This window comes from Streptomyces xylophagus (genome assembly GCF_000716435.1).
GTDB lineage: Bacteria > Actinomycetota > Actinomycetes > Streptomycetales > Streptomycetaceae > Streptomyces > Streptomyces xylophagus.
The window spans coordinates 397,982-455,652 of record NZ_JNWO01000007.1 but is presented as its reverse complement, the minus strand read 5'-3'; the positions used below and the strand labels follow the sequence as shown (position 1 = coordinate 455,652).

Genomic DNA, 57,671 nt, shown 5'->3' with positions numbered 1-57,671 from the left:
CGCCTGCGCCTCATGCCCGACGAGGAGGGCGCCTGGGATTTCGCCACCACCTCCAACTCCCGTTCCCTGACCGGGATCACCGGCACCTTCGACTGCCTCCCCGCAGCCGCCGGCGAACACGGTCCGGTCCGCGTGCACAACACCTTCCACTTCCGCCACGCCGACGGCACCCGCCATCTCCCCATCGGCACAACGGCGTACGCCTGGACCCACCAGGGCGACGAACTGGAGGAACGGACCCTGCGCACCCTCGCCGAGGCGCCGTTCAACAAGATGCGGATGTGCGTCTTCCCCAAGGCGTACCTCTTCAACGCCAACGAGCCGCGGCTCTACCCCTTCGCCGGTTCCCTGGAGGACGGCTGGGACTTCCGGCACCTCAACCCCGACTACTTCGCCCACCTGGAGAACCGCATCCGCCAACTCGGCGAACTGGGTATCCAGGCCGACCTGATCCTCTTCCACCCCTACGACCGCTGGGGCTTCTCCGACATGGGGCCGGTCGCCGACGACCGCTACCTGCGCTATGTGGTCGCCCGCCTGGCCGCCCTCCCCAACGTGTGGTGGTCACTGGCCAACGAGTACGACCTGATGTGGGCCAAGACGGAGAAGGACTGGCACCGGATGGCCGCCGTGATCGGCGACACCGACCCGCACGGCCATCTGCTGGGCATCCACAACTGCACGGCCTTCTGGGACAACAACGCCGACTGGGTCACCCACTCCAGCCTCCAGCGCGTCGACGTCTACCGCACCGCCGAGAACACCGACGCCTGGGGCGCCGAGTGGAACAAGCCGGTGGTCATCGACGAGTGCGGCTACGAGGGCGACATCGACCAGGGCTGGGGCAACCTTCCCGCGCGGGAGTTGGTCCGCCGTTTCTGGGAGGGAGCCGTCCGGGGCGGTTACGTCGGCCACGGCGAGACCTACCTGGCCGACGACGAGGTGCTGTGGTGGTCCAAGGGCGGTGTCCTCAAGGGCGAGTCCCCGGCCCGCATCGCCTTCCTGCGCCAGATCCTTGAGGAGTCCCCGGAGGACGGCATCGGCCCGCTGCCCGGCGACTGGGACGTCCCGGTCGGCGGCGTCGCCGACACCTACCGCCTCGCCTACTTCGGCTTCGGGCAGCCGCGCTACCGCACCTTCGCGCTGCGGCCCGGCATCCGCTGGAAGGTGGACGTCATCGACACCTGGGCTATGACCGTCACCGAACTGCCCGGCACCTACGAGGGGGTCTTCCGGATCGACCTGCCCGGCCACCAGTTCATCGCGGTCCGGCTGCGTGCCGTAGAGGCGTAGTCCAGGCCGTCCGTGCGGTGACGGCCCTGGCGGGTACGAGGCGGAGGTCCAGGGCGGTCATCGGCGCGCTGAACGGCTATGTCCTTGCCGAACTCCCCTTCCGGGGAGCGAAAGTACTCTTCGCCGCGATGCTCCTGGGGATGTTCATCCCAGCTGCCGCACGAGATCATCGAGGCGGCCCGCGTCGACGGGGCTTCCAACTCCGCTGTCTTCCTTCGCCTCGTGTTGCCGCTGTCCCTGCCCGGGTTCGTGCTCTGCGCGATTTTCCAGTTCACCAACATCTGGAACGACTTCCTGTTCGGTATCACCGTCGTACCGGACCCCACCCGACAACCGGTGACCGTGGCGCTGAACAACCTCGCCGGAAACTTCTCCGTGCAATGGAACACCGTCATGGCGGGAGCACTCCTCGCAGCCGTGCCCACCGCCCTCGTCTACATCCTGCTCGGCCGGTTCTTCATACGCGGTCTGACCGCCGGATCGGTGAAGTGACGGATCCGCACACTCATCGAGCGGCCGCTTGAGGTCCGGTCTCCGCCGATGGAGTTGCCGCACTCCCGATGCCCGTCGTCACGACAGAGCGAGGACGTTGTCGATCATGGACCGGATCTCCTCGTCCTGGAGGAAGGCCCGGTAGTCCCAGTAGTTCGACAGTCTCCGGTCGGATGCCCGCACCGTACGCAGGGTCTCCCGCGCCGCCGGGGAGACCGTGCCGATCCTGGCGAGGGTGCGCAGCGCGTCGCGGAAGGAGCCGTAGGTGTCGCCGTCTTCGGCGATGGGACGGAGGTACTCCTCCAGGACGGATCCACTCGGTTCCGGCTCGCCGGTGATCGAGTGCAGCGTGACCGCCGCCCGCAGCCGCAGCCAGTCGTCACCGTGCTCCATGATGTGCCGCACCCGGTCGGCGTGGCGCGCGGCCGCCGGTCCGAAGTCTCCGAGCAGGCCGACGGAACCGTGGGCGGGCCCATCCGCACGCTCCAGCGCCGCGCCGATGAGCCGCAGCGCCGTGTCGTGGTCGCCGCCCAGCAGGCCGGCCGCCCACGCCACCTTGAGATGGTTGGCGGGGACGTCGAGAACCGTGCACCGGCGTACGGCGGGCTCGGCGGACGCCGCGGCCGGTCCCATCGCGACCAGCACACCGACCGCGGTCAGTGAGTACTGGGTGTCGTCCAGCAGGGCCACCACCTCCGGCAGCGCGGGCGCCGCGGCCGGCCCCCACGCTTCGAGGACTTCCAGGAAGTGCCGGGTCAGCGAGCGGTCCCGGAGAAGCCGCCGCACCGCGGGCAGCAGGACCTCCGCATGCGCCACCAGCGGCGTCAGGACGTCCGCGACCTCCGGCAGGCGCGGGTCGCCCGAACTGTGCGCGCGGGAGTACTGATCCTGGTACCGCGCGTACGACCGCTCGACCAGCCCCGGCAGGGCACGCTCGTCGCCGACGCGGGTCAGCGCCCAGCGGGCGTGGTCGCCGACGGTGCCGTCGAGGAACTCGACCTCGCCCGGGTCGTCGAGGAGCGCGGCCAGCTCGTCGGCGTACGGAGCCGCCCGCGAACCCAGTACGGCCAGCAGGTGAGCGGCCCGGTACCGGACGCCGTCGTCCGGGTCGGCGAGCAGCGCACCCGCGAGCGGCACCAGCGCGGATGCCGCGGACGGCCGTACCAGCAGCAGTCGCCACGCTTCGTCCAGCGAGGCCCGGCACAGAAGGGTGTCCCCGTTTCGGCGCGCCGCGTCGATGAGCCGGACGACGAAGGCGAGAGCCGTACTCGGTGCGTCCTCGAACAGGCCGGCCGTCCAGGCGATGACGTCCTCACGGGTGAACGCACCGTCGACGTCCGGCACGTACCAGGTCTCCGCGAACCGCGGACGCGTACCCGGATCGGACAGGACCTCCACCAGCAGGTCCAACTCACGTACCGGCGCCCGGGGATCGAACGCGGCCCAGGCGTGCACGGCCGCGACCCGCATGGCGGGACCGGCCGTCCGCAGCACCCCGGTCACCACCGTCCGCACCCGGTCCACCGACCCGGCTTCGGTGGAGGCTGCCGCGGCGGTTCCCAGAGCGAGCAGCAGGGGCAGCCGTACCGTCGGGTTCGTCTCGGCGTGCCATCGCTCCAGCAGTACGCCCACGTCCGCTCCGAGGGGCAGGGCTTCCCTCCGTATCTCGGGCAGGGGGTCCGCGAGCAGTGCCTGGATCCGGGGGCGCTGGAGCCGCCATGCTGCGTGCCACCCCGCGTCCACCAGGCCGGGATCGACTTCGGCCGCCTTCTTGGACAGGCTCGTCAGCAGCTGGACGAGCGTGGCCCGGGCGCCCATGTCCGGATCGCCCGCGAGAGCAACTACGAACGGCAGCGCTGCGGTTGAGACGGAGGCCACGCGTCCGATGCCCAGCGCGAAGCAGTCGTACAGGAGATAGCAGTCCTCCTCGGTCGCCGACCCGCCTTTGAGCGCCAGGTGCCGCAGGGCGCGCCGCATCTCCTTGGGCGGATGGTGTTCGAGTGCCGACTCCAGCCGCTCCCACGGAACATCGTCCAGCGCATCGAGCGCCATGTCTGCCACTCATACCCCCGTGACCTCGTGAAGTGGATGCCGGACGGACATCCTGCCATCGAAGGACGGCCGTGCCGTTCGACGAACCGGGGGAGTGCGAAGGGGGCCTCGTTGTTCGGGTCGAGGCCGGCAGCCACGACGAGGTCGTGACCGCCGCGCTACGCCGATTCCCTGATCACCAGTTCCGTCGGCAGGATGAGGGGCGTCGGGTCCTCGCCGGCCAGTACGCGCACCAGCATGCGGGTCATCTCGCTGCCGAGCGCGACGATGGGCTGGCGGATCGTCGTCAGGGTGGGCTGGGTGTGCCGGGCGGTGAGGACGTCGTTGAAGCCGACGACCGCGACGTCCCCGGGGACGGACCGGCCGCGCTCGCGCAGGACGTGCAGGGCGCCCGCCGCCATCGCGTCCGAGGCGACGAACACCGCGTCCAGGTCCGGGTGTTCGTCGAGGAGGTGGGCGGTCGCCGTGGCGCCGCCCAGCTCGGTGAAGTCGGCGTGCGCCACGCGGTGGTCATCGAGGCCGGCCAGGGCGACCGCCTCGCGGAAGCCCAGGTAGCGCGAGACGCCCGCGTGGATGTCGAGCGGGCCGGTGACGGTGCCGATGGCGCGGCGGCCCGTCGAGATCAGGTACTCCACGGCTTCGCGGGCCCCACCGCGGTTGTCGGCGTCCACGTACCAGCGCGGGGCCCGATCGAGGGGGCGGCCTCCGTGGACGACGGGGACGTTGCCCGCCTCGGCGACCTTCGCCAGCGGATCGTTCTCGCGCAGGGCCAGCAGCATGACGCCGTCGGCGCCCCGGGACTGAAGGATGCGCGTGAGCCGGGCCCGGCCCCGTTCGTTGGCGGCCAGGATCAGCAGGAGTTCGAGATCGGTCTCCTCCATGACCGCGTTCACACCGGTGATCACCTCCGCGAAGAAGAGGTTGGCGAACAGCGCCGGATCGTCGCTGGAGATCGCCAGCACCACCGCGCCGCGCCGCTGCGAGGCGAGCGAACGGGCCGCGACGTTGGGCACATAGCCCAGCTCAGCCACGGCACTCTCCACCGCCTGCCGCGCCTTCTGGCTCACGTGCCGGCGGTTGTTGATCACACGCGAGACCGTCCCGACCGACACCCCGGCGCGCAGCGCCACCTCGTCGAGCGTCGGCGGCCGTGTGGTCATGTGGGGCGACTCCAGTTCGTACGGACGGGGTGGGCGGTAGCAGCACTGTAAGCGCTGACGGCGTCACAGGCCGCCGCGCCGGATGACCTCCGCGTACCAGCGGGCACTGTCCTTCGGCGTACGGCGCTGGGTCGCGTAGTCGACGTGCACGATGCCGAAGCGGGGCCCGTAGCCGAAGGACCACTCGAAGTTGTCGAGGAGCGACCAGACGAAGTAGCCCTTGAGCGGCACACCCCGGTCGATCGCCCGTGCGCAGGAACGGAGATGGCCGTCCAGGTAGGCGATCCGGTACGCGTCGTGCACCCCGTCGTCCTCCACCACGTCGTCGAAGGCGGCGCCGTTCTCCGTGATGTACAGGGGTACGGCCGGGTAGTCGGCCTTGAGCCGCAGCAGCAGCTCCAGGAGTCCGCTCTCGTCGATCTCCCAGCCCATCGCCGTCCTAGGCCGGCCTCCGTCGGCGACACGGACCAACGGCGAGCCCACGTAGGCGGATTGGACCGGTGTCGTGCTGCCCGCGACCAGCATCGGCGCGTAGTAGTTGATGCCGAGGTGGTCCAGGGGCGCCCCGATCCGCTTCAGGTCGTTGTCGTGGACGTGACCGAAGCCGGTGACCTCGTGGAGGTCGGCGAGTACGTCGTCGGGGTAGGCGCCGCGCAGCAGCGGATCGAGGAAGAGGCGGTTCTGCATGCCGTCGATACGACGGGCCGCGTCCAGGTCGGCGGGCGCGGTGCTGAGCGGATCGACGTGGGTGAGGTTGAGGGTGATGCCGACGTGCGAGTCGGCGTCCCGTATCGCCTCCGTGGCCAGGCTGTGGGCGAGCAGCAGGTGGTGGGCGGCGCGTACGGCGGCGGCGGGTTCGCGGCGGCCGGGGGCGTGGCGGCCCGTGGCGTAGCCGAGGAAGGCCGAGCACCAGGGCTCGTTGAGGGTGGTCCAGTGGGTGACGCGGTCGCCCAGCGCCTCGTGGGCGAGGGCGGCGTACTCGGCGAACCGCTCGGCGGTGTCCCGGACCGCCCAGCCGCCGGCGTCCTCCAGCGGCTGGGGGAGATCCCAGTGGTAGAGGGTGGGCCGGGGCTGGATGCCGTGGTCGAGGAGGGTGTCGGTGAGTCGGCGGTAGAAGTCGAGGCCGCGCCGGTTGGCCGGGCCGGAGCCGGTGGGCTGGATGCGGGGCCAGGCGAGGGAGAACCGATAGGCGCGCAGGCCCAGTTGGGCCATCAGCGCGATGTCCCCGGGGAAGCGGTGGTAGTGGTCGGCCGCGACGGCTCCGGTGTCACCGCCCCGGACGGCTCCCGGGGTGGCCGCGAAGGTGTCCCAGATGGAGGGGCCCCGGCCGTCTTCCGTGACCGCGCCCTCGATCTGATAGCTCGATGTGGCGGCGCCCCACAGGAAGCCGGGATCGAACGTACTCACTGAGTTGAACCTCCGTCTGCGGGAAATCCGGGAGCGATAACAATCGGAGTGCCCTCGTCCTCGACATACGTATCGCTTCTGACCTGGTACGAAGCTGGGTTGACGCCACAGCTCGGCGGGTTCCTGTGCGGTGCTTCCAGTCAGAACTGGAAGCGCTTACAGTCGCAGACTAGGAGCAGCGCGTTCAGTCTGTGAAGGGTCCGGACGCAGAAAAGACTCCCGAAGGACTGCTGTGCGTGAAGTCTTGACAGCCTCGCCGCCCCCCACCCACCATCTGGCACTGACGCCGCACCGAGCCGGGAACCCTGTCACCGAGAAGGGCCCGGAATGTTCCGCAGGACCAGATCTCGCAGGACCGGATGGGGCGCGGTCCTCCTCGCGCCCGCCCTGGTTGTCGCCACCCTGGCCACGACCCCCGTGGCGTCCGCGCGAGCCGCGGAAGCACCCTACGAACGCGTGCTCAACGGCACGTTCGACAGCGTGAAGACCCCTTGGTGGAGCAGCGCCAGCACGCCGTCCACCGTAAGCCTGGGCCGCCTGTGCGCCGACGTCCCCGCCGGGACCGTCAACGTGTGGGACTCGATGATCGGCCAGAACGACATCCCTGTGGAGGCCGGCCAGCCGTACACGCTGCGCTTCACCGCCTCCGCCACCCGCGACGTGTCGATCCACGCCGTGGTGCAGCTGCCCGCCGCCCCGTTCACGACCACCCTGAACAAGACCGCCGCCGTCACCACCACGCCCAAGACCTTCCAGTTCACCGGCACTTCGGCGACGGCCGACCTGCACGCCCAGCTCACCTTCCAACAGGGCGGCGCCGCCCAGCCGTTCACCCTGTGCCTCGACGACGTCTCCCTCACCGGTGGTGCGATACCGCCGGGCGGCGGACGCGACTTCGGCTCTCCGGTGCGGACGAACCAGTACGGCTACGCGGTCCACGGCCCCAAGAGGGCGTCGATCGTCAACTCCTCCACAGAGCCCGTGAGTTGGCGCCTGCTGGACGCCTCCGGCGCCGTCGTCAGGACCGGACGCACCCACGTCCAGGGCACGGACGCCGCCTCCGGCGACCATGTGCACATCGCCGACTTCAGCTCGGTGCACAAGGTAGGTATGGGCTACACGCTCATGGTCGGCGACGCGACCAGCTACCCGTTCGCCATCGCGGACGATCCCTACACCGCCCTGCGCAAGGACGCGTTGGGCTACTTCTACGACGTCCGCAGCGGCACCCCCATCGAGGCCCAGTACGCCGGGGACGCCTACGCTCGGCCCGCAGGGCATGTCGGCGTCGCGCCCAACAAGGGCGACAGCAACGTGCCCTGCCTGCCCGGCACTTGTGACTACTCGCTGGACGTCCAAGGTGGTTGGTACGACGCGGGCGACCAGGGCAAGTACGTCGTCAACGGGGCCCTTGCGGCCTGGCAGTTGATGGACTCCTACGAACGTTCCCGCGCCGAGGGCGACACCGCCGGGCTGCGCGACGGACTGCTGAGCATCCCCGAGAACCACAACGGCGTCCCGGACGTCCTCGACGAGTCCCGCTGGGAGACCGAGTTCCTGCTGAGCATGCAGGTGCCCGCGGGTCAGCCGCTGGCCGGCATGGTCCACCACAAGGTCCACGACCTGGCCTGGACCGCCCTGCCCACCCAGCCCGACAAGGACTCCCAACTCCGTTACCTGCACGCGCCGTCCACGGCCGCCACCCTCAACCTGGCCGCCGCGGGCGCCCAGTGCGCCCGGGTGTGGGCCCGCTACGACGCGGCCTTCGCCCACACCTGCCTGACCGCCGCCGAGACCGCCTGGAAGGCCGCGCTCGCCCACCCCGACGTGTACGCCCCGAGCAGCGACAGCGTCGGCGGCGGAGCGTACGCCGACACGAACGTCTCCGACGAATTCTCCTGGGCCGCAACCGAGTTGTACGCCACCACGCACGACCGCGCCTACCTGTCCCGCATCGACATGGAGATCACGTCGGCCGGGTTCTCCTGGCGGGACACCGGCGCGCTGGCCGACCTCACCGTCGTCCGGCTGCCGAGCCGCTTCCCCGCCCGCATGGTCGCCGCCGCACGCGAGCGGGTCCTCGCCGTTGCCGACGGGTTCGTACGGGACGAGCGGTCGCAGGGCTACCCGAACCCCAGCCTGCCCACCGACGGCGCCTACGCCTGGGGCTCCAACAGCGTCACCGCGAACAACGCCATGGTCATCGCGACGGCCTACGACCTCACCCACCGCGGCGTCTACCGCACCGCCGTGCTGGAGTCGCTGGACTACCTCCTCGGCCGCAACGCCCTGAACCAGTCCTTCGTCACCGGCTACGGCACGCAGTTCAGCCACAACCAGCACAACCGCATCTGGGCCCACCAGATCGACCCCAAGTTGCCCAGCCCGCCGCCCGGTTCACTGGCCGGCGGCCCCGACTCGGCCCTCCAGGACCCGGTCGCGCAACAGAACCTGGTCGGCTGCGCCCCCGCCACCTGCTACATCGACGACATCTACTCGTACTCGACCAACGAGATCGCCATCAACTGGAACTCCGCGCTCGCCTGGGTGGCATCCTTCGCCGCCGACTCCGCGCGCTGAGCACCGCCGCCTGAACGCACGAACCGCCGTGGCTCCGCCCGCGCTTGGACGAGCGCGGACGGAGCCGAGCCGAGGGGCCCACGGCAGCCCCGCCCCGAGAGAGAGGGACTCACCATGCGCTGGAAAGCCCTGCTCAAAATCGCCGTGCTCCGAACTGCCCTGGTCTGTCTGCTCGTTGCGCCGCTGCCGCTCCTGGCAGCCGGTTCGGCGTCCGCAGCCAGCCCCGTCTCCCTGACGAGCGGCTTCTACTCCAACCCCGACTCCGGCCCGGCCGTCTGGGTCCGCAACAACCCCGCCGACTCCCGCGCCGCGCGCATCCAGTCGGCCATCGCCTCCCAGTCGATCGCCCGCTGGTTCGCCAACGAGAGCGCGGGCATCGGCCCGGCCGTGTCCGGCTACGTCGGCGCCGCCGACAGCCACGACAAACTGCCCGTGCTCGTCGCCTACAACATCCCGGGCCGGGACGCGTGCGGCGGCGAGTCGTCCGGCGGTGCGGGCAGCGTGGCCGCCTACCGCACCTGGATCTCCACCTTCGCGGCGGCGGTCGGCACCCACCCCGCCGTCGTCGTCATCGAGCCGGACGCCCTGTCGGACTTCAGCTGCCTGACCGGCGCACAGATCAGCGACCGCCTCGCGATGCTCGCCTACGCCACCCAGATGTTCCAGCAGAAGGCCCCCAACACCTGGGCCTACCTCGACGCCGGACACACCAACTGGGTCGACCCGGCGACCATGGCGAGCCGACTGAGGTCGGCGGGCGTGGCCGACGTCCGTGGCTTCTCCCTGAACGTCTCGAACTTCTACACCACCCCGTCCTCGGAGACCTACGGCAACGCGATCAACTCGGCGCTCGGCGGCACCTCCCACTTCGTCGTCGACACCAGCCGCAACGGCAACGGCTCCAACGGCGAATGGTGCAACCCCGCCGGCCGCAAACTCGGCGTCACCCCGCGCGTCGGCGGCGCCGAGGACCTGCTGCTGTGGGTCAAGACACCGGGTAACTCCGACGGCCAGTGCGGGATCGCGCCGACGGTCCCCGCCGGCCAGTTCAGCCCCGATCTCGCCGTCCGGCTCATCGACGGCACCTGATCAACTAGACGGCTCCAGGCGGACGTTGTCCTTGGTGCCGTCGGCCCAGCCGACGGAGGCGAGGGCGGTGCCGTCACCGTCGTAGTGGACCTCCAGCCGTACGGCTTCGGCGGCACCCGGCCCCTCCACCACCCCGGAGAGACAGACCAACGCGGCGTACACCGCGCCCGGTTGGATCTCCGCCGTGGTGGCGAGCCAGGGTGTCGCCGAGTGCGGGCCGAAGGCGTTGGCGTCGCGCGCGGTGGTGATGCCCGTCTCATCGAAACCGCGCAGTCCAACCACCGTGCTGGACAGGCCGGTTGGACGGCTCACCCATGCGGCGGGCCCGATCTCCTCGTGCACGCGCGGTGGTTCGGCGGCGGCCAGGCAGTATCCGCCGAGGCGGAGCCGCAGCGGTTCCCGCACCGGGCCGTCGACCCGAGCGAGCCGCACCTCCAGTGGCCCGTTCAGTACGGACGCCGTCGTGACCCACGGTCCCATGCGGAAGGCCGGCGCGGGGTCGTGGGCGTACGGGGCGGGCACCGGAGCGAGCGGCCAGTGCGCGCGATGGCGGGAGACGGCGGTGCGCACACCCAGGTGCAGCCGGGTCAGCGGTCGGCGGTGGGAAGGCCGCCCCTCGGCGTCGAGCAGCGCGATGTGCGAGTCGAGCGGGTCGTTCAGGCTCGCCTCCGTGCTGTCGGGGGCGGCGTGGGAGGCGTAGGCGAGACGGCTGTAGACCGGGTCGTCCGCCTCGGGGGCGGTGCCGTCACCGAAGGCGTGGTCGCTGCCGTGGTTGACGACGCGCACGACCCCGTCGGCGGCCGTGCCGGAGACGAGCCACCCCGGAGCGGTCAACGTCCGCCGCACGTCCCGGGTTTCGATCGGCGACGCCTCCTCCTTCTCCGACCAGACCGGATGCTCGGCGGGCAGCACCAGTCCGGCGAAGCCCTTGCTCGACCAGTACGGCGAGCCCGGCCCGGAATACGGCTGCCGGATCGCCGCGAACTCCCCGTGCCAGCCCAGGGGTTGGAGCCCACGCTCGTCGAAGCAGCCTGCCTCGGTGAAGTGCCGCAGGACTCCGCTGGCGAGGCGGCGGGTGCGGCCCGCCGGCAGGGGAGTGGCGTCGAAGACCGCGCCGGCCCACAGCGGGCAGAGCATCGCGTAGCGGTACGTGAGGGAGCGGCCCTGGTACAGCGGGGCGCCGTCGGCCGCCACCAGGTGCTGGGCGTCGTCCAAGTAGCGGCGCAGCCGGGCGCGGTAGCGGGGGAGCAGGGCGGGGTCGGCGTCGGCGCCGGAGATGCGGCAGTACCAGAGCGGGTAGTAGTGCATCGCCCAGCCCGAGTAGTAGTCGAAGTGCCGGAGCGGACCGCCCGTGCCACCGCCGTCGGAGTACCAGCCGTCGCCCGCGTACCAGGCCTCCGTCCGCGCGATCGCGTGGTCGATGTCGGGCGCGCTCCACGGAGCATCGACCGAGCGCAAGAAAGCCGACGTGATCGCCCTGAACCAGACCCAGTTGTTGTCGGGGACGTCGCTGCCGAGCAGGTCCGTCATCCAGGCGACGATCCGTTGCCGTACGCCGTCGTCGAGCCGGTCCCAGATCGAGCGCCGGGTCTCGTGCAGCGCGATCGCCACCGACGCGCACTCCACCTTGGCCTGCCCGCACTCGCGCATGCTCGGCCAGTGGTCGGGGGAGCGCGGGTCGGTGCCGGCGGCCAGGCCTTTGGCGTACCAACTGGCTTGGTCCCCCGGGTCGTTGTCGCCGGACTGGGCCAGCCGGAAGCCGGCGAGCAGGAAGGTGCGGGCGAAGCCTTCCAGGCCGTCGCTGTGCCGGCCGTTGCGGCTGGCGGGGCCGGGTAGATGGAGCAGGGCGTGCCGGTCGGTGGCGTACGGGCGGACGGCGGCCAACTGCGCGTCGGCCAGCGCCTCCCAGTGCGTGCGCGTCCAGCCGGTGTACGGGGAGAGGAGCCGGTCCTCTGGTATCAACTCTCCGCCTTTCCAGGGGTGTTGAGGCGAGCCGGGGGCGCCACCGACTGCCGTACGACGACGTGCGAGCCGAGCACCACACGGCGGCTCGGTGGATCCATGGGGCGGCGGTGCAGGGCGAGACGGGTCGCGGAGCGGCCGAGCTCCTGCTGGGGGACGTGCACGGTGGTCAGGCGGGGGTAGAGGTCCTCGGCGAGCGGGATGTCGTCGAAGCCGACCACCGAGAGGTCGTCGGGGACCGAGCGGCCCAGGTCGCGGGCGGCGGCGATGGCACCGGCGGCGCTCATGTCGCTGGCGCAGAAGATCGCGGTGGCGTCGGTGTCGGTCAGGAGCCGACAGGCCGCCTCGTAGCCGGACTCGCGGGTCATGTCGCTCTCGGCGACGAGCGCCGGATCGGGCTTCACGCCGTGTGCGCGCAGGGCCCGTTCGTACCCTTCGAGACGCTGGCCCGCCACGCTGAACTCGTGCGGACCCGCCAGGTGGGCCACCCGGGTGTGACCGGCGGACAGCAGATGGCTGGTGGCGGCGAAGGCGCCGCTCTCCATGTCGCACTCCACCACGTCCACCGGTGCCTTGGCGCCGCCCTTCCACGGCCGGGCGCAGAGCACCAGACGGGCACCGGCCCGGTCCAATCCCTCGGCGGCGGCGGTGAGTTGGGCGAGATGCTCCTCGGTCTCGGCCATGCCGCCGACCAGGATGACCGCCTCCGCACCCCGCTGGCGCATCAGGTCGATCACCGACAACTCGCGCTCCGGCACGCCCTGGGTGGAACAGACGAGGCAGACGCGACCGTCGGCGACGGCCTGCTCCTCCACTCCGGAGGCGACGTTCATGAAGAACGGCGAGGTGATGTCGTTGACCACCATCGCCACCATCCCCGAAGCCGTGTTGAGGGAACGGGCGTTGGCGTTGACCACGTAGTCGAGATCCTGCACGGCCTGCATGACCCGCTCGTGCGTCGCCGGGGGCGCGGTGTACGCCCCGCTGAGAATCCGCGAGACGGTGGCGACGGACACGCCCGCACGCGATGCCACGTCACGGATCGTCGCCCGGCCTGCGGAACCCCGACCTTGAGCCATGCTCTGCTTCTCCTCGCCCCGGTGAACAGCCGATGTAAGTAACACCGATGAAAAAGTTACACAACTGGCGAGGGTTTCTCTACGTCCCAGGTACAGGTACCTGTCGGAGTTTGCCAAGCGCTGCCGCACCTCTTGACGGCTATGGGTCGCCCCCATAACGTCCCCGTTACTGTAACCGGTTCAGTGAACGTTACATGTCTCGGAGGAACACCAGATGACTTCGTCGAACGTCTCCAGACGCGGCCTCCTGCGCACCGCCGCGCTCGGCGCCGGCACCCTCGCCCTGGGCGGCGGCCTGAGCGCGTGCGGCTCCGGCTCCCCCTCCTCGTCGGCGGACGCGCTCACCTACTGGGACTGGTACGTCACCCAAGCCCCGTGGGTCGACAAGGAGATCGACCTCTTCGAGAAGGGCCACAGCGGCGTCAGCGTCAAGAAGACCACCCAACAGAACGCCAAGTACGCCGACTTGGTCGCGCTCGCCAACCGCAGCGGCAACCCGCCGGACGTCTTCATGATCCCGCAGGTCCCCAGCGTCGCCGAGCAGGTCGCGAAGGGCTGGCTGCACCCGCTCGACGAGTGGGCGACCCCGGCATGGCAGTCGCGCTTCCCCGAGGGCACCTTCCTGGAGGGCGCCAACGTCTTTGACGGCAAGGTCTATTCGGCCCCGCTGAAGGGCTCGGGCCCGCTCTACCAGCTCTACATCCACCACGGCGTCTTCAAGTCCGCGGGCCTGACGAACCCCGACGGCAGTGTCAAGATCCCGAGGACCTGGGACGAAGTGACCAGCGCCGCCCAGACGATCACCAAGAAGAGCGACGGCAAGTCGTACGGCCTCGGTTTCGGCAACGCCGACGGCATCGGCGTCCTCGCCTGGTGGCTGGACCTGTTCGTGCGCGGCGCGGGTGCGCCCGGCGGTGCTCCGACCGGTGCCGGCACCGGCCTGGACTACCGCGTGGGCAAATGGACTTACGGCACCGACCGGTCGTACGCCGACTTCCTGGAGCTGTTCGTCGAATGGAAGAAGCGCGGCTTCTTCCACCCCAACTCCGTGAGCCTCTCGGACGAAGCGGCCCGCGCGTTCTTCGAGCGCGGCAAGTTCGGCATGACCGTCGGCGGAGTGTGGAACCAACCCGAGTGGACCCAGCACAAGTTCACCGACTACAGCCTGGTCACCCTGCCCTCGCCCACCGCGACCCCGAAGGGCTTCTACTACGCCGACCCGGTCGGCAACGGCTCCTTCGCCGCCGTCTCCGCCAAGAGCAAGAAGGCGCACGAGGCCTTCCAGTGGCTGGACGCGCTGACGTCCCCCGCCGCCGGCCGTCGCTGGGTCGAGGACCTCAACGGCGTCTCCGCGTACCCCGCCGGCAACGACCCGGACGGCATCGACTCCAAGCCCTTCGCCGCCTTCGTCGGCATGACCCGGCAGGTACTGCGCGGCCCGGTGCCACTCGTCCGCAACCCTGAGCTGGCCGGCGTCGCACCAGGCGCTCCCAAGCCCGACATCAGCGATGTGGTGACCGGCGTCTACACCGGGCAAATCAAGGACATTCAGCGCGCGTTGAGCAGCCTTGCCGACAAGAAGTACCAGCTCCTCTCCGACGCGGTCGCCGCCGTGGCCAAGCAGGGCAAGAAGGTCAGCATGTCCGACTACGTCTTCGCGGACTGGGACCCCACCAAGCCGTACACCACGAAGAAGAAGGCGTGAGCCGTCACCATGTCACTCCTCGACACCCGCGAACGCAGGCGCGCATCCCCGCCCCCACCACCCGTCGCCGCCCGCCCCGGCCTCGGCCGCCGCATCCGCGCCGCCAAGTGGTCGTACCTCTATCTCGCTCCCATGGCCGTGCTCCTGCTGGCCTTCGTGATCTACCCGATCTTCGCCTCCTTCGGCTACACCTTCTACCACTGGAACGGCATCGGCGAACCCGGCGACTACGTGGGCCTGGCCAACTTCCGGCAGATCCTGCACGACGGCATCTTCTGGGGTGCGGTCAGACACACCTTCGTCTACGCCTTCGTGCTCGTCCCGGTGCAGCTCCTCCTGGCGTTGGCGCTCGCGCTGGTGCTGAACAACCCCAAGCTCAAGTTCGCGCTGTTCTTCCGGACCGTCTACTTCATCCCGGTCGTCACCTCGGCCGCGGTCGTCGGCGTCGTCATCCAGCTCATGCTCGCCAACTTCGGTGACTCGGCGGGCAGTCTGCTCGCCAAGACCGGGGTCACCGACGGGCACATCGACTGGCTCGGCGACCCGCACACCGCGCTGGCCGTGATCATCGCGATCGGCATCTGGCACACCCTCGGCTACAACCTCGTCTACTTCCTCGCCGGACTGCAGACCATCCCGGCCGAGTTGTACGAGGCGGCGAAGCTCGACGGCTGCGGCCCGGTGCAGTCCTTCTTCCGCATCACCATCCCGATGCTGCGCCAAGTCGGCGTCGTCATCGTGGTGTTGGCCTTCATCGGCAGCTTCCAGGTCTTCGACCTGGTGCAGGTCCTCACCGGCGGCGGCCCGTACTTCGCCACCGAGGTCGTCAACACGTACATCTACCACCTGGCCTTCGGCGGCTCCGCCGGCGCCGCCGCCCAGCCCGACATCGGCCTGGCCTCCGCCGCCTCGTTCCTCTACGGCCTGCTGCTCATCGTCTTCTCCGCGCTGCAGGTCCTCGCCCTGCGCCAGATCAGCCGCCGGCGCACGGCCGCCCACCAGTGAACGGCCGCCAACCAGTAAAGGGTCACGTCGATGTCCACCATGTCCCAACGTCCGCGCCCGCGACCGCGGTTGAGCCTGCGCCAAGGCCGACGCGGCCTGCTTTACCTCGCGCTGCTCGGCGGCGGCCTCATCTGGCTCTACCCCTTCCTGTGGGCGCTCGGCAGTTCGCTCAAGAGCACCGACGGCTTCTTCTCCGGCGGGCTCAACCCGATCCCGTCCGAGTTCCACTGGTCCAACTACAGCGAGGCCTGGACGCAGGCGGACTTCAGCCGCTTCTTCGTCAACACGGTCCTGTTCGCGACCGGTACGGTCATCGTCACGCTGCTCGCCACCTCCATGGCGGGCTACGTCCTGGCCCGCACCGACTTCCCCGGCAAGAAACTCTGGCTCGGCCTGGTCGGCGTGACGCTCTTCCTGCCGCACGGCTACACGATCATCCCCGTCTTCGACCTGATCCAGCGCCTCCATCTCCTCAACACCCTCTGGTCGGTGGTCATCGTCCAGTCGGCGGGCGGGATGGTCTTCGGCACGTTCCTCTTCATGGGCTACTTCACGACGATCGACCGGGGACTTGAGGACGCGGCCCGCGTGGACGGCGCGAACTTCCACCAGATCTTCTGGCGGATCATGCTCCCGCTGTCCGGGCCGATGCTGGCGACCGTCGGCCTGTTCGCCTGCATCAACGCCTGGAACAGCTTCTTCATCCCGCTGGTCTTCACCCTCTCCCGCCCCGAACTGCACACCCTCTCGGTGGGCATGTTCAACTTCATCGGCCAGAACTCCACTGCCTGGACCCTGGTGTGCGCGGGGTCGGTCATCACGCTGCTGCCCATCGTCCTGATCTTCATCGTGCTGCAGCGGTTCTTCATCAACGGCCTTGCGGGCGCGGTCAAGCAGTAGCGAGGAGCGGCCGGCGGGTCAGCCGCCACCGTCCAGGTCGGTGCGCTGCCGCAGCACCCGCAGTTCGTCACCGGCGAGTTCTATGTCGTACAGCTTCCCCCGCGCGTTCTCGAACGGCCGGTGCAGGATCATCATCAACCGGCCCTCGAACGTGTGGAACAGCATCCCGTGCCCGCTGTCCTCCCGCACCAGCGGTCGCCGCTGCCGCCAAGGCCCCTCGATCCCACCGGACTTGGAGACGGCACAGGTCTGGACGTAGCCACCGGTGAGGGAGCCGTCCGCGCCGAGCACGTTCTTCTCGTACGTCGACCACAGCATGAGCAGCGACCCGTTGGGCGTGCGGTACAGCTGCGGGCCGTCCGTGACGTAGGGCGGGAGTTGGTGCGGTACACCGGCGGGGATCTCCTCGCCGATCCAGGGCGCGTCCGAGGCCTTGAAGAGGAAGACCGGGTCGCCGATCGTCCCCGTCAGGTCCGGGGCCAGCCGGATCGCCTCCATCGTGCCGTCGACGGTCTGCAGCCACTCGTGCGCGTAGACCATCCACGGCTGCCCGGACGGGTCGACGTACAACGTGCCGTCCAGAGTCATGAGTTGGCGGGGCGGGGTGGGGCGCGTGGGGTCGACGACCGTGAAGGGGCCCAGCAGGGATTCGGACACCGCCGTGATGGTGCCGCGCCGGTGGTTGGCGAGCTGGAACGGCGTTCCCCACCGGCCAGTTGGAGGGACCGGGAGCGGGCTGTTCTCGTCGTGCAGCGTGGTGAACAGGTAGTACCTGCCGTCCCAGGCGTGCACCTCCGGCGCCCAACCACCGTCGCCCGCCCAGAGGTTGTCCTGCTCGGCCGCCAGGAACACCACGACGGGACGCGTCCAGTCGCGCAGGTCATGGCTGCGGTAGACCATCGTGCCGACGCCCTCCACACCCGACACGGACGGGTCGTTGGACGTGTAGAGGTGATAGGTGCGGGTCGCGTCGTCGGCCACGACGAACGGATCGTGCAACGGCATGTCGGGGAGCCGCATCGGCTCGCTCACTTGATCAGTCGCCATGGTGTCACCGTAGGGCCCCCAAACCCCGTGCGCATCACAGCTGTTGAGGGAAAAACGCTTGGACCGCACGGGTGCCGACGCGGGACACTGCCACTTCTGGCCTGCCCTTTTACCGGGCTGCCGTACGACATCACGGGGTGGGGGATGGGATCGCCTGAAACGCGCGACACCGGGGCGCGCAAAGGCTCGGTGTTACTCGCTCTTCGTTACTACGGACGGGAGTTGGCCCGGCTCCGCCGCTGGACCGCGCCCGCCACACTGCTGCCGGCGCTGGGCAACATCGGCATCAACTACATCGCACCGCTGATCGTCGCCAAGCTCGTCGCCCGTATCGCCGGCGACACGGGCATCAGCGTCCGCACGACACTGCCGTACGTCCTCGGGTTCGCCGGAGTCCTGCTGCTGGCCGAGTTGTTGTGGCGGCTCGGACTGCACTGTCTGAACCGGCTGGACGCGCTCGGTATCGAGCACCTGTATGTGATCGGCATGGACGAACTCTTCGCCAAGGACGCCGCGTTCTTCCACGACAACTTCGCCGGGTCGCTCACCAAGCGGGTGTTGAGCTTCGCCTCCCGCTTCGAGGAGTTCGTCGACACGATGACCTTCCAGGTGGTGGGCAGCCTGGTGCCGCTGCTGTTCGGCTCGGTCGTGCTGTGGCGCTACCAACCGCTGCTCGTCGTAGGGCTGTTGGCGATGATCGCGCTCACCGCCCTGGTCGTCGCGCCCCTCATCCGGCGCCGCCAGGCACTCGTCGACGAGCGCGAGGAGGCCATCGCCCGGGTGTCCGGCCATGTCGCCGACAGCCTGATGAACATGGACACGGTCCGCGCGTTCGCCGCCGAGGAACGCGAGGCCGCCGAACACCGGTCCCGCGTCGCCAAGTCGAGGCGCCTCACCCTGCGCTCCTGGGACTACGGCAACCTGCGCATCGACACCCTGGTCGCGCCCCTGTCCGTGTTCACCAACGCGTTGGGGCTGCTGCTCGCCGTCGCGCTCGGCGGCGGAACGCACGGTGTGGAGGCGGTGGTTGTGGCCTTCACGTACTACAGCAACGCGACCCGGATCATGTTCGAGTTCAACCAGATCTACCGGCGACTGGAAAGCTCGATGACCGAGGCCGCCCAGTTCACCGAGCTGTTGATGGCTCCGCCCACCGTCGTCGACCCGGCCTCGCCCGAGCCGTTGCTGCCCCGTCCCGCGTCCGTCCGCTTCGAGAACGTGACCTTCGCCCACGCGGGCGCGGACACCCTCTTCGACGGGCTCGACCTGACCGTGCCCAGCGGCACGAAGATCGGCCTCGTCGGCCGGTCCGGCGGCGGCAAGACCACGCTCAGCCGACTGTTGCTGCGGATGACGGACATCGACGCGGGCCGCATCCTCATCGGCGGCCAGGACATCAGCAAGCTGCGCCAGGCAGACCTGCGCAGCCTGATCGCCTACGTGCCGCAGGACCCGGCGATGTTCCACCGCACCCTGCGCGAGAACCTCACCTTCGCGCGGCCCGACGCCACCGACGCCGAGGTCCGCCAAGCCGCCGAGGCCGCGCACGTCACCGAGTTCGCCGACGCCCTGCCGGACGGCTTCGAGACGATGGTGGGGGAGCGCGGGATCAAGCTCTCCGGCGGCCAGCGCCAACGCGTAGCGCTCGCGCGGGCGATCCTGCGCGACGCGCCGATCCTGCTGCTCGACGAGGCCACCAGCGCCCTCGACTCCGAGAGCGAGATCCTCGTCCAGGAGGCGCTGTGGCGGCTCATGGAGGGGCGCACGGCACTCGTCGTCGCGCACCGGCTGAGCACCGTCGCCGGCATGGACCGGCTGGTCGTCCTCGACCGCGGCCGGATAGTCGAACAGGGCACGCACCAGGAGCTGTTGGCGACCGAGGGCGCCTACGCCAAGCTGTGGCAGCATCAGTCGGGCGGCTTCCTCGACGACACCCCGGAGCAGGCCGCCGACCTGCACTGAGAACGCCCCGAGCGGCCCCCGACCTGCACTGACAGCCCGAACAGCGGCCGGATTCCCGGGACTTCAGCCGATGGATTCCCGGGGCTTCGGCCATGCCTGGTGGACAACCGGTTTCTAGCCGACCACGTTCCAGAGCCGTCTCGCCGAGGTTACCCAGTCTTTTCGAAAGTTCGCCCAAGGTCTTGACGCCGTTTCCGAGCCGGAAGAAGCTCTGCCCCAACGCGTGACAACCGGTTTCTATTGGAGGTGGTGCGGTCATGCACCCACGTGCTGGTGCGCCCCTGAGCCGCCGACGATTTCTCGCCCTCTCGGCAACCGGTGCCGCGACCGGCGCGACGGTACTCAACGGCTGCGCCCTCCAGGTGTCGACCGGGGTGAGCGGAGCGGGCGAGACCATCACGGTGATGGCCAAGGCCGACGATCTCAACCCCGACCTGGTCGAGCAGGCCAAGAAGGACACCGGTATCGCGATCAAGCGAGTGGACTACGACATCACCAAGCTGATCGCGATGCTCACCAGCGGCAACCCGCCGGACCTGGTGCGTGGGGTCGGCGCCGTGGACGCCGCGTTCTACGCCGCGCGGGACGTGATGCAGGAACTGGACCCCTATTTCGCCACCAGCAGCGTCCTGCGGCCCGAGGACCTGGACCCCGTCAACGACCTCTGGCGCTACGACGGCAAGGTCCAGGGCAAGGGCCCCCGCTACGGCATGGCCAAGGACTTCTCCCAGGACTCCATGTTCTGGTACAACACCGCGGCCTTCGACAAGAAGGGCGTCGCCTCCCCGGCGGCGACCGAACCCATCACCTTCGAGGAGTGGCTGGACCATGCCCAGCACCTCGTACAGCGTTCGAAGGGTCAGACAACCGTCTTCGGCGGCAGCTACAACGGCCTGGTCAAACTCACGCTCATGGCGACCATGACCGCCTCCGCCGGCGGCAGCCTCTTCGCCGACGACTTCTCCAAGGTCGACTTCACCACCCCCGAGGCCCGCAAGGCGCTTGCCTGGTACGTGGATTACTGCCGGCTCAAGGTCGGACCCAGCCCCGTCCTGCCCGACCCCAACGGCTGGGACGGCCCCACCTACCAGGCCGGCCGCATGGCCATGTCCAACAACGGCTACTGGATGGGCGGGATGATCGGCACCGACAAGAAGCTGGCCGAGGTCTCCCGGCTCGCCCCCGCTCCCGTCTTCGCGGGCGGCCCCCGGATCAGCGCCTGCCAGGGCGGCACCGGAATGTGGATGCCCCGCAAGTCCAGGAACAAGGACGCCGCCTGGCGGATCTTCGAGTGGTTCTTCGGCGAGGCACCGGCCAAGGCCCGCGCGTCCAGCGGCTGGGGCATCCCCAGCCTGAAGTCCCTGCGACCCCTGATGCCCCGTCAGGAGGACTACCAGAGACGGACCTTGAGCGCACAGCAGAACGAGCTCAAGCACTTCTCGGTGGTCGCCCTGTCCCCCTACATCTCGGGCGACGCCTTCGAGTCCCTCTTCAACCAGACGGCCACGCCCGCGATGAAGGGCGAGATGTCCGTCGACCGCCTCGCCGGACGCCTGAACTCGGTCGTCAACGAACAGATCAAACGCGGGAAGGAGCAGGTGGGATGACGGTCGATCAGGCATCCTCGCCGGCCGTCGGACGGCCGCGCCCGACCGCACAGGTCGGCCGCCCCCGGTCCGCCACGCGCACCGGGCCATCCATGACAACCCGCAAGCACCGCGCGTTCTACATGTTCGCCTCACCGTGGATCATCGGCTTCTCGCTGCTGACCATCGCGCCCATGGCATACGCGCTGTGGCTGAGCTTCACCACGTACGACGGCATCTCCCCGCACTGGCACTACGTCGGCCTCGGCAACTACCGCGAGCTGATGGGCGATTCGGTCACCTGGGACGCCCTGGGCCGGGCAGGCCTGTTCGCGCTGATCTCCGTACCGCTGTCGATCATCGCGGGCCTCGTACTCGCCGTCCTCGTCAACCGGCCGCTCAAGGCACGCGGACTGTTCCGCACCCTGCTCTATCTGCCCGCCGTGGTACCGCCGGTGGGCGCGGGCATCGCCTTCAAGAACCTCTTCGACCAGAACTCCGGTGCCGCCAACGGCGCGTTGACCTTCTTCGGCTTCGACGCGATCGGCTGGCTGGCCGACCCCTACGCCCGCTACGTCCTCGTCATGACGGTGCTCTGGGCCGCCGGCAACATCATGATCATCTCGCTGGCGGGGCTCCAGGACGTCCCCCGCGAACTCCACGAGGCGGCCCGCATCGACGGGGCGAGCGCCTGGCGCACCTTCCGCAGCATCACCGTGCCGCTGCTGTCGCCGGTGCTGCTCTTCCAGACCGTGACCGGGGTGATCGCCTCGGTGCAGACCATCATGCCGATGCTGCTGGCCCCCACGCCCGGCACGGGCGGTCTCACCTCGATCCCGCAGTCCAACTACACCTACATGATCCATGTGTTCGCGGAGTACTTCGCGCTCGGCCGCTACGGATACGCCTCCGCACTGCTGTGGGTGCTCTTCCTCCTGATCCTCGTCGCGACCGGACTCATCTTCAAGTTCACGTCGGGCGTGGTGTTCTACAACGTCGACCCGGAGGCGCAGAAGTGACCGCCACCAGCGTGCACCCCAAGTCCCCGGCCCGGGCGCGGATACGCGTCAACCGCCTCGTCCTCTACACGGCCCTGGTCGTCATCACGGGCCTGTTCCTCGGCCCGTTCGGCTGGCTGGTCCTCACCGGCCTCAAGGCCCCGGCCGAGCTGGCGGCGGCTCCGGTGCACTGGCTGCCGACGCACTTCGAGTGGCACAACTTCGTCGATGCCTACAGGGTCATCGACTTCCTCGGCTACGCCCGCAACTCCCTGATCATCGCCACGATTTACGCGACTCTCGTCACCCTCAGCTCGGCCTGGGTCGGCTTCGGCTTCGCCCGGCTCACCGCACCTGGCAAGAAGGTCCTGTTCGGCATCCTCATCGGCTCGATGATGCTGCCCCAGATGATCACCCTGCTGCCGACCTACCTGATCTTCGCCAGGCTCGGCATGGTCGACACCTACTGGCCCTGGGTGCTGTGGGGCCTGTCCTCCGCCCCCTACCTGGTCTTCCTCTTCCGGCAGTTCTTCGCGGGCCTGCCCCGCGAGCTGGAGGAGGCGGCCATCGTCGACGGCTGCGGATACGCCGGCATCTTCTGGCGGATCTTCCTGCCGCAGTCCTGGCCGGTGCTCTCGGCGAGCTTCGTCATCGCCTTCACCTGGACCTGGGGCGACTACATCGCGCCCCAACTCCTGCTCTCCACCGACCGATCCACCCTCGCCGTCGCGGTGATGACCACCTATGTCTCGTCGGCCGGCACTCCCAGCACCAACCTCCAGGCCGCGGCCTCCGTGATGTACGTCGTCCCCATCCTCCTGATCTTCCTCGTGGCCCAGCGCGGGTTCGTCGCCGGGATGTCGACGAGCGGTCTCAAGTAGCCCTTCTTCTCCACCTGTTGCAAGGAGTCGCACCATGAACACGCCCTTGTCCCGTCGTACGGCCCTCCAGGCGGCCGGTGCCACCGCGCTTGCCGCTGGCCTTTCCGGACTGACCGCGACGGCGGCCCACGCTTCTGGCGGCCACAACTCCCGTCCCAAGCTGGTCACTTACCCGCGCCCGACGACGATGCCGACGAACACCAGCTTCCAGGTACGGGTCCGCAACACCCCCGACGGCACCTGGCAGACCCTCGACATCTACCGGCCGCAGTTCGAGGAGATCAACGCCAACACCGGGTCGGGCAAGGTCTACAGCTCGTCGATGGTGTACTTCGACTTCAACGGCTCGGCCGAGATCGAGGTGACGTACCTCAAGGGCGGCACCACCAAGGCCCGGGTGAGACCGGACTCGTACGGCATCACGCCCGAACTCCTCGGCGACACACTGCGGTTCACCCTCGACGAGCCGAAGGACGTCGTCGTACAGATCAACGACGAGACCTTCGACGCCCTGCATCTGATCACCAACCGCGTCGAGCACCACGTTCCGTCCGCCGACGACCCGAACGTCCTCTACTTCGGCCCCGGCGTCCACACCGTCACCGGCAACGTCCTCACCGTGCCCAGCGGCAAGACCGTCTACCTCGCGGGCGGCGCCGTCCTGACCGCGCAGGTCTACTTCAAGGACGTCGAGCGGTCCCGCCTCATCGGGCGCGGGGTGCTCTACAACAACCCCGGCGGTGCGATCCTCTGCGAAGGCAGCAACAACATTCGGGTGGAGGACGTCATCATCCTCAACCCGGCCGGATACGCGGGGACGTTCGGCGAGAGCGAGAACGTCCACATCAAGAAGGCGCGCGCGTTCAGTTCGAAGGGCAACGGCGACGGCTTCGACGTCTTCTCCTCGACCGGGATCACCTTCGACGGCTGCTTCATGCGCAACTCCGATGACTGCATCGCCATTTACTGCCACCGCTGGGACTACTACGGCGACACCCGCGACATCACCGTCAAGAACTGCACCCTGTGGGCCGACGTCGCCCACCCGATCAACGTCGGCACGCACGGCAACACCGACGCGCCCGAGACGATCGAGAACCTCGTCATCAAGAACATCGACATCCTTGACCACCGCGAACCCCAGATGAACTACCAGGGCTGCATCGCCCTCAACCCCGGTGACTCCAACCTGATCAAGAACGTCCGCATCGAGGACGTACGGATCGAGGACTTCCGCTGGGGCCAGGTCATCTACATGAAGGTCATGTACAACACGAAGTACAACACCTCGGTCGGCCGCGGCATCGAGGACGTGTACGTCAAGAACCTCAGCTACACGGGCACCCGCGCCAACCCGTCGCTCTTCCTCGGTTACGACGCCGAACACGGCATCAACAACGTCACGTTCGAGAACCTGGTGATCAACGGGGTGGTCGTCGCCGACTCGATGAAGAAGCCGACCTGGTACTACACCACCGACGAGATCCAGTGGTTCTACAACGAGCACGTCACCAACCTGAAGTTCCTCACGACCGCCGAGGCCGAGGCGGCTGCGGCGTCATGACGGAGCGCTTCGCTGGAAGGGCGGGGAGGGGTTGTCGGTGGGCTGCGGCGCCGTCGGGGCTGGGCGCGCAGTTCCCCGCGCCCTTTCAGGGCGCTGCTGCTGAGCCGCCATTGACTACATCGGGTCCGCTTAGCCGCCGAGGACTTCTCGGCGGCGCCGCCGCTCTCCTGCTGGCCTCGGGCGCGAGCGGACTGCTCGTGCCCGGCCGGGCCGCTGCCGCCCCGGACGACACCGAGGTGACCTTCTCCCACCCCGGTCTGCTGCACACCGCCGACGACCTCGCCCGCATGAAAGCGGCGGTCGCCGCCAAGCAATCCCCGGTCTACGACGGCTACTTGGCGCTTGCGGCCCACGCCCGCTCGTCGTCCTCGTACACCGTGCAGAACACGGGCCAGATCACCACCTGGGGTCGAGGCCCTGCCAACTACCAGAACCAGGCCGTCGCCGACTCGGCCGCCGCCTACCAGAACGCCCTCATCTGGTCCGTCACCGGAGACACCGCACACGCAGACAAGGCCCGCGACATCCTCAACGCCTGGTCCAGCTCCCTCACCGCCATCACCGGAGCCGACGGCCCCCTCGGCGCGGGCCTCCAGGCCTTCAAGTTCGCCAACGCCGCCGAACTTCTCCGCCACACCGGCTACGACGGCTGGACCCCCGCCGACATCGCACGCTGCGAGGAGTCCTTCCTCCGCGTCTGGTATCCGGCCCTGTCCTGCTACACCCTCTACGCCAACGGCAACTGGGACCTGACGTCCCTTCAATCCCTCCTCGCCATAGGGGTGTTCTGCGAGGAACCCACCCTCTTCTACGACGCGCTCCGCTTCGCCGCGGCCGGCGCCGGCAACGGCAGCGTCCTCCACCGCATCGTCACCGACGCGGGCCAGGGCCAGGAGAGCGGCCGGGACCAGGGCCACGAACAGCTCGCGGTAGGCCTGTTGGCGGACGCCGCGCAGGTCTCCTGGAACCAGGGCGTCGACCTCTGGGGCTTCGACGACAACCGCATCCTCGCCAATGTCGAATACGCCGCCCGCTACAACCTCGGCGGCGACGTCCCCTTCGTCCCCGACCTCGACCGCACCGGCAAGTACATCAAGCTGTCCGTCTCGGCCACTTCGCGTGGCAACCTGCCTCCTATTTACGAGATGGCGTACGCCCACTACGCCGGTGTGCGCGGCCTCGGCACCCCCTACACGAAGAACGCCGTCTTCCGAGGCACCGGCGGAACTCGTGTGGTGGAGGGCAGCAACGACGACCTGCCGAGCTGGGGCACCTTCGCCTACGCCGGTGCCACGACGCCCTCGCCGACCGTGCCGACACCACCGGCCGGTGTCACGGCGGTGGGCAACGACCGCTCTGTGACGGTGACTTGGTTGCCGTCGACCTGGGCCGACTCCTACACGGTCCTGCGGGCGACAGATGTGGACGGCCGTTACGAGACGATCGCGTCCGGGGTGGGGCAGCCGACGTACACGGACCGGCACGTGCACGCGGGTCGGACGTACTACTACGCCGTCACTGCCTCCAACACCCTTGGTGCGAGCGGTAGTTCGGCCTGGGCTGCCGCCTCCGCCGGTCTCCCCGGACCCTGGTCGACTCAGGACCTGGGGGACGTGAAGATCGCCGGTTCCGCAGCCTTCGACGGCGAGCGCTTCGTCCTGGAGGCGAGCGGCACCGCCGACACTTACCGTCTCGTCCACCTTCCCCTGCACGGCGACGGCACGGTCACCGCGCGGATCGTGTGGCCGCTCAGCTCGCAGTACTCCAAGATCGGCGTCACCCTGCGCGCCTCCCTCGACGCGGACGCGGCGCAGGCCTCGATGCTGATCCAGGGGCTGCCGCTGCACACCTGGAGCGGAGTGTGGACGGTACGGCCGTCGGTGGGCGCCGATGTCTCCGCGACCGGCAGCACACCCGTACCGCCCTCCCAGCAGCAGGCGATCACGGTGAACGCCGCCTTCCCGATCTCCAACCTCGGCACGCTGCCCGAATCGGCGACCCCGCTGGAGGCGCCGTACGTCGAAGGTGCGGGCGACGGCTACCGGCTGCGGAAGCCCTACTGGGTGCGGGTGACCCGCAAGGGTGCGCGCTGCACCGGAGCCATCTCACCGGACGGCGTTCACTGGACCGAAGTAGGCGTGACTGACGTCGAGTTGGGGCGCACCGCGTACGCGGGCCTCGTCCTCACCTCCTGCCTCGGCGTCGACGAGGACTACGCCGAGACCGGCACCGGCGCCTTCGACAACGTCAGCGTGACCTCCTCGTCCGGCGCGGTCTGGTGCGTGCCCCGCCCCGCCCGCACCGTCACTGACCTCCGGGCCGAAACCGGTACCGACGCCGTCGAGTTGGCCTGGACCGACCCGGACCTCTCCGCCGAGTACACGGTGCTGCGCGCCACGCGGACCGGGGGACCGTACAAGACCCTCGCCACCCACGTCGGCCCGGTCGGCTTCGGCACCCGTATCCGGTACGTCGACGCGACTGGGACGCCGGGAACGACGCACCACTACACGGTCGCGAAGACCAACGCCGGTGGACGCGGGCCGCGTTCGACGCCTGCGCAGGCCGTGATGCCGACCCCAGCGCAACCCCAACTCGCCTCCGTCACCGCCGTGTTCGCGAACGTCGGTGCCGCCTTCCGGTGCCTGCTGCGCGCCTCGCACGAGCCCGTGCGGTTCGCCGCGGACGGGCTGCCCGCCGGTCTGCGCGTCGACCGGCGCACCGGGCTCATCTCCGGAACCCCCACGGAGACAGGGGAGTTCACGGTCGCGACCACCGCCGCCAACGCCTCAGGGACCGCGACCGGCACCCTCGCCCTCACGGTCGGCACCGCGCCGCCCGCGCCGTGGACGTACGGCGATCTCGGCGACACCGTGCTCGACGACCGTGCCTTCGGGACGCTGGGCGTAGTGGCGATCACCACGCCGGGCAGCACGTCGTACGACGGCGGGACCTTCACCGTGCGGGGCGCCGGCGTCGATCTGAACGCCAACGGCCAGGGAATGACAGGGCAGTTCGTACGGCGGCCCGTCAGCGGTGACTGCGAGGTCGTCGCCCGGCTCGTGTCGCGGACGGGTGTCACGGCCGACCGGGTGGGGTTGCTCATGGCGAAGTCGCTGTCGCCGTTCGACCAGGCGGCGGGCGTCATCGTCAGCGGCGGGACCACCGCTCAGCTCATGCTCCGCAAGACCGTGGCCGGTGCCTCCGCCTTCACCGGCGGCGCGTCCGCCACCCTCCCCGCCCTGCTGCGGCTGAAGCGTGCCGGGACCGCCTTCAGCGCAGCCCTGTCCACCGATGACGGTGTCACCTGGACCCCCCTCGCCGACGGAGAGATCCCCGGCTTCGGTGACGCCCCTTACTACGTCGGCCTGGTGGTCTGCTCGCGCAGCCAACCGGTCCGCTGCACCGCCGAGTTCGACGAGGTGAGCATCACGCCCACCTGATCCTTCATGGATTGGAGATGCACCGCAATGAGCCGCACTTCCCCCCACGAGCACCTCCGCAGAACAGAGTTGAGCCGCCGCGGTCTGTTGAAGACCGCCGGCGGGCTCACCGCCGCCGTCGCCCTCGGCGGCGCCACGTTGGCAACGACCGCGCACGCGGCCCCGGCCACCTTCACCCACCCCGGCATGCTGCACAACGCCGGTGACATCAACCGGGCCAAGGTCAGGGTCGCGGCGGGAACCGACCCCTGGCTGTCCGGCTGGAACCGGCTGACCGCCAACTCCCACTCCGCGTCCACCTGGACGAACCGGGCCACGGCCACCATCATCCGCGGCGGCGACGGCCAGAACTACAGCCTTCTCTACAACGACATCGCCGCCGCCTACCAGAACGCCCTGCGCTGGAAGGTCGGCGGCACCGAGGCGAACGCCGTCTGCGCCGCGAACATCCTCAACGCCTGGTCTTCCACGCTGACTTCGGTCACTGGGAACGCCGACCGATTTCTCGCGGCCGGCCTCTACGGCTGGCAGTTCGCGAACGCCTGCGAACTCATGCGGGACTACAGCGGGTTCAATCTGGCCGCCGCGCAGCAGATGCTGGCGAACGTCTTCTACCCGCTCAACAACAGCTTCCTCACCAACCACAACGACGCCTGCATCACCAACTACTGGGCCAACTGGGACCTGTGCAACATGGCGTCGATCCTGGCCATCGGCATCCTCAACGAGGACAGCGCCAAGTACGACCAGGCCGTCACGTACTTCAAGTCCGGTGCGGGCAACGGCTCCCTCGCGCACGCGGTGCCGTATCTGTACACCGACTCCGACGGCTACGCGCTCGGCCAGTGGCAGGAGTCCGGCCGCGACCAGGGGCACACCGTCCTGGGTATGGGCCAGATGGGCGCGATCTGCGAGATGGCCTGGAACCAGGGCGACGACCTGTACTCGTACGACAGCCGCCGCTTCATGAAGGCCGCCCAGTACGTCGCGAAGTACAACAGCGGCAGCGACGTGCCCTTCACCACCTACACCTGGGGCACCGGGCAGAGCTGCGCTTCGTCCTCCCAGACGGTGATCTCCTCCGCCTCGCGCGGCCAGATCCGGCCGGTGTGGGCGATGCTCCACTTCCACTACAACCGGCGCATCGGCCTCGACGACAAGTACATCTCGGCCATGTACTACGACCTCGTCGCACCCGAGGGCGGGGGAGGTGACTACGGCTCCGACAGCGGCGGATACGACCAGCTCGGCTTCGGCACCCTGATGTACGCGAAGTAGCGACGCTGATGTACGCGAAGTAGCGGCCCGGCATGTCCACGGGTCGGGCACCGGTGCCCGACCCGTGGACGCCCTCTTGACCCCGGGCGGCGGCGGATCGACACTCCAGTAGGGAATCCTAGTGAACAGGTAGGGAAACAATGGGGCGCCTTGAGTCGGTCACCACCAGCCGCGTGGACCGTTCGCCTCTTCTGACCTCCCGCCGTCACATCGATCTGCTGCGGGTCTGCAGCGCGATCAGCCCCCTGCGCTGAGCCCCCGTCCTCCGCACGACGACGCTTCCGCCGCGCGTACGTCCACGCGCCCGTACCCGGGGAGTCCCATGTCCATCACGCCTCTCGCCGCCGTCCCCTCGCCCCGGTCCGCCCCCCTGTTCCGGGGCAGGATCGGCAGCGACGCGCGCAGCGGGCACTACGCCGTGCCGCGCCGCTACCGCCTCCATCTGTCCACCGCCTGCGCCGACGGCCTGCGCATCGCCGTCACCCACAGCCTGCTCGGCCTCGACGAGAGCTGTCCGGCGGTGTTCCTGTCCGCCGTACCCGACTGTCCGAGTGGTGGACACTCCGCGCTGCGCCCGCTCTACGAGGCGAGCGCGCACCGCTATTCAGGACCGGCCGCCGCGCCGGTGCTCAGCGACGACTGGTCCGGCCGGATCGTCAGCACCCACGCCCCCGACATCACCCGCGACCTCGCCCGGCACTTCGGCGAAGGCGGACCCCAGTTGTACCCATGCGGTGCCGAGTCGGAGATCGAGGCCGTCGAGCGGCTCTGCGCGCAGGGCATCGAGGACGCGGCGCAGCGCGCCGGCGCGGCCGGTGTCGCGCAGGAGGAGCGCGACGAAGCGCTCGGCCGGCTGCTGGAGACGCTGGGTTCACTGGACCGTTGGCTGGACGGCCGCGAGCACATGATCCGCGACGAACTCACCGCCGCCGACGTCGACTTGTGGGTGTCGCTGGTCCAACTCGACACCGTGCACCGCAACCACCTGGACGCCGCCGCCGTGCAGCGCATCGCCGACCACCCCCACCTGTGGGCCTACGCGCGCCGGCTGGCCGCCCACCCGGCCTTCGGCACCCACCTCGACCTCGACGGCATCGCCCGCCGCCACCACGCCCACTGCAGGGGCCTGGAAGCCGCCGGCGCCGCTGTCCAGATCCTGGACTGGGCAGCCCACGCGGCAGACGAAACGGGAGCTTGTCGCAGCTGAGCGAGGTCTGCACCGTCCGCCTGCTGGACGGGCATTGACATTCGTTCGGGCAATTGTCTTAACTTGCGACCAAGAACGGTCATGAGTGTCAGCGACAAGCCCTGGCTTGCTGACCGGCAACCCTCGCACGCGGTGGGGTGCCCCAGGTGACGACCGGACCGGATGACGTTTCGGTAAGCGCGAGGCCCTGCGGGGCCGGAACAGTGACAGGTGACGCCATGTACGCAGCTCCCAGGACGGCCACATGCCGCCCGCAGGGCTGCGTACGGTCGTACGCCAACCTGTTCGTCGCCGACCGCGCTGTCGATCTGCTCCGGGTCAGCAGCGCACTGTGTACCGCACCGGGCCGCGCCCGCTGTCGGGCCTGACGACCAGTCGGCCCACGCACCTCTGACGCACACCCGCTTCCGCCGGTGTGCCTGCCGCCTCCCCGCCCCCGGTCCCGTGCACCCGCGCGTGCCGTCCGCCGTCGCGCGTCCACCGCCGCGGACCGGGGTCTGTGAACCTGCCGGAGCCCTCCATGACTGAACCCCCGGGCACCACCGTGTCCCTGGCCGACGCCCCGTCCGCCGACGCCCCGTCAAAACCCCTGACAGCACAGCGAGTTCAGCCGCTGCGCCGGCCCGGCCGGTGGATCGTCACCCTGGTCGTACTGGTGCTGGTCGCCCAGTTCATCCATGGACTGGCCACCAACCCCTTCTACCAGTGGAGCCGCTTCGGCTACTGGTTCCTGCGCCCGACGATCCTCGACGGACTCGTCATCACCCTCGAAGTGGCCGCGCTCAGCGCCGTGTTGGGCCTCCTCGGCGGCATCCTGCTCGCCCTGGCCCGACTGTCCAAGAGCCCGGTACTGCGCGCGGCGAGCTGGACCTATGTCTGGGCCCTGCGCTCGATCCCGCTCATCGTGGTACTGATCTTCCTCTACAACTTCAGTGCCCTCTACCAGACACTCAGCATCGGCGTCCCCTTCGGCCCCGCCTTCTTCTCCTTCGACGAGTCGAAGCTCGCCACCGACATGGCCGTCGCCGTGCTCGGCCTCAGCCTCAACGAGGCGGCGTACGCGGCCGAAGTGGTCCGCGGCGGCATCCTCTCCGTCGACCAGGGCCAGCACGAGGCGGCCTCCGCCCTCGGCCTGCCCAAGGGCTACCAGTTCCGCAAGATCGTCTTCCCGCAGGCGCTGCGCTCCATCACCCCGAACTACGTCAACCAGCTGATCGGCCTGATCAAGAGCACCTCGCTGGTCTTCTACGTGTCGCTGCTCGACCTGTTCGGCTCCGCGCAGACGATGGGCTCGACCTACCCCGGCGACATCGTGCCGCTGCTCCTGGTCGTCACCGTCTGGTACCTGATCCTGACCAGCGTCGTCTCCGTCATCCAGTTCTACGTCGAGCGGCACTACGCCCGGGGCGCCACCCGCTCCCTGCCGCCGACCCCGATCCAGAAACTCCGCACCGGTGTCACCGACCTGCGGGCCCGCATCCGCAGGGAGGCCGCCGTATGAGCACGCACACGATCGAACCGCTGGCGGAGATCACACCCGCCGCCGTGGAGGTGCACGACGTGCACAAGTGGTACGGCGCCCACCGGGTGTTGGACGGCGTCGACCTGACCGTACGGCCCGGCGAGGTCACCGTGATCCTCGGCCCGTCCGGCTCCGGCAAGTCCACGCTGCTGCGGGTGATCAACCACCTGGAGAAGCCCGAGATCGGCTACGTCAGCGTCAACGGCGAGCTGATCGGAGTGAAGCAACAGGGCGGACGGCTCAAGGAGTTGAGCGAGCGGGCCATCCTCGCCCAGCGCAGCCGCATCGGATTCGTCTTCCAGAACTTCAACCTGTTCCCGCACCTCACCGTGCTGGACAACGTGGCCGCCGCCCCGGTCGCCACCGGCAGGCTCGGCAAGCCCGAAGCCCTGGAACTGGCCCGGGAGTTGCTCGGCCGCGTCGGTCTCGCCGAGAAGACCGGCGCCTACCCGAGGCAGCTGTCCGGCGGCCAGCAGCAGCGCGTGGCCATCGCACGCGCCCTCGCCCTGCGTCCTGGCGTCATCCTCTTCGACGAGCCGACCTCCGCGCTCGACCCCGAACTCGTCGGTGAAGTCCTCGCCGTCATCAAGGACTTGGCGACCAGCGGCACCACCCTCGTCATCGTCACCCACGAGATCGGCTTCGCCCGCGAGGTCGCCGACCGGGTCGTCTTCATCGACGGCGGAAAGATCGTCGAGCAGGGTCCGCCCCACGAGGTCCTCGACAAGCCACAACACGAACGGACCAGGGACTTCCTCAGCAAGGTCCTCTGAGCCCCACCCGCACTTCCACCTTTCACCTGCATCAGCCCCGAACACCGAGCCTAGGAACAGCCATGTCTACGCCCAGCCTTCGCAGCAGAATCACTCGCGGACTCACTGCGGGAACCGTCCTCGCCTCCCTCGCCGGTGGTCTCGCGGCCTGCGGCGGCGACAGCGACGCGGCCACCACGTCCGGCAACGCCGCCGCCGGCACGGTCACGGTCGGCGCACTCTCCAACGGAGCCGCCAAGGAGGCCACGCTCAAGGTCGCCGAAGTGAAGTCGATCAGCGCCGAGTTGCCCAAGTCCATAGCGAAGAGCGGCAAGTTGGAGATCGGCGTCGGCTTCCTGCCCGCCGGCTCCCCGCCGCTCGGCTATGTCGGCTCCGACCAGAAGACCCTCACCGGTTCCGAGGCCGACATCAGCCGCCTGGTCGCCGCCGTGCTCGGACTCAAGCCCGAGCTGAAGAACTCCACTTGGGAGAACCTCTTCATCGGCTTGGACAGCGGCAAGGTCGACGTGGCCTTCTCCAACGTCACCGACACCGAGGAGCGCAAGGCGAAGTACGAGTTCGCCTCCTACCGCGAGGACAACCTCGGCTTCGCGGTGAAGGCGAGCAACACCTGGAACTTCGACGGTAATTACGAGAACCTCGCCGGCAAGACCGTCGCCGTGGGCGCGGGCACCAACCAGGAGCGGATCCTCCTGGAGTGGAAGAAGAAGCTGGCCGCCGAAGGCAAGAAGGCGCTCACCGTCAAGTACTTCCAGGACAACAACAGCACCTACCTCGCGCTGGCCTCCGGAAAGATCGACGCCTACCTCTCCCCGAACCCCTCGGTCGCCTACCAGGTCTCCTCGACCAAGGGCACGGCGAAGGCGGTCCGCAACGCGGGCACGTACTCCGGCGCCGGATCCTCCCTCCAGGGCCTGATCGCGGCCACCGCGAAGAAGAACAGCGGCCTGGCCAAGCCCCTCGCGGACGCCATCAACTACCTGATCAAGAACGGGCAGTACGCCAAGTGGCTGGCCGCCTGGAACCTCTCCAACGAGGCCGTCGCCAAGTCCGAGGTCAACCCGCCCGGACTGCCGCTCAGCGACTCCTGACCCACCCTCTCGGCAAGGGGACCCCGCCGCGGCACGGCGGGGTCCCCACCCGCGTGACCAGTACTGGAGCCGTCACCCGATGTCTTCCACCATCAGTCTCGAAACCACCGCGTCCCACGTCCTGGACAACCCCGCCTGGGCCGCGCTCACCGGGCCGCACGCCCACTTCGCCGAGCGCGTCGGCCGCGCCGCCCGCTACCCCGTCGACGTGGCCGGCTTCAACGCCGTCACCGACAACGACGACCCGCGCGCCTGGGCGGACCTGGCCACCCTCGTCGGTCCCGGGGGCACCGCCGCCGTGCGCGGGGTGAGCAAGGTCCCCGACGGCTGGGAGATCGTCCGCTCCGGCCAGGGCGTCCAACTCGTCGACACCGCGCTGCGGTCCGAGCCCGACCCCGAGGCCGTACTCCTCGGCCCCGACGACGTACCGGAGATCCTCGACCTGGTCGCCCGCACCGAACCCGGCCCCTACCTGCCCCGCACCGTCGAGCTGGGCACCTACCTCGGCATCCGCCACGACGGCCGACTCGTCGCCCTGGCCGGCGAACGCCTCCACCCGCCCGGCTGGACCGAGATCAGCGCCGTGTGCACCGACCCCGACCACCGTGGCCGGGGCCTGGCCACCCGCCTGGTCCGCGCGGTCGCCGCCGGCATCAAGGAGCGCGGCGAGCACCCCTTCCTGCACGCGGCGGCCACCAACACGAACGCGATCCGGCTGTACGAGTCGATCGGCTTCACCCTGCGCGCCCGCACCGTCTTCTCGCTCGTACGGCACACAGGTCCGACTGCCGCCGCCGATCCGGAAGAAACGGCATAGCTGTGCCGTTGCCCCCTATGAAGCCGGAATCCGTGGAGGTGGAGCACATGTGTGGCGCATCCATCATTCACGTGTGTCTCACCACGCGGCAGCACATAGACCTGCTGCGCGTGGCCGGCGCGCTCTGTCGCCCCTGACCCCGTTGCCCCAGCCGCCGTGCGCCCGCATCCATGGGACGGCGATCTCGTACGGACCTCCAGGAAGGCACCACTCGTGTCATCGACCTCCCCTTCACCTCTGCATCTCGCCGTCGCCCTCGACGGCACCGGCTGGCACCCCGCCTCCTGGCGCGAGCCGGTGGCCCGACCCCGCGACCTGTTCACCGCCTCCTACTGGGCCGACCAGGTCGCCGAGGCCGAGCGCGGCCTCCTCGACTTCGTGACCTTCGAGGACGGCCTCGGCCTCCAGTCCTCGCACTACGGCGAGCTGGACGGCCGCACCGACCAGGTCCGGGGCCGCCTCGACGCCGTGCTCATCGCGGCCCGCATCGCACCGCTCACCAGCCACATAGGCCTGGTCCCGACGGTGGTGTCGACGCACACGGAGCCGTTCCACATATCGAAGGCGATCGCCACCCTCGACTACGTCAGCACCGGTCGAGCCGGTGTGCGGGTGCAGCTCTCCGCCCGCCCGCACGAGGCCGATCACTTCGGGCGGCGCACCTTCGAGCCGATCAGCCTGGAGAGTCTGCGGAGCGAGGCCGGACAGGAACGGCTCGCCGAGCACTTCGACGAGGCCGCCGACTACATCGAGGTCGTGCGTCGGCTCTGGGACAGCTGGGAGGACGACGCAGAGATCCGCGATGTCGCCACCGGCCGCTTCGTCGACCGCGACAAGCTTCACTACATCGACTTCGAGGGCCGCCACTTCAGCGTCAAGGGCCCCTCCATCACCCCGCGCCCGCCGCAGGGCCAGCCGGTCGTCAGCTCCCTCGCCCACCAGACCATCCCGTACCGGCTGGTGGCCCGTGCCACCGACATCGGCTACGTCACCCCGCACGACACCGAAGAGGCGCGGGCGATCGTCGCGGAGATCCGTGCCGAGCAGGAGGCGGCGGGCCGTGCCGACGAGCCGCTGCACATCTTCGGCGACCTGGTCGTCTTCCTCGACGACGACGAGGCCACGGCGGTCGCCCGCCGCGAGCGGCTCGACGGCCTCGCGGGGGAGCCGTACACCAGCGACGCCCGCATCTTCGCCGGTACGCCCGCCCAACTCGCCGACCTGCTCCAGGAGTTGCAGTCGACTGGCCTGACGGGCTTCCGGCTGCGGCCCGCCGTCGCCGGGCACGACCTCCCGGCGATCACGCAGGGACTGGTCCCCGAACTCCAGCGCCGGGACGCCTTCCGCCGGGCCTACGAGGCCGACACCCTGCGCGGACTGCTGGGGCTCGCCCGCCCCGCCAACCGCTACGCCGCTGCCGCTGCCGCAGCCACCGCCTGAGCCGGAGGGACCGTACGACATGAGCAAGCCCCTGAAGCAGATCCACCTGGCCGCCCACTTCCCCGGAGTCAACAACACCACCGTGTGGAGCGACCCGGCGGCAGGCAGCCACATCGAGTTCAGCTCCTTCGCGCACTTCGCGAAGACCGCCGAACGTGCCAAGTTCGACTTCCTGTTCCTCGCCGAGGGTCTGCGGCTGCGCGAACAGGGCGGAAAAATCTATGACTTGGACGTCGTCGGCCGCCCCGACACCTTCACGATCCTCGCCGCGCTCGCCGCCGTCACCGAACACCTCGGCCTGACCGGCACCATCAACTCCACCTTCAACGAGCCCTACGAGGTGGCCCGCCAGTTCGCCAGCCTCGACCACCTCTCCGACGGCCGTGCGGCGTGGAACGTCGTCACCTCCTGGGACGCGTTCACCGGCGAGAACTTCCGGCGCGGGGGCTTCCTGCCGCAGGACGAGCGCTACTCCCGGGCCAAGGAGTTCCTCGCCACCACCAACGAACTCTTCGACTCCTGGCACGGCGACGAGATCCTCGCCGACCAGAGCACCGGCACCTTCCTGCGGGACGCCAAGGCCGGAGCCTTCGTCCACCAGGGCCAACACTTCGACATCCACGGCCAGTTCAACGTCCCGCGCTCCCCGCAGGGCCGCCCGGTGATCTTCCAGGCGGGCGACTCCGACGAGGGCCGCGAGTTCGCCGCGTCGAGCGCCGACGCCATCTTCAGCCGGTACAGCACCCTCGACCAGGGCCAGGCCTTCTACACCGACGTCAAGTCCCGCCTCGCCAAGTACGGCCGCCGCTCCGACCAGTTGCTGATTCTCCCCGCGGCGACCTTCGTACTCGGCGACACCGACGCTGAGGCCGAGGACCTGGCGAAGGAGGTGCGCCGCCAGCAGGTCAGCGGCGCCACGGCGATCAAGCACCTCGAGTTCGTGTGGAACCGGGACCTGTCCTCGTACGACCCCGACGGCCCGCTGCCCGACATCGACCCGGACGTCAGCGACAACCACATCTCCAAGGGACGGGCCCAAGTCCGCATGTACCGCGACCCGTTGGCCACGGCCCGCGAGTGGCGCGAGCTGGCCGCCGCCAACAAGTGGTCGATCCGCGACCTGGTCATCGAGACCGGCAACCGCCAGGCCTTCATCGGCTCCCCGTCCACCGTCGCGAAGACCATCAACGACTTCGTGCAGGCCGACGCCAGCGACGGCTTCATCCTCGTCCCGCACATCACCCCGAGCGGCCTCGACCCCTTCGCCGACAAGGTGGTCCCGCTCCTCCAGGAACAGGGTGTCTTCCGCACCGAGTACGAGGGCCCGACCCTGCGCGACCACCTCGGCCTCACCCACCCCGACGAGGTGCGCGACGAACGGGCGGCATCGTGAAGTTCCTCGCGATCACCCTCATCGTCCACCGCCCCGACCCGATCACCGGGGTACAGAAGTCGACCCACGAACGCTTCCGCGAGGTCCTCGACAACGCCCTGCTGGCCGAGGAGTTGGGCTTCGACGGCTTCGGCGTGGGGGAGCGGCACGAGCGGCCCTTCATCTCCTCCTCGCCGACCGTCGTCCTCAGCCACATCGCCGCACTCACCCGCCGTATCCGCCTCTTCACCGCGGTCACCACCCTGAGCCTCCTCGACCCCGTCCGGGCCTACGAGGACTACGCGACCCTCGACCACCTCTCCGGCGGACGCCTCGACCTGATCATCGGCAAGGGCAACGGCACCGCCCAGCGTGAGCTGTTCCACGTCACGCCCGAGGACCAGTGGGAGCGCAACGCCGAGAGCTACGAGGTGTTCCGGCAGCTCTGGCGGCAGGACAAGACGACGGCGAAGACCCGCTTCCGCCCGGAGTTGAAGGACGCCGAGGTGTGGCCGCGGCCGTACCAGCAGCCGATCCGGGTCTGGCACGGCAGCGCCACCAGCAAGGAGAGCGTCGACCTCGCCGCCCGCTACGGCGACCCGCTGTTCTCCGCGAACGTCACCAACCCCATAGAGTCCTATGCCGAGTTGATCCGCTACTACCGGGAACGCTGGGAGCACTACGGCCACGACCCGGCGACCATCGCGGTGGGCGCGGGCACGGCCGGCCTCTACGTTGCCCCCACAACGCAGGAGGCACTGGCGGTCTACCGCCCCATCTTCGAGAGCAACCTGACCTTCCAGAAGCAGGTGGGCCTGCCCGTGGTCTTCGAGACCCTGGAGGACTTCGTCGAGCGCAGCTCCGCGCTGATCGGGAGCCCGCAGCAGGTCATCGACAAGGTGCACCGCTACCACGAGCAGTTCGGGCACACCGTGCTCCATCTCCACGCGGACGCGGCCGGTCTGACGGACACTCAGCACAGGGACTCGCTGGAGCTGTTCGGGTCGGCGGTGGCCCCCGTGCTGCGCAAGGACATCCCGGACCCGCCGTTCGACTGGGGACCGGTCCTGCCCGAGCCCGTCTCCGTCGACCTCTGAGGAGTGAGCGAGAAGATGTCCCCCGGTATCCCGCTCGGCGTCCTCGACCTGGTCCCGATCTCCTCCGGCTCCACCGCCCCCGAAGCACTGCGCCACTCCATCGAACTCGCCCAGCGGGCCGAGGAGTTCGGCTACGCCCGCTACTGGTTCGCCGAGCACCACCTCAACCCGGGCGCCGCGGGCACGTCCCCCGCGGTGGTCCTGGCGTTGACGGCATCCGCGACCTCCACGATCCGGCTCGGCTCCGGCGCCGTACAACTCGGCCACCGCACCGCGCTGTCCACGGTCGAGGAGTTCGGCCTGATCGACGCGCTGCACCCGGGCCGCTTCGACCTGGGCCTGGGCCGCTCGGGCGGCCGCCCGTCGCCCCCATTGCCGACGGCGACTCCGATCATCGACGGCAAGGCCCCCAACGGCCTGCGCATCCCGCCCCGTTTCTCCTTCGAACGACTCCTCGGCTCACCCAGAATCGCCCTCCAGCGCAAGCTGCTCCTGTTGCCCGACGCCAAGTCCCAGGACTACGGCGAGCAGATCGACGACGTCCTCGCACTGCTGGCCGGCACCTACCGTTCCCCGGACGGCGTCGAGGCGCACGTCGTGCCGGGCGAGGGCGCCGACGTCGAGGTGTGGATCCTGGGCAGCAGCGGTGGCACCAGCGCCGAGGTCGCGGGCCGCAACGGCCTGCGCTTCGCGGCGAATTACCACGTCAGCCCCGCCACCGTCCTTGAGGCGGCGGACGGTTACCGCGCCGCGTTCCAGCCCTCCGACGTCCTCGACAAGCCGTACGTCAGCGTCTCCGCCGACGTCGTCGTCGCCGGGGACGACGAGACGGCCCGCGAACTCTCCACCGGCTACGGCCTGTGGGTGCGCTCCATCCGTACGGCGGAGGGTGCCATCAAGTTCCCGACCCCCGACGAGGCACGCGCCCACGTCTGGAGCGACGAGGACCGCGAGCTGGTCCAGGACCGCATCGACACCCAGTTCGTCGGCTCGCCCAGCCGCGTCGCCGATCAGCTGGAACAGCTCCAAGAGGCAACTGGTGCCGACGAGTTGCTCATCACCACCATCACCCACGACCACACGGATCGCGTGCGGTCGTACGAGCTGCTCGCCCGGGAATGGCGTCGGCGGGGTCACTCCTCCCAGTCGAGCTGATGCTCCGGGGTCCCCACCGACCGCCCGTACGCGACCGCTTCGGCGCGGCCGGCTTCGTCGCCGCGCCGATAGCGGAAAACTTTCCCGGCGAAGACGACCACGCGCTCGTCCCCGACGGTGAAGTCGGCGTACCAGCCGACGGCCGGCTCCAGCACGTCGGCCAGCGCCTCCGCGATCCGACCGGCGGCACCGTCGTCGTCGGTCTCCCACTCGATGAACGTCCAGGCGTCGGGCTGCCCGGCCGTCGCACTCGCCGAGTTGTCGACCCGCTCGACCTTCCGGATACGCAGTCCGTGCGGCGCGAACACAGCACCGGCGCGCAGGCTTTCACCGAGAACGTAGCCCGTGATCATGACCCATCTCCTTCTCGACCTCGTACGGCTCTCTGCCATGATCGATACCATGGCCATCCGTATCGAGTCCGCCGATGTCATCGACCTGCACCAGGTCCTGGAGGACCACCCCCGCTACTGGGGAGAGCGTGATCTTCGCGCACTCCATCTCACCGCGCTGGTGCAGGAGTTCGGGTCCACCTGCCTCGTCGCCCGCGCCGACGACGGCATCCGTGGATACCTCTTCGGGTTCGTCACCCCCGACCACACCGGATACGTACACCTGGTGGCCACCCGTGACGACGCACGCGGCACAGGCCTCGGCCGCAGCCTGTACACGGCCTTCATCGAGGCCGCCGAACAGCAGGGCGCGGTCCGTCTCAAGGCGATCACCTCGGTCACCAACGAGGGCTCGATCGCCTTCCATCGCACCCTCGGCTTCGACGCGCACACCGTGGAGGACTACGACGGCCCGGGCCGACCCCGCGTCGTCTTCACCCGCGAACTACCGTCCGGTGATGGCTTTGAGAAGCGAGGCCAGTGAGTCCTCCGGCTCCTGTCCCGCGGTGTCGACCACGATGCGGTCGCGGTTCCACGGCTCGTACTCCCGGCCGACGACCTGCTCCCAGTCGGGCAACGGCAGATCCGGGATGTCGACCGACCGCGAGGCCACGCGCTGCCGGTGCTCGTCCGGGTCGGAGCAGACGATCTCGATCTCCACGGCGGGCACACCCGCCCGCACAGCCGTATCGCGCCAGGCGTCCCGCGTGACGGTCAGCGGATTGACGGACTCGGCGAGCACGGTCAGCCCCTGACGCAGATGTTCCTCGGCCAGGGCGTATCCCACGAGGTAGCCCACCGGACCCACCGGATGACGGACCACCCCAGAGCGGACGATGGCCTGCTCGATGGTGTCGACCCGGAGGTGAACGGCCCCGATGCGGGCCGCGAGGAGACGCGCCAGCGTGGTCTTGCCGGTGGCAGGGAGGCCGCCGATGGTGATCAGCATGCCGGTACCCACCGCCGCAGGAGATTCAGCAGACGCTGCCCGCTCTCGCTGGCGAACCACTCCGCGTGCCCCACGTAATACTCGTACGCCAGCCGGGTGTTCTCCGCCGACCGCGTCACGCCGTGGAAGTAGCCCAGCTCGGAGAGCGCGAACTCGGCGTGGACCAGGGGGAGTAGCGCGGGGAGCGCCTTCGACTCGGCGGGGCTGAGCGGGCGTACGGACCGGTAGCCGTCGAGGAGCGCGAGCGCGTCCTCCTCGCGGACCGGGAAGCCGGGCTGGAGCCACTGGACCGTGTTGCGTTCGATGGCGGTGGCCAGGTCGTGTACGGCTGTCGTGCGGTCGCTCATGCCGAAGTCGAGGGCTGTGGCGACCGAACCGTCCTCGTTCCAGAGGAGGTTGGAGGCATGCCAGTCGTTGTGGGTCCAGAGCGGGGTGAGGCCCGCGAGGTGCGGGGCCAGTTCCTCGTGCAACGGGAGCAGGATACGCCGTGTGTCCTCCCGCCACGGGAAGTCCGCAAGCCCCTTTGCCAGTTGGGGGCGCTCCTCCACGTAGCGCTCCAGCTCCGCCTCGGGGTCGGCCGAGGCGAACACCGTGAACGATGCGACCAGTGGCTGCACTTGACGACGCGGCGCGTCGAAGCCCTCCGCCGCCAGGTGCAGGCGGGCCAACGCCTCGCCGGCTGCCCTCGCGTGGGCGGGGGAGCGGAACGGGGACCAGGACAGGGCGTCGCGGTAGAGGTCGATGCCGGTACCGGCCGAGTGCACCTCGTACGTCCACTCGCCGCGCGTCGCCGCGTCCAGCACTTCGACCACCGGTGCGCCGCGCAGCCGTAGATGCCGTAGGAAGGCGTGCTCCTCGGTCAGGCCCTCCACCGTTCGGACGGAGACGTGGTGGCGTTTCACGAACAGGCGGCGTCCGTCCCGTTCCACCACGGCCGCCGCCGACAGGGGGCGTGGACTGCGCCACACCACCCGGGCCGGGCCCACGATGTCCCTCACCTCGGTGTCCGTCAGTGGGGGCCAGTCGGGTTCGACCGGGTCGGTGCCCAAGCCGTGGGCGAGGTGGGAACTCACGCTGTTTTCACCGCCGTTGTGCCGTGCAGGGCGTCCAGGACGCGGCGCTCGGTCGCGGCGAAGTCCGGGTTCGTGAAGTCGTCGGCGCTGCGCGGGCGGGCCAGGGGGACCTCGACGCGGTCGACCACCGTGGCCGGGCGCGGGGACAGGACGTGCACCGTGTCCGCGAGCAATACCGCCTCGCGGATGTCGTGGGTGACCAGGACCACCGTCCAGCGGTGGCGCTGCCACATCCCCGCCAGCCACAACTGCATCTCGGTCCGGGTGAGGGAGTCGAGCGCGCCGAACGGTTCGTCGAGCAGGAGCACCGGTCGCTCCAGAACCACCGTGCGCAGCAGGGCGGCGCGTTGGCGCATGCCGCCGCTGAGTTGGGACGGGTACGCCTTCTGGAAACCGTCCAGGCCGAAGTCGGCGAACAGTGCGTCGGCCCGCCGCCGTGCCTCCTTCTTCCGTACGCCCTGTGCCTCCAGGCCCAGCGCCGTGTTGTCGAGCACGGTCCGCCAGGGGAAGAGAAGATCCTTCTGCGGCATGTAGGCCACCTTGCCGGACTCCACTCCGGCCGGCTCGCCCTCCACCAGCACCCGGCCCGACGTGGGGCGGTCGAGGCCGGAGACCAGGTTGAACAGGGTGCTCTTGCCGCTGCCGCTCGGGCCGATGACCGCCGCGAACTCGCCCGGTTCCACGGAGAGTTCGAGATCCCGCAGGACCTCCAGCGGGCCGAAGGACTTGCCGACGCCCTCGATACGAAGACTGCTCATGCCGTCCTGTCCTCCTTCAACGCCCGTTCCCACGGGAGTACCAGCCGCTGAAGCAGATAGGTCGCGCCGAACAGGGCGATGCTCAGCGCCGCCGTCACCGCGACCGCCGCGAAGACCAAGTCCGTGCGGAACGCGCTCTTCTGCGCCTGCATATAGATCCCGAGGCCCGCCTCCGCACCCGCGTACTCGGCGAACACGGCGCCGACGACGGCGTAGGTGATGCTCACGCGGAGCCCGGCGAAGAAGTACGGCATCGCGCTCGGCACCCGGACCAGCCGGAACGTCCGCCACCGGCCCGAGCCCAGCGAGCGCAGCAGTCGCATCGCCTCGCGGTCGGTCGCCGCGAAGCCGGCGGCGAGGTTGGCGGCGAGCGGGAAGAACGTCGTCAGGGTCACCACCAGCATCTTCGGCAGCAGTCCGAAGCCGAACCAGATGATCAGCAGCGGTGCCACGGCCACGATCGGGATGGTCTGCGAGGCGACGAGCAGCGGATACAGGCCCCGGCGGGCCGCCGAGGAGAAGTCGAGGAGTACGGCGACCAGCCAGGCCGCCGCGAACGACAGCGCGAAGCCGAGCAGTGTCTCCTGGAGGGTGGGGAGCGTCTGGTCCCACAGGTCCTGGCGGTTCAGCCAGCCCTGCTCCACGACCCGGGCAGGGGAGGGGAGCGTCGTCGGATCGACGCCTGCGGCGGTGACGTACAGCTGCCAGCCGCCGAAGATCACCGCGAGGACGAGGAGCGGCGGCCACAACGACCGCAGCAGCGGCCTCACTTGGCGTCCGGGAGGTAAGCGTTGGTGAAGAACGTCGACGTCTTGGGGGCGGACGTCAGCTTCTTGCCGTCGGCGTCGACGAGCAGGCCCGCCTTGTACTCGAAGTCCGCGAAGGCCTGCCAGCGCGCGGCGCTCTGCGTGCCGATCGAGCCGTCCGTGCCCTTGTAGTACTCCTTGGCCAGCAGCGCCTCGCTCTCCTTCACCAGCTCGGTGTTGGTGAGGACGCTCTTGTTGGCGGAGATCAGCAAGTCGGCCGCCTGGGAGGGGTGTTCGGCGGCGTAGCGGTAGCCCTTGTCGATCGCCGCCAGGAACTTCTTCGCGACCTCCGGGTTCTTCTTCAGGAACTGGTCCGAGGACGCGACGAGCGTCGAGTAGATCGCCGGGAAGCCGTAGTCGGACAGCTGGAAGTTCTTCAGCGGCTTGCCGCTCAGCTTCGCCTCCAGGCCCTCCCAGGTCGGCATCGGCATCGCGAAGTCCGCCTTGCCCGCGTAAAGCGCCGCGTACGCCGAGGTGTTGAGGGTGACCTGCTTGAAGTCGCCCTTGCCGCCAGCGTTCTGGATCACCTTCTGCAGCAGCGGCTTCTCGTACGGGGCGCCGAAACCGGCGTACGTCTTTCCGTCCAGGTCCTTCGGCGAGGCGATGTCGTCCCGGTCGGCCCGCACGGCGATCGTCACGTCCGTCTTCTGCGTCACGGCGTAGACGGAGGTGATGTCCTGGCCTGCGGCCCGCGCGGTGGTGATGCCTTCCTGGTAGGAGATGCCGAAGTCCGCCTTGTGGTTGGCGATCAGGGTCTCGGGCGCGGTCGAACCGTAGGGCACGATCTTGACGTTGATCCCGGCGGCCTTGAACCAGCCCTTGGCCTGGGCGACGTAGATGCCGGTGTGGTTGGTGTTGGGCGTCCAGTCCAGGGCGAGGGTGACGGTCGTGGTGCCGTCCTTCGCGGCGGCCGTGGAGTCGGCGGAGCAGCCGGTGACGGCGAGGAGGGCGGTCGCGGCTATGGCGGACAGGGCGGTACGGCGATGCATGTCGGGTCCTTCGAGGGGTGGGAGGGCTGGCGGGTCGGTCCGGTCACGGCCGACACAGCGCGCTGCCCACCCTCATGAAGTCGACGGCGAGACGCCGGGTCAGCGTCCGCGCCTGGCAGGCCAGGGCTCTCAAGTGGTCACGTCCAGCAGGCCGTTGGTGAACGACTTCGCCCAGTCCCGGTCGTCCGCGATGGCGCCGTTCTCGGCGAGCCAGTGTGCGTAGGGGCCCATCCGGCCCTCGTCGATCACACCCCAACGGCCGTCCGCATCCGTCCAGGTGGGCGCGATGAGCGCGAGGGAACGGGCGATCAGCGGGCGCGGGAAGTACGGGATGACGTGCTCCAGCAACTCCAGGGTGGCATCCGGCTCTTGGGCGGCGGCCGCGTAGCCGCGAGCCGTCACGGCGAGGAAGTCCCGTACGAGAGAGGGGTGTTGGTCGAGCAGCGTCTCGTTCGTGCCGAGCAGGTAGCTGTGGTAGCGCGGGGCGCCGATCTCGTCGACCGGCCACGTCACCCGCTGCTCCTCGGGCAGGTCGCCGCGCAGAGCGTCCCACGACCAGTAGTTGCCGAAGGTCGCGTCCGCCTCGCCCGCCGCGATGTCGTCCACGGTCAGCTCACGCGCCCCGGCGTCCACACCGATCACGGCGTCCGGGTCACCGCCGTCGGCCGCCACCAGGTGACGCACCATGGCCCGGCCGCGCGGGGTCGGGTTGTAGGCGATACGGCGGCCGGCGAGGTCGCGGGGGCGGGTGATCCCGGTCGACGTGGTGGTCTGGATCGCTTCCAGGCCCCGGTGGTTGATCGCGGACACGGCGATCAGCGGCTGGCTGTGCTCCGCGCGGCGGGCCAGCAGCCGGTTCGGCGGGAAGATCCCGAAGTCCACCTCGCCCCGGGCCAGGTATTCGAGGGTGTCGCCGCGTCCCGGATCCTGGACCACCAGCTCGACATCCAGACCGGCCTCGGCGTACCAGCGGCGGGCGCGGGCGACGTACAGACCGGCTGAATTCGGCCAGGGGTGGAAATAGTCGAGCATGACCCGTATGTGCGGCATGGGGGTACTCCGGGATGTGCGCAGGCGTGACGGCGCCTGAAGGGAGGGGGAGAGGGGTGCGCGAAGGCGGTGGATCAGTGCATGCGACAACAACAGGAGCGGCGCGCCGGGGAGTTGACCACCGGGTGCTGGGGCTCGACTGCTGCAGACACGTGAACTCCTACGCGGGCGCTGAGGCGCGAGTGGTGCGGTCGGCGTCCCCATGGGGGCCGGACTCTCGACGAGCCGGTCCCAGACGCCCTCTCAGCCCAACCGGGTAGGGGCTCCCGCGTAGATGGCCGAACGATAACCGCACTACCCGGATTCTGTGCAAGCATGGTCCGATATTTGAGACGGTCACGCCCGAGGGGTGAGACGCCCAGTTCGCGGGCGTACGATCGGCCGCCATGACCACCTCCCTGCTGCCCGGCCCGCTGGTCGACGACACCTGGCTCGCCGCCCGTCTCGACGACCCCCGGCTGGTCGTCCTCGACGCCACCGCGCTCCTGCCCTCACCCCGCGAGGACGGCGACCACCGCTCCGCGAGCGGGCACGGGACATGGGCCGAACGACATGTCCCCGGATCGCGACACGCTGACCTGACCGGCGACCTCTCCGACCACGACGCGCCGTACCACTTCGCCGTGCCGTCGCCCGAGGCCCTCGCCGCCGCGCTGGCCCGGCTGGGCGTGGGGGAGGGCAGCGAGGTCGTCTCCTACGACAGCGGGGGCGGGATCTGGGCGGCCCGGCTGTGGTGGATGCTCCGGGCGATCGGGGTACCGGCGGCGGTGCTGGACGGCGGTCTCGAAGCGTGGGAGGCGGCCGGTCGCCCGCTCGCCTCCGGCGACGACACCGGCCCGGTTGCGGCTGTCAGTCCCCTGACACCCGTCGTACGTCCTGACCTGTGGTCCGGCATCGACGACGTGGCCGCCGTCAGTCGCGGCGAGCGCCCCGGCACCCTGGTCTGTGCGCTGCCCCCGGGCGGCTACGACGGCTCCGCGCCCACCCGCTACAGCCGCCGCGGACACATCCCTGGCAGCCGCAGTCTCCCTGGCCGGGGTCTCCTCGACGAGACCGGGCGTGTCCTGCCGTCCGATGAGCTCGCTGCCAGGATCGGCGTGGTCCTCGACACCGACGACTCACCGGTCGTCCTGTACTGCGGCGGCGGCATCTCGGCCGCGGGCGCCGCACTCGCGCTCACGCTGCTCGGCCGTACGGACGTGTCCCTCTACGACGGTTCGCTGGAGGAGTGGTCCAAGGACCCTGCCCGGCCGCTGGAGTTGGGGTCCTAGACCACAAGACCTCCGCGCGGTCACCGGAGTTGGGGGTCTGAAGCGCAAGAACCCTGCGCTGCCGGGGAGTTGGGGGCTGAACATGACGCTGTGGCCGAGGCACGTATCCCTCCCCCGAAGGCTACGTGCCTCGGCCGCTTCCCCCGGCGCCGGACAGTGGTCCGTCCGTCCGCGTGCGGCTGTACTCATGCTGTTACCAGCACATCACCGCGGTGTCCCCCGACCCCCACGTGGAGTACAGGCGCACACGGACGAAGTAGCGGCGGCCCTTGACGAGCCTGACCTTGAGTGTTGCGTTGTGCGGCGTGCCCCCGTCGTCCTGCCCGGCGAGGAAGCGCGGTTCGCCGTCCCGTTCCTCGAAGACCACGACGACCGTGTCGCTGTCCCCGAAGGCACCGACGGCGTACTCGCGCGTCTGTGTCGGCTCGATCGCGAAGTCGGCCTGCTCGCCCGGTCCCAGCCGCAGCGGCGCCGAGTGGAACGGCACCAGCTCGGTCGGCCGGGGAGGGCCGGCGGGCGGGTACCAGCGCAGGACGAACTCCTTGTCGGAGGCGGAGAGGCCGCCCTGCGGACGCAGGCCCGTGCGGTACTCCTCCGGCTCCAGGATCAGCCCCGACGCGAACGGGTACTCCATGATCGACTGCGGGTCCCAGACGGAGCCGTTGACCTCGTCCGGGTCGAGCTTGCGCAGGATGTTGAGGAAGGTCTTGTCCCGGTTCCAGTGGTTCGGCGGGCCCGCCAGTTCGGCGTACACGGCCTCGTCGTCCCAGTGGATGCCGGCGAACGGACTCTGGTGCTCGTGCAGCATGCCCAGGGCGTGCCCGATCTCGTGCAGGGCCGTACCGCGCTGTCCGGGCGCGGTCAGGTCCCAGCCGAAGTTCATGGTGCGGTCGCTGAGCCCGACCGTGAGCGCGTCGCGGCCCACCGTCGACCAGGAGCCGTCACCGGGCTGGAACCCGATGCGCAGCTCCGCCTCCGAACGGTCCCTGACCTCGGCGAAGTCGACACCGATCCCGAGCCCTCGCCAGTCACGGAAGCACTCGCGTACGACGTCCTGCTGCTCCTTCGCCCCGGCCCACGACACCCGTCGCCGCTCGCCCGTCCCCGGTACCGGGATGACGGACATGTCGGTGGCGGCCGCGTTGTCGGCGTCGAAGAAGTAGTAGTGCAGGACCGTGCCGTTGACCCACATCCGGCTTCCGCCGATGAGCGCACTGAGCCGCTCGGCGGCCAGTCCCGGTCCGAACTCCGGGGCCGACTGCTGCGCGAGGGAGCAGTAGCGAGCGGTCATGCGACCAGACTGCCGGTGACCGTACCCGGGCGCCTGAGTCGAGGGCTACTCAAGTCACCCTGTATCAGGCGTGAGTAGCCCGACTCATGTCTACGTGATGATTTTCGAACAGGACGCGAAGACCCTTGAACTGCCCTGGCCGTTCACCGGCCGGGAGGACGAACTCGAACTGATCCGCAGGTCGTTGACGGCAGGGCGGCACGGCATCGTGGTGACCGGTCCGGCCGGCCGGGGCAAGACCCGGCTCGTCACCGAGGCCGTCCGGGGCAGCGACTGCGCCAAGGTCACCGGGACGCCCGAGACCCGGCTGCTGCCCTTCGCCGCGTTCGCCCACCTCCTGCCCGAGAGCGTCTCCCTGCACCGCGCGGTCCAACTCCTGTCCGGCGTCCGGCTGTTGATCGTGGACGACGCCCATCTGCTCGACGACTCCTCGGCCGCGCTCGTCCACCAGCTCGCCGTCCACGGCCGTACCCGCCTGGTGGTCGTGGTGGCCGACGGCGACCCGGTGCCCGGCGCGGTCTCGCGCCTGTGGACGGGCGAGTTGCTGCCCCGCCTCGCGCTGGAACCGCTGCCCCGCGAGGAGACGGCCCAACTGCTGACGGCAGGCGCCGGCGGCCCGCTGGAACCCCTCACCGTGAACCGCCTGTACCGCCTCTGCCAAGGTGATCTCCGCCTGCTGCGCGACCTGTTGGGCGCGGTGCGCGACGGCGGGCTGCTGAGCCGGGCGACGGACTCCGACGAGTGGGCGTGGCGCGGCCCGGTGCCGGTCACCGCGACGGTCCGCGAACGCACCGCGCAGGTCCTCGCCCGCACCGGCCCCGAGGAGCGCGAGAGTCTCGAACTCCTCGCCTTCGCCGAGCCGTTGGCCTCCTCCACGGACGACTTCGACCTCGACGTCCTCGAACGCCTGGAGGCCGAGGCCCTGATCCGCCTCGACGACCACGGCGCCGTCCGCCTCACCCACCCCCTGCACGGCCCCGCGCTCCGCGCCGCCGCCGGCCGGCTCCGGGCCCGCCGACTGGCCCGCACCCCGGACCAGTGCACCCCCGCCCTCGCGGCCGAACGTGCCGCTCTCACCGACCGCATCGACCGCACCGACGTACGACCGCTGCCGACACCGGTGGGGGAGTGGCTGGTGGCGGAGGGCGCACCGGTACCGGCCGGGTACGCCGCCGTACGCGCACGGTTCGCGAGGCTCCGGGGCGAGCTGCGCGAGGCGGCGGCATGGGCGCGGGAGGGACTGCGGGAGACCCCGGAGCACCGGGCCTGCGCGGTCGAACTCACCCTGGCCGCAACCCAGTCGGGCGACGTCCCGGCCACCGACGAGGCCCTTGCCCACCGGCCCGCGTCCGGCGACGCGGGCAGCTGGCTGGCGGTGGCACGGGGCGATGTGGAGGCGGCCCGCGAGACCGCGGCCGATCGGTGGCGGGACGGCGAGGAGAGCCGCGGCCTCACTGCCGAGGACGGCAGGCCCGCCGCGTACGTCCTCTACGACGCCGTACGCCTCGGCGCTCCCGAGCGTGTCGCCGGCCGGCTCGCCAGGTTGCCCGGTGACGGTCCGGCCGTCCTCGCCCGGCACGCCGAGGCCCTCGTGGACGGGGACGGGCCCGCGCTGGACCGGGTGGCGGGGGAACTGGAGCAGCGCGGGTTCCTGCTGTTCGCGGCGGAGGCGCATGCCCAGGCCGTGCGGGCGCACCGGGACCCGCGCGCCGCCCGGATGTCCCGCACCCGCGCGGTTGCCTTGGCCCGCCGCTGCCAGGGCGCCCGTACCCCGGCCCTGTCCGGCCTCGTCCTGGGTGAACTCACCGCCCGCCAGCGCCAGATCGTCACCCTGGCTGCCGCGGGCCTCAGCAACCGCGAGATCGCCGAGCGCCTCACCCTCTCCATCCGCACCGTCGGCAACCACCTCTACAGCGCCTACGCCCGCCTCGGCGCGAGCGACCGCGGGGCGCTGCCGTGGCTGGTGGAACTGCCGGCGGCGCAGTCGGCGTGACGGGTGGCCTGCCGGGCTGTGCCTGATCCGTGACGCCGACGGGTCGGGCTCGGCCCGGCAGGTCGACACCCGGAACTTCTTCGACGCGTGCACCGAGCCGGTCGCGCTCGACACGCCTGCGGGCGCGGGTGGCCGAGCGGGGGCGGTCGGTCCCGGGGCGGTTCGCCTTGTGCCTGCGCCGTATTGGCTGAGCCGCCCCGATGGGTTAGGCCGTGCCGAGCTCGGGACGCCCCGCCTCGTGCCTGCGGCGCATGGGCTGAGCCGCCCCGATGGGTCAGACCGCGCCGCGCTCGGGACGGTCCGCCTCGTGCCCGCGCCGCATTGGCCGAGCCACCCCGGCGGTCAGGCCGCGCCGAACGCTGTGAACGCCCACCCCGTCGCCTGATGCACCGCGTCCCCCGGCAACGCGGCCCGTGCGTCGCGCAGGGCCTCCGCCAGGGACAGGCCCGCGCTGAGGCCCTTGTGCAGGGCGAGCATCAGCAGGACCACGGCGGCGTCGTTGACGGGGGCGCTGCTCGCGACCACTCCCGCCGTGCCCAGGGGGAGCAACGCCGTTACCAGGCCCAGGAGTTCGTCCGCGCCGACCGAGGCGAGGCGGGCCGTGTCGCAGCTGGACAGGATGATCCGGTACGGGCTGCGGGCGAGGCGTTCGAAGTCGTGGACGATGAGCGGGCCGTCGGCCATGCGCAGGGACGAGAACAGGGGGCTGTCCGCGCGGAACGTGCCGTGGGCGGCGATGTGGGCCAGGGTCGCTCCGTCCAACTCGGCGAGCACGCGGGGGACTTCGGCGTCGTCGTGCTCCAGGATCGTGGCCCTGCCGTACCGGTCGGCCAGGTCCGGGACCTCGGCGCCGCCGGTCGCGAGGCCGGGCCCGCGCACCAGGACGGTGCGTCCGCCGGGCAGCGGTTCGGTGTCCAGGGCGCGGAGCCAACTGCCCGCCGACGGCGACACACTGAGCACCCGCTCGCGCAGTGAGGGCAGCAACGCCCAGGGGACGCGGTGGAGTCGGCCGGGTGGGACCACCACCACCGGTCCGGAGCCGAGGTGTTGGGCCGCCTCGCCGAGGAGGAGCTCCTCCAGGCGTCGGCCCGCCGCCTCCACCACGGGGAGCCTGGCTTCCGCTCCGGGATGCGCCAGGCGCCGTAGCCCCGCCTGTACGTGTTCCGCCTCGGCCATCGCCTCTGCGAGCAGGCCCGCCTCGAACCGTCGTACCCGGCCCTCCCCGCAGAGAAGGGCGTGCACGCGGCCGTCGACCACGGCGAGTTCCACCAGACGGCCCTCACCGAGGCGGGCCAGCAGGCGAGTCGGGTCGAAACGGTCGCCCTCGCCGGGGGCGTCGCCGCGCATGTGGTGGGTGCGGGAGCGGATCTCCCGTTCCAGGCGCCGCTGTTCGCGTTCCAGGGCCGGTACCGGGCGGCCCTCCATCCGGGCCTCCTCCGCGCGGGCGGCGATCTCGCGGAAGGCCGTCAAGTCGCTGAGCAGGGCCGGGTCGGCGGGCGGCCTGGTGGGGGGCGTGGAGAGCGCGGTCGCCCGCCAGCGTTCGCTCCACACCAGCAGCCGTCGCGGGCCCCCGGAATCGAGGCTCGCGCGCTGTGCGAGCGCGGCCAGCTCCGCGCCCTGCGCGGTCGCCCGCGCCCGCAACTCCGAGGCGCCCAGGGTCGTACGGTGATCGTCGAGGACGTCGAGCCCGCGCCGGCAGGCCTCCAGCACACCACGGCCGGAACCCGCGGCCCGCGCGCGCAGCGCCTGCGCCGCCCAGCCGGTCATCCGGGCCAGTGGCGGACCGCTGCGTCTGCTGCGCGCGGCCACCTCCAAGTGCCGCTCCGCGTCCGCCGTCCAGCCCACCGCCAGTGCGATCCGGCCCGCGAGGAGCGAGGCCTCCGGTGCGGACGGCGAGCCGAAGGCGGCCAGCCGGTCGGCCACCGCGGCGGCATCCGCCACCAGTCGGCCCGAGGCGCGCCCGGCCGCCAACCTGGCCTCGATCAGGACCAGTTGGGCATGCGTCTCCCACCAGGTGCGCCGCTGCGCGGCGAACAGCCGTACCGCCACGGCCGCCCGCGCGATCGCCGTGTGCGGATCGTCCGCGAGCCGCGCGGCCCGGGCGGCGACCAGCAGCAGCTCCGCCTTGCGGGTGGACTGGCCGCCGATGCCGTCGAGCAGCCCGACCGCCGCATCGGCGTAGGTCAGCGCCTCCGCCGCGAGGCCCGCGCTCATCAGGACCTCGCAGCGGCGGACGGTGAGCATGAAGCTCGGGGTGGCGAGCTTGGCGTACATCTCCTCGGCCTCGTCGAACAGCCGCAGGGCCACCGGGATGTCGCCCGACCGGAACGCGGCCAGGCCCCGGCTCTCCACCGCGTCCGCCTTGTCGTGCTCCTGGCCGGTGGTCTCCCACAGCCGCTCGGCCGCCGTGAAGTCGGCGTCGGCCCTGTCCACCGCGCCGAGCGCCAGATGCACGGTCGCCCGCAGGGTGATCGCCCGCGCGATCCAGATCACGTCATCTGCCTGCCGCAGCACGGCAATTGCCCGCCGTACGTCCTCCAGCGCCTCCCGGTGCCGGCCCAGCACCCACCACACGTACGCCCGCCGGTACAGGACCCGCGCCCGGGTCTGCCCGCTGCCGCGGGCTATGCCCCGCTCGAAGGCCTCCAGGCCCTGCCGGGTGCGGCCCGCGTGCACCAGGGCCACGCCGAGCGTGCCGAGGACGTCCGCCTCCCGGTCCGCCGAATCCGCGCGGGCCGCCAGGTCGCGGGCGCGCCGCAGATGGTGGAGGGCGAGCCGTAGATCGCCGAAGTCCCGCTGCCACATGCCGATCGCATGGTGGGCCACGGAGGCCCGGAACGGCGTCGGATCGGTGTCGAGCACCTCCCGCGCACCGGCCAGCGCCTCGCTCGGAGCCGCGAACACCATCGGCAGCAGTTCGAGAATCGAGTCGCTTCCCGCTGTCACTTCTCCCATGCTAGTGGTGCCAGGTGCAGACCACACAGGTTTGGTGCTGTATCAAGTAGCGGCCCCGCGGCTCTGATTGACGACCGCCGCCGCAGTGGGAGGACACGCCATGGCACCACAGCGATTCCACGAGCAGTTCGACCAGATCCAGCGCTCGATGCCCGACGTCCCCCTGGCGATGGGGCCGGACGACTCCGCCGAGTTCTTCTACGAGAAGGGCGTCGTGCTCGCCCGCGACGGCGAGGAGGCCCGCCTCGTCGAGGACACCGTACGCACGCACTTCACCGAGGCCACCGGCCTCACCGGGGACTCCGTCCGCCGCGCGGGGCCCGAGACCAACCGGTCCGGTATCACCCGCATCCAGGTCGGTGACCCGGGCGAGGGCGACCGGCGCGGCGACCACGCCGTCGCGAACGCGCTGCGTGCCCTGCGTGAGCCGGAGGGCCGCGCCGGGCGCCGACTCGTCAGTCGCAACCATGTGGTGTCGATCGCGGTGAACGCCTGTCCCGGCGACGAGCCCGTGCCCGCCCCGCTCACCGAGGGCGCCAACCCGGCGCCCGCGGAGGCCGGTTACGACGCCGACACCGCCGTGGCCGTCCTCGTCATCGACACCGGCCTCATGCACGACTACCAGTCGTACCCGCTGCTCGCCCACGTCCAGGGCGACGCCCAGATCAGGGAGACCGACGACGCGGGAGTGCTCCAACAGTACGTAGGGCACGGCACGTTCATCGCCGGGCTCGTCGCGGCCGTCTCGCCCAACACCGAGGTCACCGTCCGCAACACGCTCAACGACGTCGGCGCCATCCTCGAATCCGAGTTCGGCGAGGCGCTGTTCGCGGCAGTCGACCAGAACGGCTGGCCCGACGTCATCAGCCTCTCCGCCGGCACCTCCAACGGCCGTACCGACGGACTCCTCGGCGTCGAGGCATTCATGCAGGAACTCCGGGGCCAGCGCACCCTGTTGGTCGCGGCGGCCGGCAACAACGCCAGCGCCACCCCCTTCTGGCCCGCCGCCTACGCCGACCTCCCCGACTACCAGGACGTCGTCCTGTCGGTCGGAGCGCTGCGCAGCGACGGCGAGTTCGGCGCCTGTTTCAGCAACCACGGCGCCTGGGTCAAGGCCTACGCCCCCGGCGAGCGCCTCATCGGCCCCCTCACCGGCTTCCTCGCACCCACGCCGTACATCTACCAGCACACCACCTACGACGCCTGCCGGTTCGGCTTCACCTACTCCTGCACCTGCCAAAACCCCCATCACACAGGCGTGTTGAGCCAGGACGGGCAGACGGAACCGGGCACGCCGGACCAGGTGACGTTCACGGGGCTCGCGCACTGGAGCGGAACCTCGTTCGCGACACCGGTCGCCGCCGGCATGGTCGCCTCCTTCATGACGGCCAACAAGGAGACCGACGCCCGCGCCGCCCGCAGGCAACTCCTCGCGGCGAACACCGAGTACGCCGAAGTGCGCGGGGCGCACGTACCGGCGCTGCGCCCACCCACCTGGCGCCCGGTGCCCGTCGTGCCGCTCTCCCCTCCGGCATGAGGGCCGGAACCGTCCCCTCCACGGCGTACGATGGCCTGCCGTACACGAGGGGTGGGACCGTGGACCGTAAGGAAGTCGGCGCGCTCGTCCAGTCCGCCGTCGACGGCGACGCGGCGGCCTGGAAGGCGATCGTGGAAGGGCTGAGCCCACTGGTCTGGTCAGTGGTGCGCGCCCACCGGCTCTCCGACGCCGACGCCCACGAGGTGTACCAGACCGTCTGGTTCCGCTTCGCCCAGAATCTGCGGCGGATCCGGGAACCCGAGAAGGCCGGCTCCTGGCTGGCCAGCACCGCACGCAACGAGTGCCTGAAAGTGATCAAGGGCTTAAGGCGACTCATGCCCACGGACGATCCCCAACTGCTCGACCGGATCAGCGAGGAGCGCACCCCCGAGCAGTCCCTGATCGACTCCGAGGAGGAGGCGTCCGAGGCCGAGCGGATCCGGCGACTGTGGGAGGAGTTCGAGCAACTGGGCGAGCGGTGCAGGCAGTTGCTGCGCGTCCTGATGGCCTCGCCGCCGCCCAGCTACCTGGACGTGTCGGCCGGCCTGGGGATCGCCGTCGGCAGTATCGGACCCATGCGCCAGCGCTGCCTGCGCCGCTTGCGGGCCCGACTGGACGCCGGGAGGGCGCTGTGAACGGCATGTACGACGACGGTTTCGGCGCGTTCGACGCCTTCGGCCAGGAGCCCTTCGACGACGAGGAGTTCGACGACCTGGAGAGCGAACAGGCCGACGACGGCGGGGAGTTCGACGACGGTCTCCTGGAGGAGGAGCTGCGCCAGGCGGCCGCCATCCTCGACCCGGTCCCCGCCGAACTGCGCCAACTCGCCATGGACGCCTACGCGTTATACGACCTGGACGCCCGACTCGCGGAGCTGACCTTCGACTCCCTGGTCGACGCGATCCCGGTCAGAGGGGCCACGGACGTCCCCCGCATGCTGACCTTCACCGCGGGCGAGCTCAGCGTCGACGTGGAGGTGACGAGCGAGGGCCTGATGGGCCAGGTGATGCCGCCCCAGCCGGCCGGCATCGAGGTCCTGACCGGCCCACAGACCCTGCGCCCCACCACCCTCACGGCCGACGCCATGGGCCGCTTCACCAGCGCCGCACCCCCGACCGGCCCCTTCGCGCTACGGCTGCGGGCCGGCGGAGAGGTGGTCGTCACGGAGTGGCTGCGGGCCTGATCGCAGGTACGGGCCTGATCGCGGGTGCGGGCTTTATCGCGGGTGCGCGAGGACGGAGTGCAGGACACCTCCGTCCAGGACTCCTCCGTCCTCGCGCACAAGCCACTTCCACCTACCAGGTCACCGGCAGCGTCTGCGGCCCCCGGATCATGGTCTTGCGGCGCCAGACGATCTCCTCGGCGGGGACGGCGAGTTGGAGCCCCGGCAACCGGTCCAGCAGGGTGTCGACGAGGAGTTCGGTCTGCAGACGGGCCAGCACGGCGCCGGTGCAGTAGTGCGAGCCGTTGCCGAAGGCCAGGTGGGGGTTGGGATCGCGGTCGACGTCGATGCGGTCCGGGTCCGGGAAGACTGCCGGGTCGCGGTTGGCGGCGAGGTAGGAGACGTAGACCGGATCGCCCGCGCTGATGCGCAGTCCGTGCAACTCGACGTCCTCCAGGGCGATCCGGGCCAGCCCGACCGAGGAGCGGTGCGGGATGAAACGGAGGAGTTCATCCAACGCGGCTTCCCGTGACTCGGGTTGGGCGCGCAGGCGTTCCAGCAGCTCGGGGCGGGTGAGCATCAGGTACAGCATCTGGCCGCAGTTGTGGGTGACCGCCTCCCCGCCGATCTGCAGCGGACCGGCAAGACCGACCGCCTCCGGCTCGCTGATCTCGCCGCGGGCGACGGCGGTACCCAGCAGGGAATAGACATCGGTGCCGTCGCTGTCGGCGCGGGCACGGATGGTGTCGGTGATCCACGCGTACATGCCGTTCTTGGCGCGGTCGGCCGCCTCTGCGCCGCCGGACGTGGAGATGATCTGCCGCGTCCAGGTGTGCACCTGCTCCCGGTTCTCCTCGGGTACGCCCATGACCTCGCTGACCACGGCGAGCGGGAAGGGTTCGAGGACCCGCTCGATCAGGTCGGCCGGGGGCCCATCCGCCACGACCCCGTCGACCAGGGTGTCGAGCAGCGCCTGCGCCCGGGGCCGCAGCCGCTTCATCGCGCCGACCGTGAACGCGCCGGCGACCGGCTTGCGCAGCCGGTTGTGGTCCGGCTGGTCGGCGAAGGCCAGTGACCCCGGGCGCGGCTTGAAGTGCGGGGCCATCCGCGTCACTTGACGTGTGGTGACCTCCGCGCGGCCGAACCGCGGATCATTGGTGATCATCTTCACGTCGTCGTAGCGGGTGGCCAGCCACGCCCATCCCTCGCCGTGCGGCAGCCGGATCCGGGTCAGCGGGCCCTCGCGCATCAGCTCCGCGAGGACCGGGTCGAACTCCGTCCCGGTCAGGTCGAGCGGGGGCCAGTCCCGGACGGGGGGCGGGGCCTGGCCGGTCAGCGTGGTGGTCTCCTCGGTCATGCTGTCCACCCTCGTACGCCTCCGACCGCCTGTCCTGCGGGAGTGCTCCAGCCGGAGGGCGGAGGAGGCTATTCGGATACGGCGTCCACGAGCGTCGCCAGTGCGGACGCGAGCCGGGTGACTCCGGCGCC

Annotated in this window: 47 protein-coding genes and 1 riboswitch (2 of these 48 running past the window's edge); of the genes, 30 read left to right on the top strand and 17 right to left on the bottom strand. The window is 70.1% G+C overall.

What is annotated here, in order from left to right:
- Positions 1-1,293: the 3' portion of a DUF5605 domain-containing protein gene (locus OO70_RS17035; RefSeq protein ID WP_043671081.1), read on the top strand. It extends 474 nt beyond the left edge of the window; 1,293 of the gene's 1,767 nt are visible here — the last part of the coding sequence; its start codon lies off the left edge, out of view; its stop codon occupies positions 1,291-1,293.
- A 78-nt stretch (positions 1,294-1,371) separates the two neighbouring features.
- Positions 1,372-1,785, top strand: coding sequence for a carbohydrate ABC transporter permease (locus OO70_RS53775; RefSeq protein ID WP_051741300.1), 414 nt, complete (start codon positions 1,372-1,374; stop codon positions 1,783-1,785).
- A gap of 78 nt (positions 1,786-1,863) precedes the next feature.
- Here the strand turns inward: OO70_RS53775 and OO70_RS17025 are convergent, their stop codons facing one another.
- From OO70_RS17025 to OO70_RS17015, 3 genes are all read right to left on the bottom strand, one after another.
- The gene (locus OO70_RS17025) at positions 1,864-3,837 is read right to left on the bottom strand and encodes a HEAT repeat domain-containing protein (RefSeq protein ID WP_043671078.1); all 1,974 of its coding nucleotides are present in this window, start codon (positions 3,835-3,837) and stop codon (positions 1,864-1,866) included.
- 158 nt (positions 3,838-3,995) lie between these two features.
- The gene (locus OO70_RS17020) at positions 3,996-4,997 is read right to left on the bottom strand and encodes a LacI family DNA-binding transcriptional regulator (protein ID WP_043671075.1); all 1,002 of its coding nucleotides are present in this window, start codon (positions 4,995-4,997) and stop codon (positions 3,996-3,998) included.
- Between the two features lie 63 nt (positions 4,998-5,060).
- A complete protein-coding gene (locus tag OO70_RS17015; RefSeq protein ID WP_043671072.1) occupies positions 5,061-6,404 on the bottom strand; it encodes a GH1 family beta-glucosidase in 1,344 nt (447 codons plus the stop codon).
- Positions 6,405-6,731: 327 nt separating this feature from the next.
- Here OO70_RS17015 and OO70_RS17010 point away from each other — a divergent pair, with 327 nt between their 5' ends.
- On the top strand, positions 6,732-8,984 hold the full coding sequence (locus OO70_RS17010) for a glycoside hydrolase family 9 protein (RefSeq protein ID WP_043671070.1): 2,253 nt from the start codon (positions 6,732-6,734) through the stop codon (positions 8,982-8,984).
- Between the two features lie 114 nt (positions 8,985-9,098).
- Positions 9,099-10,073, top strand: a complete 975-nt coding sequence (locus tag OO70_RS17005; RefSeq protein WP_043671067.1) for a glycoside hydrolase family 6 protein — start codon at positions 9,099-9,101, stop codon at positions 10,071-10,073.
- Here OO70_RS17005 and OO70_RS17000 read toward each other — a convergent pair whose 3' ends face one another.
- Both OO70_RS17000 and OO70_RS16995 read right to left on the bottom strand, forming a co-directional pair.
- On the bottom strand, positions 10,074-12,035 hold the full coding sequence (locus OO70_RS17000; RefSeq protein WP_043671064.1) for a DUF2264 domain-containing protein: 1,962 nt from the start codon (positions 12,033-12,035) through the stop codon (positions 10,074-10,076).
- A complete protein-coding gene (locus OO70_RS16995; protein ID WP_078651460.1) occupies positions 12,032-13,069 on the bottom strand; it encodes a LacI family DNA-binding transcriptional regulator in 1,038 nt (345 codons plus the stop codon). Before OO70_RS16995 ends, OO70_RS17000 begins: the two co-directional genes overlap by 4 nt.
- A 259-nt stretch (positions 13,070-13,328) precedes the next feature.
- Here OO70_RS16995 and OO70_RS16990 point away from each other — a divergent pair, with 259 nt between their 5' ends.
- Genes OO70_RS16990 through OO70_RS16980 form a run of 3 tightly spaced genes read left to right on the top strand, consistent with a single transcriptional unit; the run spans position 13,329 to position 16,724 of the window.
- Positions 13,329-14,819 carry an ABC transporter substrate-binding protein gene (locus OO70_RS16990; protein ID WP_043671058.1) on the top strand — a complete coding sequence of 497 codons (1,491 nt, stop codon included), beginning with the start codon at positions 13,329-13,331 and terminating at the stop codon, positions 14,817-14,819.
- A gap of 9 nt (positions 14,820-14,828) precedes the next feature.
- Positions 14,829-15,824 carry a carbohydrate ABC transporter permease gene (locus tag OO70_RS16985; protein ID WP_043671055.1) on the top strand — a complete coding sequence of 332 codons (996 nt, stop codon included), beginning with the start codon at positions 14,829-14,831 and terminating at the stop codon, positions 15,822-15,824.
- Between the two features lie 39 nt (positions 15,825-15,863).
- Positions 15,864-16,724, top strand: coding sequence for a carbohydrate ABC transporter permease (locus OO70_RS16980; protein WP_063749727.1), 861 nt, complete (start codon positions 15,864-15,866; stop codon positions 16,722-16,724).
- 18 nt (positions 16,725-16,742) lie between these two features.
- Here OO70_RS16980 and OO70_RS16975 read toward each other — a convergent pair whose 3' ends face one another.
- Positions 16,743-17,771, bottom strand: coding sequence for a glycoside hydrolase family 43 protein (locus OO70_RS16975; RefSeq protein WP_043671052.1), 1,029 nt, complete (start codon positions 17,769-17,771; stop codon positions 16,743-16,745).
- A 144-nt stretch (positions 17,772-17,915) separates the two neighbouring features.
- Between OO70_RS16975 and OO70_RS16970 the strand changes: the two genes are divergently transcribed.
- The 17 genes from OO70_RS16970 to OO70_RS16895 all read left to right on the top strand — a co-directional run bounded on the left by OO70_RS16970 (position 17,916) and on the right by OO70_RS16895 (position 39,957).
- Complete coding sequence (locus tag OO70_RS16970) at positions 17,916-19,733, top strand: ABC transporter ATP-binding protein (RefSeq protein WP_234336853.1); 1,818 nt, start codon at positions 17,916-17,918, stop codon at positions 19,731-19,733.
- A 257-nt stretch (positions 19,734-19,990) separates the two neighbouring features.
- A complete protein-coding gene (locus OO70_RS16965; protein WP_043671046.1) occupies positions 19,991-21,340 on the top strand; it encodes an ABC transporter substrate-binding protein in 1,350 nt (449 codons plus the stop codon).
- Positions 21,337-22,338, top strand: a complete 1,002-nt coding sequence (locus OO70_RS16960) for a carbohydrate ABC transporter permease (RefSeq protein ID WP_043671043.1) — start codon at positions 21,337-21,339, stop codon at positions 22,336-22,338. The genes OO70_RS16965 and OO70_RS16960 overlap by 4 nt, the downstream gene beginning before the upstream one ends.
- Complete coding sequence (locus OO70_RS16955; RefSeq protein ID WP_043671040.1) at positions 22,335-23,198, top strand: carbohydrate ABC transporter permease; 864 nt, start codon at positions 22,335-22,337, stop codon at positions 23,196-23,198. Before OO70_RS16960 ends, OO70_RS16955 begins: the two co-directional genes overlap by 4 nt.
- 34 nt (positions 23,199-23,232) lie before the next feature.
- A complete protein-coding gene (locus OO70_RS16950; RefSeq protein WP_043671037.1) occupies positions 23,233-24,762 on the top strand; it encodes a glycosyl hydrolase family 28 protein in 1,530 nt (509 codons plus the stop codon).
- 167 nt (positions 24,763-24,929) lie between these two features.
- Positions 24,930-28,205, top strand: coding sequence for an alginate lyase family protein (locus OO70_RS16945; protein ID WP_051741398.1), 3,276 nt, complete (start codon positions 24,930-24,932; stop codon positions 28,203-28,205).
- 27 nt (positions 28,206-28,232) lie between these two features.
- Positions 28,233-29,483 (top strand): alginate lyase family protein, encoded by a 1,251-nt coding sequence (locus tag OO70_RS16940; protein ID WP_043671031.1) that lies wholly within the window; start codon positions 28,233-28,235, stop codon positions 29,481-29,483.
- A gap of 140 nt (positions 29,484-29,623) precedes the next feature.
- Positions 29,624-29,737: a putative leader peptide gene (locus OO70_RS56850; protein WP_324604858.1), complete on the top strand. Its 114-nt coding sequence runs from the start codon at positions 29,624-29,626 to the stop codon at positions 29,735-29,737.
- A 68-nt stretch (positions 29,738-29,805) separates the two neighbouring features.
- Positions 29,806-30,690, top strand: coding sequence for a glutathione S-transferase C-terminal domain-containing protein (locus tag OO70_RS16935; RefSeq protein WP_043671028.1), 885 nt, complete (start codon positions 29,806-29,808; stop codon positions 30,688-30,690).
- Positions 30,691-30,767: 77 nt separating this feature from the next.
- A riboswitch (SAM riboswitch) is annotated at positions 30,768-30,876 on the top strand.
- Between the two features lie 334 nt (positions 30,877-31,210).
- Positions 31,211-32,191, top strand: a complete 981-nt coding sequence (locus OO70_RS16930; protein ID WP_043671024.1) for an amino acid ABC transporter permease — start codon at positions 31,211-31,213, stop codon at positions 32,189-32,191.
- Positions 32,188-32,985 (top strand): amino acid ABC transporter ATP-binding protein, encoded by a 798-nt coding sequence (locus OO70_RS16925; RefSeq protein WP_043671022.1) that lies wholly within the window; start codon positions 32,188-32,190, stop codon positions 32,983-32,985. Before OO70_RS16930 ends, OO70_RS16925 begins: the two co-directional genes overlap by 4 nt.
- Positions 32,986-33,047: 62 nt before the next feature.
- Positions 33,048-34,076, top strand: coding sequence for an ABC transporter substrate-binding protein (locus OO70_RS16920; protein WP_043671019.1), 1,029 nt, complete (start codon positions 33,048-33,050; stop codon positions 34,074-34,076).
- Positions 34,077-34,155: 79 nt separating this feature from the next.
- Positions 34,156-34,893: a GNAT family N-acetyltransferase gene (locus tag OO70_RS16915; RefSeq protein WP_043671016.1), complete on the top strand. Its 738-nt coding sequence runs from the start codon at positions 34,156-34,158 to the stop codon at positions 34,891-34,893.
- Positions 34,894-35,106: 213 nt separating this feature from the next.
- Entirely contained in the window at positions 35,107-36,333 is a 1,227-nt protein-coding gene (locus OO70_RS16910; protein ID WP_043671013.1) for an LLM class flavin-dependent oxidoreductase, read from the top strand.
- 19 nt (positions 36,334-36,352) lie between these two features.
- Complete coding sequence (locus tag OO70_RS16905; protein WP_043671010.1) at positions 36,353-37,726, top strand: NtaA/DmoA family FMN-dependent monooxygenase; 1,374 nt, start codon at positions 36,353-36,355, stop codon at positions 37,724-37,726.
- Positions 37,723-38,802 (top strand): LLM class flavin-dependent oxidoreductase, encoded by a 1,080-nt coding sequence (locus OO70_RS16900; RefSeq protein ID WP_043671007.1) that lies wholly within the window; start codon positions 37,723-37,725, stop codon positions 38,800-38,802. The genes OO70_RS16905 and OO70_RS16900 overlap by 4 nt, the downstream gene beginning before the upstream one ends.
- 15 nt (positions 38,803-38,817) lie before the next feature.
- The gene (locus tag OO70_RS16895) at positions 38,818-39,957 is read left to right on the top strand and encodes an LLM class flavin-dependent oxidoreductase (protein WP_043671005.1); all 1,140 of its coding nucleotides are present in this window, start codon (positions 38,818-38,820) and stop codon (positions 39,955-39,957) included.
- Here OO70_RS16895 and OO70_RS16890 read toward each other — a convergent pair.
- A complete protein-coding gene (locus tag OO70_RS16890) occupies positions 39,936-40,310 on the bottom strand; it encodes a hypothetical protein (protein WP_043671002.1) in 375 nt (124 codons plus the stop codon). The genes OO70_RS16895 and OO70_RS16890 overlap by 22 nt on opposite strands.
- A gap of 49 nt (positions 40,311-40,359) precedes the next feature.
- On the opposite strand from OO70_RS16890, the gene OO70_RS16885 reads away from it, so the two are divergent.
- Entirely contained in the window at positions 40,360-40,833 is a 474-nt protein-coding gene (locus OO70_RS16885; protein WP_043672602.1) for a GNAT family N-acetyltransferase, read from the top strand.
- Here OO70_RS16885 and OO70_RS16880 read toward each other — a convergent pair.
- The 6 genes from OO70_RS16880 to OO70_RS16855 form a co-directional block, all read right to left on the bottom strand.
- Positions 40,795-41,298, bottom strand: a complete 504-nt coding sequence (locus OO70_RS16880) for an AAA family ATPase (protein ID WP_043672598.1) — start codon at positions 41,296-41,298, stop codon at positions 40,795-40,797. The genes OO70_RS16885 and OO70_RS16880 overlap by 39 nt on opposite strands.
- Positions 41,292-42,371, bottom strand: a complete 1,080-nt coding sequence (locus OO70_RS16875) for a phosphotransferase enzyme family protein (RefSeq protein ID WP_043670999.1) — start codon at positions 42,369-42,371, stop codon at positions 41,292-41,294. Before OO70_RS16875 ends, OO70_RS16880 begins: the two co-directional genes overlap by 7 nt.
- Positions 42,368-43,129, bottom strand: coding sequence for an ABC transporter ATP-binding protein (locus OO70_RS16870; protein ID WP_043670996.1), 762 nt, complete (start codon positions 43,127-43,129; stop codon positions 42,368-42,370). Before OO70_RS16870 ends, OO70_RS16875 begins: the two co-directional genes overlap by 4 nt.
- Positions 43,126-43,899, bottom strand: a complete 774-nt coding sequence (locus OO70_RS16865) for an ABC transporter permease (RefSeq protein ID WP_043670993.1) — start codon at positions 43,897-43,899, stop codon at positions 43,126-43,128. Before OO70_RS16865 ends, OO70_RS16870 begins: the two co-directional genes overlap by 4 nt.
- Positions 43,896-44,924, bottom strand: a complete 1,029-nt coding sequence (locus tag OO70_RS16860) for an ABC transporter substrate-binding protein (RefSeq protein WP_043670990.1) — start codon at positions 44,922-44,924, stop codon at positions 43,896-43,898. The genes OO70_RS16865 and OO70_RS16860 overlap by 4 nt, the downstream gene beginning before the upstream one ends.
- Before the next feature lie 129 nt (positions 44,925-45,053).
- Positions 45,054-45,974 carry an ABC transporter substrate-binding protein gene (locus OO70_RS16855; RefSeq protein WP_043670987.1) on the bottom strand — a complete coding sequence of 307 codons (921 nt, stop codon included), beginning with the start codon at positions 45,972-45,974 and terminating at the stop codon, positions 45,054-45,056.
- 386 nt (positions 45,975-46,360) lie between these two features.
- Here OO70_RS16855 and OO70_RS16850 point away from each other — a divergent pair, with 386 nt between their 5' ends.
- On the top strand, positions 46,361-47,245 hold the full coding sequence (locus tag OO70_RS16850) for a sulfurtransferase (RefSeq protein WP_043670984.1): 885 nt from the start codon (positions 46,361-46,363) through the stop codon (positions 47,243-47,245).
- A 193-nt stretch (positions 47,246-47,438) separates the two neighbouring features.
- Here the strand turns inward: OO70_RS16850 and absR1 are convergent, their stop codons facing one another.
- A complete protein-coding gene (gene absR1 / locus OO70_RS16845; protein ID WP_043670982.1) occupies positions 47,439-48,536 on the bottom strand; it encodes a beta-glucuronidase AbsR1 in 1,098 nt (365 codons plus the stop codon).
- Between the two features lie 97 nt (positions 48,537-48,633).
- Between absR1 and OO70_RS16840 the strand changes: the two genes are divergently transcribed.
- A complete protein-coding gene (locus tag OO70_RS16840; protein WP_043670979.1) occupies positions 48,634-50,529 on the top strand; it encodes a LuxR family transcriptional regulator AbsR2 in 1,896 nt (631 codons plus the stop codon).
- 342 nt (positions 50,530-50,871) lie between these two features.
- Here the strand turns inward: OO70_RS16840 and OO70_RS16835 are convergent, their stop codons facing one another.
- The gene (locus tag OO70_RS16835; RefSeq protein ID WP_043670976.1) at positions 50,872-53,475 is read right to left on the bottom strand and encodes a CHAT domain-containing protein; all 2,604 of its coding nucleotides are present in this window, start codon (positions 53,473-53,475) and stop codon (positions 50,872-50,874) included.
- A gap of 109 nt (positions 53,476-53,584) precedes the next feature.
- Between OO70_RS16835 and OO70_RS16830 the strand changes: the two genes are divergently transcribed.
- From OO70_RS16830 to OO70_RS16820, 3 genes are read left to right on the top strand one after another with little or no spacing between them, the layout of a single operon-like run.
- On the top strand, positions 53,585-55,021 hold the full coding sequence (locus OO70_RS16830; RefSeq protein ID WP_043670973.1) for a S8/S53 family peptidase: 1,437 nt from the start codon (positions 53,585-53,587) through the stop codon (positions 55,019-55,021).
- Positions 55,018-55,656, top strand: coding sequence for an RNA polymerase sigma factor (locus tag OO70_RS16825; protein WP_078651432.1), 639 nt, complete (start codon positions 55,018-55,020; stop codon positions 55,654-55,656). The genes OO70_RS16830 and OO70_RS16825 overlap by 4 nt, the downstream gene beginning before the upstream one ends.
- A complete protein-coding gene (locus tag OO70_RS16820) occupies positions 55,653-56,204 on the top strand; it encodes a hypothetical protein (RefSeq protein ID WP_199827330.1) in 552 nt (183 codons plus the stop codon). Before OO70_RS16825 ends, OO70_RS16820 begins: the two co-directional genes overlap by 4 nt.
- 112 nt (positions 56,205-56,316) lie before the next feature.
- Here OO70_RS16820 and OO70_RS16815 read toward each other — a convergent pair whose 3' ends face one another.
- Positions 56,317-57,540, bottom strand: a complete 1,224-nt coding sequence (locus tag OO70_RS16815; RefSeq protein WP_043672592.1) for a cytochrome P450 — start codon at positions 57,538-57,540, stop codon at positions 56,317-56,319.
- A gap of 68 nt (positions 57,541-57,608) precedes the next feature.
- Positions 57,609-57,671, bottom strand: the 3' end of a protein-coding gene (locus OO70_RS16810) for an N-formylglutamate amidohydrolase (protein WP_043670965.1). 738 nt of this gene lie beyond the right edge of the window; 63 of the gene's 801 nt are visible here — the last part of the coding sequence; its start codon lies off the right edge, out of view; its stop codon occupies positions 57,609-57,611.

Coding starts and splice junctions, on each gene's coding strand:
- OO70_RS53775 (WP_051741300.1), top strand. CDS start 1,372: ATGTCCTTGCCGAACTCCCCTTCCGGGGAGCGAAAGTACTCTTCGCCG.
- OO70_RS17025 (WP_043671078.1), bottom strand. CDS start 3,837: ATGGCGCTCGATGCGCTGGACGATGTTCCGTGGGAGCGGCTGGAGTCG.
- OO70_RS17020 (WP_043671075.1), bottom strand. CDS start 4,997: ATGACCACACGGCCGCCGACGCTCGACGAGGTGGCGCTGCGCGCCGGG.
- OO70_RS17010 (WP_043671070.1), top strand. CDS start 6,732: ATGTTCCGCAGGACCAGATCTCGCAGGACCGGATGGGGCGCGGTCCTC.
- OO70_RS17005 (WP_043671067.1), top strand. CDS start 9,099: ATGCGCTGGAAAGCCCTGCTCAAAATCGCCGTGCTCCGAACTGCCCTG.
- OO70_RS16990 (WP_043671058.1), top strand. CDS start 13,329: ATGACTTCGTCGAACGTCTCCAGACGCGGCCTCCTGCGCACCGCCGCG.
- OO70_RS16985 (WP_043671055.1), top strand. CDS start 14,829: ATGTCACTCCTCGACACCCGCGAACGCAGGCGCGCATCCCCGCCCCCA.
- OO70_RS16980 (WP_063749727.1), top strand. CDS start 15,864: ATGTCCCAACGTCCGCGCCCGCGACCGCGGTTGAGCCTGCGCCAAGGC.
- OO70_RS16975 (WP_043671052.1), bottom strand. CDS start 17,771: ATGGCGACTGATCAAGTGAGCGAGCCGATGCGGCTCCCCGACATGCCG.
- OO70_RS16970 (WP_234336853.1), top strand. CDS start 17,916: ATGGGATCGCCTGAAACGCGCGACACCGGGGCGCGCAAAGGCTCGGTG.
- OO70_RS16965 (WP_043671046.1), top strand. CDS start 19,991: ATGCACCCACGTGCTGGTGCGCCCCTGAGCCGCCGACGATTTCTCGCC.
- OO70_RS16960 (WP_043671043.1), top strand. CDS start 21,337: ATGACGGTCGATCAGGCATCCTCGCCGGCCGTCGGACGGCCGCGCCCG.
- OO70_RS16950 (WP_043671037.1), top strand. CDS start 23,233: ATGAACACGCCCTTGTCCCGTCGTACGGCCCTCCAGGCGGCCGGTGCC.
- OO70_RS16940 (WP_043671031.1), top strand. CDS start 28,233: ATGAGCCGCACTTCCCCCCACGAGCACCTCCGCAGAACAGAGTTGAGC.
- OO70_RS56850 (WP_324604858.1), top strand. CDS start 29,624: ATGGGGCGCCTTGAGTCGGTCACCACCAGCCGCGTGGACCGTTCGCCT.
- OO70_RS16935 (WP_043671028.1), top strand. CDS start 29,806: ATGTCCATCACGCCTCTCGCCGCCGTCCCCTCGCCCCGGTCCGCCCCC.
- OO70_RS16930 (WP_043671024.1), top strand. CDS start 31,211: ATGACTGAACCCCCGGGCACCACCGTGTCCCTGGCCGACGCCCCGTCC.
- OO70_RS16925 (WP_043671022.1), top strand. CDS start 32,188: ATGAGCACGCACACGATCGAACCGCTGGCGGAGATCACACCCGCCGCC.
- OO70_RS16920 (WP_043671019.1), top strand. CDS start 33,048: ATGTCTACGCCCAGCCTTCGCAGCAGAATCACTCGCGGACTCACTGCG.
- OO70_RS16915 (WP_043671016.1), top strand. CDS start 34,156: ATGTCTTCCACCATCAGTCTCGAAACCACCGCGTCCCACGTCCTGGAC.
- OO70_RS16905 (WP_043671010.1), top strand. CDS start 36,353: ATGAGCAAGCCCCTGAAGCAGATCCACCTGGCCGCCCACTTCCCCGGA.
- OO70_RS16895 (WP_043671005.1), top strand. CDS start 38,818: ATGTCCCCCGGTATCCCGCTCGGCGTCCTCGACCTGGTCCCGATCTCC.
- OO70_RS16890 (WP_043671002.1), bottom strand. CDS start 40,310: ATGATCACGGGCTACGTTCTCGGTGAAAGCCTGCGCGCCGGTGCTGTG.
- OO70_RS16885 (WP_043672602.1), top strand. CDS start 40,360: ATGGCCATCCGTATCGAGTCCGCCGATGTCATCGACCTGCACCAGGTC.
- OO70_RS16880 (WP_043672598.1), bottom strand. CDS start 41,298: ATGCTGATCACCATCGGCGGCCTCCCTGCCACCGGCAAGACCACGCTG.
- OO70_RS16870 (WP_043670996.1), bottom strand. CDS start 43,129: ATGAGCAGTCTTCGTATCGAGGGCGTCGGCAAGTCCTTCGGCCCGCTG.
- OO70_RS16860 (WP_043670990.1), bottom strand. CDS start 44,924: ATGCATCGCCGTACCGCCCTGTCCGCCATAGCCGCGACCGCCCTCCTC.
- OO70_RS16855 (WP_043670987.1), bottom strand. CDS start 45,974: ATGCCGCACATACGGGTCATGCTCGACTATTTCCACCCCTGGCCGAAT.
- OO70_RS16850 (WP_043670984.1), top strand. CDS start 46,361: ATGACCACCTCCCTGCTGCCCGGCCCGCTGGTCGACGACACCTGGCTC.
- absR1 (WP_043670982.1), bottom strand. CDS start 48,536: ATGACCGCTCGCTACTGCTCCCTCGCGCAGCAGTCGGCCCCGGAGTTC.
- OO70_RS16840 (WP_043670979.1), top strand. CDS start 48,634: ATGATTTTCGAACAGGACGCGAAGACCCTTGAACTGCCCTGGCCGTTC.
- OO70_RS16830 (WP_043670973.1), top strand. CDS start 53,585: ATGGCACCACAGCGATTCCACGAGCAGTTCGACCAGATCCAGCGCTCG.
- OO70_RS16825 (WP_078651432.1), top strand. CDS start 55,018: ATGAGGGCCGGAACCGTCCCCTCCACGGCGTACGATGGCCTGCCGTAC.
- OO70_RS16815 (WP_043672592.1), bottom strand. CDS start 57,540: ATGACCGAGGAGACCACCACGCTGACCGGCCAGGCCCCGCCCCCCGTC.